This is a genomic window from Marinoscillum furvescens DSM 4134 (assembly GCF_003386095.1).
Taxonomy (GTDB): domain Bacteria; phylum Bacteroidota; class Bacteroidia; order Cytophagales; family Cyclobacteriaceae; genus Marinoscillum; species Marinoscillum furvescens.
In genome coordinates this window covers 1-57,671 of sequence record NZ_QREG01000003.1, presented here as the reverse complement: position 1 = coordinate 57,671, position 57,671 = coordinate 1, and the positions used below count along the sequence as shown (strand labels likewise).

Here is a 57,671-nt window from a genome sequence, read left to right as displayed (position 1 = left end):
AAGCTTGTCCATCTTTTCAATATTTTGGATACGAACAAAAACGCCCTTTTACAGCCTGACGATTTTACGGCAGTAGCCGAAAAGATTTCTGATAAGCTACAATATGGAGCGGAATCGAAGGAGCGTCTGGACCTGAAATCACATGCCTTGAGGCTTTATGTGCAGCTGCTTACCGACATGGAAAAAGAGGAGGTGTCTATATCGCTAGATGAGTGGTTGCAGCTTTTTGGGTCGTGGGAGATCATTCACCCTGCCAGTGCCAAAAAGTACATTTACCGGATAGCTTCCTATGTGTTTAGCCTTTTTGACCAGAATAGAGACCGTGTCATCTCCAAGCTCGAGTACCTGGCGATGTTCGAGATTTATAACATCGACATGTCGTATTCCGAGAAAGGATTTGCCGGGCTGGATGCCAATGGGGATGGTCTGGTTTCCATGGAAGAGATGACTCAAGGCTTCAAAGATTTTTTGCTGTCACCTGATCCAGATGCTCCGGGTAATTACATTTTTGGAAACTGGAAATGCCAGAATGCAAAAATGGCAGGCTAAAAGCCTGCCATCGTGCAAATATTTTTAAGGTATTTTTTAGCTTATACGCCTTCTGCTTCTACTTCTTGTACCTCAGGTACCATGCGCTTCAGCAAGTTTTCGATACCGGCCTTGAGCGTGATAGTAGAAGATGGGCAGCCACTACAAGCACCCTGTAGAAGTACTTTTACTTTGCCATCCTGGAAAGAGTCGAAGGTGATTGCCCCACCGTCCATTTCTACTGCTGGTCGGATGTACTCATCCAATACGCCTTTGATTTTGGCTTCCAGATCAGTATCAGTGTCTTTTACCGCATGATCTTCTTCTACGTTTTCTTCTATTAAGATTTGCTTGCCAGCCTCCAAAAACGCTTTGATGTGCTGCTGGATTTCACCTTTTACTTCCATCCACTCCTTGTCATCTGACTTGGTCACGGTGATGAAGTTGCTCATGTAAAACACGCGCTTCACATACGGAAAATCGAATAGTTCTGCAGCAAGCGGTGCATTGGCTGCATTTTCCTTGTCAGGAAAATCCCGACTTACGCCCTCAGGGAGTAGCATGAAATTCACTACAAATTTGAGAGAGTTAGGATTGGGATTGCTTTCCGTGTATATGTTGATGGGTTGTTTGATCGCAGCGTCCATAATAGTTTTTCTTTTGCTTCCTTGTAAAAAGCAAAATTGCTGGAAAAGTTCGGAAAAGCCTGAGTTTTTGGCAAGCGATTGCATAGCCCCTGCTTATACGGTCATAAAGGGAGCTAATGAGCAAAAAAAAGGGTGACTCCTCGAGCCACCCTGATTTGTTTTCACGAAAGTGAAAACCGCCTTAGTGTCTAATCAGTATTTTTCTGGAGGTCATCTCGCTATTGGCTTCAAAACGAAGGAGGTAAATACCTTCAGGAAGCTTGCTGATGTCCAACTTTTGATTACTTAGTCCTTGTAATACGATGGAGCCATTTAAGTCCAAAACTGAGACTGTAGTAGCAGCTGGCAACTCCACCATCAAGTATGAAGAGGCAGGGTTCGGGAAAATTTTCACCTGATTGGTGGCACCCGCTAGAGGAGCGCTTACCGTCACTACAAAAGACTGAGTGTAGGAGGCATTTTCTTTTTGACCGTCGTTGGCAGTCACCGTTACTGTGGCTTCACCAATTGCACCCGCAATAGCGGTGATTTCCAGTGCCTGTCCATTCACGGTGATGTTTACCAGTTCTTCGTCTGTACTTACGGTAAATGTTATATCCTCATCGGACTCGTTGGCTGGTACATCCATGAGGATATCCACCAGAGTAGTCCCCGCAAAGTCTACTTCCAGTTCGAGTACTGAAGTGCTTAGTTGGAAAGCAGGGGCATCATTTACACTGGATATGGCTACAGGAAGCGTATAGGTCGTGCCGATTTCAGCCGAAGGACTGTCATAAGCAGTGATCGTGATCTCGCCCGAGCCAAAGGCATCTGCTAGTGGAGTGATCTCCAGCGACTGCTCATTGAGTGCGATGCTGAAAAGCTCGCTAGAGGCATCGTTTACGAGAATTGAGTAGCTGATCTCACTGCCCTCGGGATCAGAAAATACAGCGGACAGGTCAAGCACAGCTGATGCAGCATCTTCCATTAGATTGATCACTGGTTCGCTTACAATTACTGGTAAGTCATTTACCTCGATGACTGTAACGGTTATGGTCATGTTCGTTTGGTCTGAGCCGTCATTGGCAACCACCGTCACTTCACCTGTTCCAAATTGGTTGGGAAGTGGAGTGATTGTCAATGTGTTGGCTTCTAACGAGGCGGTAAAGAGACTCGATGTGTTTTCTGCCAAAGTATAACTCAATGGATCTTTTTCTATATCTCTAAAGTGTTCCGATAGCGAGAATGAATAGCTATTTCCATCTTCAGCTAACTGTATCACTGGAGTGCTGACAATTTCTGGTGCATCATTTACTGCAGCTACAGTTACCGGAAGCTGATAGGTAATGCTTCCCTGTGCATCAGCAGCCTGTATAGCAATGTGCGTAGTTCCGTAGGCATTGGCAGTGAAAGCCACTGTGAGCTGATGCTCCTGGATAGAAGCGCTAATGATACCTTGAGAAATTTCCAGGGATTTCTCACCTGAAGTAAGGATGGTATAAGTGAGGTCATCACCATCTTCATCACTAAAGATTTCATTCAGGTCGATTGTCTGTGGTGCGTCATCTTCATCAGCATTGATGCTGAGCTCCTGACTGATTACAGGCAGGTCGTTCGTATTTGTGACAGTAATCAAAAACGCTGTAGAGCTGCTCAGTTCATCATCGCTGCCTGTAATTGTTACCTCTACTGTGCCGATGTTTTCCTGAAGGGGAGTGCCAGACAAAGTATTGGTTTTGGCATTATAGTTTAGCCAGCTGGCTTCAGTACGCTCCAGGCCTATCATTTCTACAGATTCTATGCTGGTGTCGTCACCGTCTACATCCCAAAACAACGTGCTGGGGATTTCATAGTTGAAGGCAGCATCTTCTGCTACAGACATGTCGGCAATGGTCATAGTTACTTCTGGCGCGTCATTCACAGGGTTTACCACCAAAGTTATTTCATGGTCAGTGGTGGTTTGGCCATCATCAGCCGTCAAAGTAATAGTAGCTGTGCCGTGGTAGTTTGCTGCAAGTGCGATAGCAAGCTCTCCATCGGTGATGGTAGGTGTCACTGCAGAGGTGTCTGCTGCTGCTGAATATGTGAGCGGGTCACCATCTGCGTCATCAAATACCGACGTGATGTCTCCAGAGATGATCAACGTGCCATCTTCGTCCATACTTTGGTTGGCTATCGGGTTTTCCACTGTTGGGGCGCTGTTGTCAGAAACAGTGAGTGTTAAAGTAGCTGTTGCCAGGTTGTTTTCAGCTTGTCCATCGTCTGCCGACACGGTAAGTGTTTCGCTGCCTGTAGCACCAGCCACTGATGTTATCGTGATTTCTCCTGTGGTAGCATCTATAGACACATTAGCAAAAGTGACCGTCGGAGCTATGCTGTAGCTTATTGTCTGTGAAGTTTCGTCTGTAGGAACTGCCGCTGCGTTTACCTCCACAAGCACGGTTTTGCTGAAGTCTATCGGCAAGTAGAGCTCTTTTTCGTCGAGTTCGAAGAGCGGAGCGTCATTTACAGCAGCAATCGTCAGTGCGAAAGTGTCTGCAATAGTGAATATGCCTTCTGAAGCAGTAATGATGACTTCACCTGTGCCGTTAAAGTTTGCTGCCAGGGTGTCGAGGCGTAAAGAACTCCCGTCTACTATGCTAAAGTCTACTTCAGAACCAAAGGTGTGAGAAACAGCGAAGGTCATGTCTCCATTGTTGGGGTTGCTAAATACCTCAGAAAGATCCGCTACCAGTACTTGAGCTGGAGCATCTTCATCGAGGGTGACATCCGCCAAAGGAGTGATCACTTCTGGTTGCTCAGGAGCTGGCTCATGATGAAGTGCATGTACCTGGTCAGCGGTAAGTACCCGCTCATAGATACGGATGTCGTCCATGGCACCGTCGTAGTAAAACCACTCTCCATTTCCATGAGGCCAACTGCCATCTGTATAGGCTGCTCCCAGTTGGTTGAAAGCCAGTGTAGATAGATTATTATAGCGATTGGTGGTGGCTACGAGCACATCATCAATGTAAAGTTTTTGTTGGCCGGTAGTGGCGGTAAGCACCAGGTGGTGCCAGGAGTCGTCATTTAGGCTGCCACCGGGCATGGACGTAACCATGCCTTCCCAGAAACTTGCTTTTAGTTCGTTATTGTTTCCAATATAAATGATAGGGACATACGCGCTGGGCGTAGAGGTAAAGCTGGTTTGCTGATACCCCAGGATTCCACCAGTTTGGTCTGTTTTAAACCAAAGAGAGATGGAGACTGCATTTTTGGTTAAAAGGTTTTTAGGCATGTCCACTACGGAGCCATCAAAAAGCATCGCCTGATCTTCGTTTCCAAACCTGTCGGAAGTGCTCAGGAGGCTATACGCAGTAGCATCATTTCCTGTGCCACTGGCATCTTGCGCATCTGGAGTGGGATAATAGGCAATCAGGTCAGACTGCAGGTCTGCTACTTTCAGCTCGAATGATGTAGTAGCCAACGCAGATCCACTTTGGTCATCCGCAGTGACCGTGATGGTCGTTGTGCCTTCACCTGCTTCAGTGACTATCAGGTTTGACCCGGAAACGCTGGTTGTTGCTACTGTAGTTTCGTTCGATGAAGCCGTGAACACCAATGGATCACCCTGGTCATGGAAAAATACATCTGTAAGATCTATGCTATACGAGTCAAATCCAGAGGCTTTGACCATGTTTTCTAAGGAGTCGATAACCTGAGGTGCCGTTACGTCTTCTATGTCGATGGTGAAGTCTTTGGAGAAGTACGCGCTATCGCTATCGATTACTGAGATGTTGATGGTATGGCTACTTTCGCTTTCAAAGTCAAACGTAGTAGCTGTTTTCAGTTGATTGCCTTCAATCTCAAAATCCGAGCTGGAAAGCGCAAAGGACAGTACATCATCTACATCCTGGTCTGTACCAGAGAGGGTGCCCACCACAGTACCTGCTGGTAGGTTTTCAGCTACAGACTGTGCGGTTAGTTGAATGTCTGTCGGTGCATCATTGGTGTCCAGTACTGCTATCAGAAAGCTTTTTGTAAAACTTTTGTCAAAAGGGTCTTTCGCCGTAATGGCTATTTCGAAAGAGTCTTTTACTTCAAAATCCAATACAGCAGCTGTAACCAGACTGTCATTTCGCACATCAAAATTTGAGGCATCTGATCCGCTGATTGTAAACGTGTGAGCTTCAGAAGCATCAGGGTCCACAGCGATTAGTTTGCCTATTGCTGTGCCAGAAGGTAGGTTTTCATAAACAGTACTATCACTTAAAGTGACGTCTGTAGGCGCTTTGCTCTTGTTAAAGTTGTTTTCATGAAAAAGAGCAGTGATTTCTGTTACATCAAGTGCTTTGGCAAAAAATGTGAAATCATCCTGATCACCTGGGAATTCCTGCCAGTCTCTGCTTCCAGACTGAGAAATACCTCCAAAAATCCAGCCGTCACCGTTCTGCAGTTGAGAAGGTTTTGCCTGACTTTGTAGAGCACCATCCTGGTAGAGGTAGATGGAGTCATTGGCATGTACGATGGTGGCCATGTACCATTCGTCCAGGTTAGTGGTGATAGGGGACCCCATACCTAGGGTATTCCCAAAACCTCCTGCCGTTTTATAAGCGGCTACATTCAGAGCGGATGAGGGAGACATGTAGATAGACAGGCCACCTACTTCACCACCGTGATTGACAGCAGAGTGTCTGCTGTCTAGCAGGTACGTATTGGTGGGGCTGTCACCTTCTCGCTTAAACCAAAAATTGATAGTAAAGTCTTCGGTAATGTCAATGATAGGATCGATGATAGTAAGGTAGGTGCCGTCTCCAAACTGACGGGCACTGTCGGCAGCACCAAAGCGGTCCGGCTGAGGTGTTGTGCCATGATCAGTCAGGTCATTGTTGTTGATCCCATCACTGATGTCGCCATTGCTAAAAGCATAGGTAGTCACTTCCTCATTGGGTCCATTTTCATATAGATCGTTGATGGTAACGCTAAACGACCTGGTGATCGATTCGCCTAGTGCGTCGGTAGAAGTGATGTCAAAAGCGTAGCTGCTTTGGGTTTCAAAGTCTGGGGAAGCTACAATCTGTAGTTCATTGTTGTTGGCCACGGTGAATGCCGCAGCATCAAATCCGCCAAGCGTGTACGTGAATGTATCTCCAGAAGTAGGGTCTGTGGTGGTGAGTGTGCCCACTACAGTGCCGGCCGCTACATTTTCATCCAGGATGTTGTCAGACAAGCTGATGCCTGTTGGTGCGGTGTTGTCCCTAGACTGAAAATCATCCAGGATGATTTTGGAGTCTACATTTTCATGGGTAGACTGGAATCCTAAACGGAAAAATTCACCTAGTCCACTTCCTCCGAGTTGGGCCACATTTACCGACACTTCATGGAAGGCCTCATTAGAGTTAAGGGTGATTTCCTTCAAAAGGGTATTTGTAGATTGTAAGTCTGGATCACCCGACACGCTTTGGTAAAGTCTCACTGTACCATTGGATGGTCCTGCTCCGGTATCATCTGTGGTAGATACCTGAAAGCTGACGACCCGAGTGTGCAGGTCTTTAAACTCCGGAAGCGTTACGTAGTGTTGGTCTGAAGTGGCTGATGAAAATACAAGCGCATTGCTAGATGCCGTACCCAGACCCGTAGCTACATGTATGTTTGTCAGGTTGTCTGCTTCCCAGCCCTCAGGCACTTCATTGCCAGATGGTGAAAAGGAATTGAAGTCTTCAGCTAAAACTTCTATGGCCGGGATTTTTACGGTGTATTCAAACGACAGGTCAAAGTTTTGAGCTGTGACGCCAGTAGGGGAGGATTGCCATGCACTACCATTGGGGTAATCATTGGCATTGGAGCCTGCCTTGAGGTAGTATTCATTGTTGCCACCAAAACGCAAGGCGTATGTTTGGCCAGCGGTCAACATCACTCCTTTGTTAGCTACGTCAATGGTGTTTTTGCCGTAGTGTGGCGAGAGGTACAAGGTCTCAAGGGTAGAGCCATTCACTGCTCCGTCTTTCAGGTAGACCGTCATGGCGGTAGGGTGAGCTCCAGTGAGCTCAAAAGAAATGGATTGGAGTAGACCACTGCGGCATGCAGTGAAAGTCTGTCCAATGGCATACGACGAAAGCCCCTGGTAAGACATAAATCCTGTGCCTCCCTGGTAGCCGTCCGTGCAGGATCGTTGGGCATAAGCAACGATTCCTGTGAGGATCAAAATGCTCAGAAGTATTGATTTTTTCATTGCGGTTTTCAAATTTGTTTGCCCCAAAAATCCAATACATTCCTGGTTGGTTGCAGACGCAATGAGGTTGTGCTTCCTACATATGAGAATTTGCAGTAGCTCAGTGAGAATTTGTAAAAGCCACTTTTAGATGTAGGTGAATTTGCCTTTTAAAGCTGCTCAAGAGCTTTCAGCAAGGTGTCTTTTTTTCGGGTGGATACGGGTAGTACACTTTGATCTTTCATGCGTACGCTTCCTCCCTCACGCTTATCAAAAAAATCAAAGTGCTGAAGGTTAATCAGGTGTGACTGATGGCATCTGAGGAAATGATGTCCGTTGAAAAGTGTTTCGTACTCTTTCAAAGTGGTGGACACCAAAATGGAGCGATTTTCGGTCAGATGAAAACGTGTATAATTATCGCTGGACTCACACCGGATGATTTCTTCGAGCTTTACCAGATAGACTTTTTCTGCGTCTTTGAGTATGACATGTTTCAGGTCCGCTTTCGGATTGAGGTTCGTTTCTAGCGCTTGAAGTGGCAACCCACTGATGCCTTGCTCATAGGTGCTTTTGGCTTTAGCTACCGCCTGCACTAGTTCGTCCGGGTCGATGGGTTTTAGCAGGTAGTCCACTGCAGAAAATTTAAATGCCCGCACGGCGTATTCGTTGTGACCGGTGACGAAAATCACTGAAAAGTTTCGCTGAGGAAATGCCTTGACTATGTCAAAACCCGTGCCTTCGTTGATTTCTACATCTAGAAAAACCAGGTCAGGTTTGGTTTCCTGGAGTAAAACAATGCCTGATTTTACTCCGTCAGCTTCACCCACCAATATAGTCTCTGGACAGTAAAGCTCCAGAAGTGCTTTGGTGGTGGCCCTTAGATCCGGTTCGTCATCGATAATAGCTATTCGCACGGGGTAAATTTACTTCGATTTACAGAATGTTAATGGTTGGCTTGTAAGAATTCTTGTTCTGAACAATTACATGCCTGGAAGGATCATAGCCACTCGGGTGCCTTTGCCGGTTTTACCAGCTGTGTAGTTGAGCGAAAACCTGCTTTTGAGCTCTTGTGAAAGAAGACCAAGCCGGTCCAGCGTAATTTGTGTGGCCATGGAACGGTGGTCAGTATCTGCCTCCTGACTTGCGGTGGACATTCCTTTGCCCGAGTCTTCCACCTCAATAGTGAGTTTTCCGTCTGTAGATAAAAAACGCACCCAGAGTTGGCCGTTTGTCTCGTCTTTCAGACCATGCTCTATTGCATTTTCTACAAATGGTTGAGCGAAAAGTGGCGGAAGTTTTATTTCTGATTGATCCAAATTCGGATCCACTTCTATGGTATAGGTAAACTGCTCTTTGAATCGTACTTTTTGAATTTTAATGTAATTGTCGAGCATGTCAATTTCCTCCTCCAGGGTAATGCTTTCTTCTCGGCTGTGCTCCAGTATTTGTCGCATGAGCTTACCAAACATCGACAGGTATTTGATGGATTCTTTTACCTGATTTTGTAGGATATAATGCTGTATGGCCGCAAGTGCATTGAATATGAAATGTGGATTCATTTGCAAGCGCAGCATGCGTTGCTGCAAGTCAGATACCGATTGTCTGTGCTTAAAGGCCTTTCGCTGATACCAAAGTATGCCTGCCAGGATGACCACCAGGATGACTATGGCCAAGCCTACAATCTGGGTATTTCGTTGGCTGATTTTGAGTGTCTGAATTTGTGCCTGCTGCGATAAGCTTTCGATCTCCCGGTCTTTTTGCTCGGTCTGGAAAGCTATTTCCAACTCAGAGATTTTGTTTTGATATTCCCTGTCCATAACGCTATCGCTTATATCCTGATGCTTTTTCAGGTGTTTGAGGGCTGCCAGGGGTTGGCCCGCTGATTCGTATATGGCTGACAAGGTTTTATGCATTTCTGCCTGATAGGTCAGATTTTGTTTTTGGCTGAGAAGCACTTCGAGTTTCCTGGCTAGAGCTAGCGCTTCAGACATGTCGTTTTGGAGGTGGTGCAAGAAAGCAAGATCGTGTATGAGCAGCGCCTTGCGATCTACCTCCTGGAGTTCATCGATCAGTGCTTCCGCTTTTTGCAAGTACAAAAAGGCTTCGTCTGTTTCACTTTGGCTGAGGTAGTAGTGCCCCAGACGTGACCAGAGCAGTGCCCGCATTTTGGGGTCTTCGATTTTTTCGAAAATGCGCTGCGCAGTAGTATAATACTTCATGATCGAGTCTCGCGGAGCTTCCTGGTCTTCTAGTTTTCCTGCCAGGTTGATGGATGCAAAACCTTCCCAGTAGTTCATTTGGGCTTGTCGGGCATACTTGATCGACTCCCTGTAGCAGCGAACGGACTCCTCATGTTTGTTGAGGTTGCTGTAGAGTGCTCCCGTGTTGAGGTAAAATCCCGGGAGGTATTTAGTTCCGTTAGGCAGGTTTTCTACCATTCGAATAGAGCGTAGGTTGGCATCCACAGCTTTTACGCTTTGTCCTAAGGCTTCATAAATAGTAGCCATGTTGGAGAGGATGATTCCTTTGCTCACAGAGTCTGCGGTATGCCGCATGCCCAGGTCATAGTAGTGTACGGCAGAGTCCATGTTTCCGAGGGACGCGTATATATTGCCCAGGTAGTTGCCTACATTATCCAGCGAAAACTGGTGTCTGAGTGCATAACTTTCAATGGATTTGATACGGTTTTTGGAAGCCTCAAAATTTCCTTCAAATGCCAGGAGCTTTCCTTCCATGAGTGCTGCATCGGCTATTTGGGAGCTGTCACTGGTTCGGTGTGCAGCCTCATTCATCTGGTCAAAATAGTCCCTGGCAGCCTGCGTGTCGTTGTAGAGATAGTACTCGGTGAGTGCTTTGAGCGAAAGTATGCTATCAGAGGGTGAAGCGCTTTGGAGAGTGGCTAGCAGTGAGTCTACCTGCGCCACGGATACGCTGCTAATTGCTATGCAGAGATACCCCGTTAGGAGTACTCTGCTAAAAAATGATGTCATGCAGTATCTGTTCTGTTGCTAAGAGTTACCCCTCAAAGATACTGCCACTGCATTATCTCCACTAGAAAATATGCTTAAGCTGGATGTCTTTTTGCTGACTTAATCCTTCATGTCTAGCTCCCCTTCGGTGCTCGCTACGAGGGTAGCTACTGTCGCATCTCCAGTGATATTCGCTACTGTGCGGGTCATATCCAGCAGTCGATCTACAGGAAAGATAATGGCTACCCAGGCCGGGTTTAGCCCGACAGTCTGCATGATGATGATGAGCATTACCAGACTCGCGCCAGGGACAGCTGCCGTACCTATAGAGCCCATGGTGGCGGTGAGTACAATGGTCAGCTGCTGAGCAAGCGAAAGGTCTACAAAGTGCAGTTGGGCTAAGAATACCGTAGCGATTGCCAGGTAAAGACTGGTTCCGTCCATGTTTACAGTGGCACCGATTGGTAGCACAAAGCTGGAGACATTTTTGGATACACCCATGTTGTCTTCCACACACTCCATGGTTACTGGAAGCGTGGCAGCACTAGAACTGGTAGAAAATGCCAGAAACTGCGCTGGACTCATTTTCTTGAAGAATTTTTTGTAAGACAGTTTTTTGATAAACGTACGGGCTACAAAAGGATAGAAGCCAAATAGCATGGCACAGAGGCCTACCAACACGGTAATGGTATAAGACCCAAGGCTTTTGAATATCTCAAACACTTCACCAGGACTATTGGCCATTTTGGCTACCACGCCGGCAAGCAAGGCAAACACAAAAAATGGAGCAGCCTTCATGATGGTGTCCACCATACGGAGAAATACTTCGTTGATGGAACTGATAAATTTTTTAACTGGGCCACCCTTTTCATCAGGAATGACTGCCAGGGTGATGCCAAAAAATATCGCGAAGAAGATCACCTGCAGCATGAGCTTGTTGTTAGAGATGGACAGGATGATGTTTTCGGGCACCATGTCCACCACAAATTGAAGCGGCGGCTCTTCTTTCTGCTGTTTCGCTACGGCCACTTTGTCCTCCACGCTCTGCTGATTTTCTTCCAGGGCTCCACTTGCAATCAGATCGTCAGCGATGGCTTTGTATTGATCATCGTTGAGGAAATTTTTACCGTCTTTTACTTCCACCCCGGCATCCTGAGCCCAGAGCTCATAGGAGATACGGTTTTTTACCCGCTGGTTTTCATCTATGTGGCTACCCGGGTCTACGAAGTTTACAATTAGCAGCCCTACCGTGATGGCTGTAACCGTGGAGACCAGATACATGCCCAGGGTTTTGAGCCCCATGCGTCCCAGGCTTGAGGTATCGTTGAGACTGGACACTCCATCGATGATCGAAAATAGTACCAGTGGCACTGCAATAAACTTCAACAGACGAATGAAAATCTGTCCGAAGGGATCGATGTAATTGATTGTGAATTCGTTCCAGCCTACGGCACTAGACAAAAAAGCATAACCAATACCTAGTACCAGACCAATGATGATTTTGACGTGCAGGGGTAGATTTTTCATATAGGTTATTTGTTGAGATCGCTAATTTAACCATTAATCGGTTCCATGCCGATGACCTCTACCAATAGTTACACCACTAACACCTCAAAGCAATATCCGGGTCATTTCGGGGAAGAGTACGATGAGCACCAGAAATAAGATTTGTATCAGTACAAAGGGGATGATGCCCTGATAGAGGTGTTTCGTTTTCACTTCCGGTGGGGCTACGCCTTTGAGGTAAAAGAGTGCAAAACCAAACGGCGGTGTGAGAAAAGAGGTCTGTAAGTTGATAGCCAGCAAGATGCCTACCCATATTAGATCGATGCCCATGGCCACAAAAAGCGGAGCCACCACCGGTACGATGATGAAGACGATTTCTATAAAGTCTATGAAAAATCCAGCGACGAACACAATGAGCATGACCACAAACAAGAACGCATAAGGACTCATGTTGGCATTTTCGATGAGCTGGAGGAAGATTTTATCACCTTCGAGCCCACGGAAGACGAGTGAAAAAGCTGTAGCGCCTACCAAAATCATGAATACCATACTTGTGAGCATGGTGGTTTCGCGGGTGACTTCTTTGAGGATTTGAAACTTGAGTTTGCCTTGGGCGGCGGTAAGAATGAGTGCTCCAAATGCCCCCACTCCTGCGGCTTCTGTTGGTGAAGCGATACCTGCAAAAATGGATCCCAGCACTGCAAGGATTAGCATAAATGGAAATACAAAGGATTTGATCACATCGCCAGTAAAGCCCTTTTTGCGAAAAGCTTCTACCTCTTCACGAGGCATAGCCGGAGCACGATCAGGAAAAATGATCGAATAGCCGATTACATACAGCAGGTAGCAGCCCACCAATCCCACACCGGGGACAATCGCCGCCAGGAACAGATCTCCAACTGAGACATTGAGCACACTGCCCAGCAGTACCAACACTACCGATGGGGGGATGATTTGTCCTAAGGTACCAGAGGAGGCAATCACTCCGGTAGATAGTCTTGGTCCATAGCCCCGCTTGAGCATGGTAGGAAGCGAAATAAGCCCCATAGTCACCACAGTAGCACCTACTATACCTGTAGAAGCGGCGAGCATAGCGCCCACTATCACTACAGAGATGGCCAGTCCACCTCGAAAGCGTCCGAAAAGCAGCGCCATGGTTTCGAGGAGCCGTTCGGCGATTCCGGATTTTTCCAGCATGATCCCCATAAAGACAAATAGAGGTACGGCCAGCAACACAAAGTTTTGCATGGTGCCATAGACCCTGAGCGAAAGCAGATAGAAAAAGTCTACGTCAAAAACCAGTACGCCTACAAGTACAGAGAGCCCTCCCAGCGTGAAAGCCACCGGGAAACCAAAAAGAATTAGTAAAAAAATGGTCGCAAACAGAATGACCGGGAGGTATTCCATCATTTTGAAAAAAGTGTTTGGAGCGATTTAAAAATTTCGGATAAGCCCTGAAGGCCAAGTAGCGCAAAGCCTAGTGGTATGGTGGATTTGATCAGGTAGCGAGCAGGAAGCCCACCAGGGTCCGGACTGGTTTCACCCAGGGCAAACGAATTGGCTGTGAAAATAACGCCCTGCCAGGTACCTACTACCGCCAGTGGAAGTAGTAAAAAAATACACCCAATCAGGTTGACAGTAGCTTGCTGGCGTGGTGAAAAGTTTTGGTAAAAGACATCTACACGCACATGCTTGTCCTGACCAAAGGCCCACCCTGCAGACAGCATAAAAAGAGCGGCGAACAAGTGCCATTCCAATTCAAAACTTGCCGACGAAGTGATCGAAAAGAGGTAGCGCATAGCTACGTCTACAACAATGATGAGCACCAACGCCAAACTCAGCCAACTGACGGACTTGCCTATAAACCCATTGATTTTATCGATTGCATTATTGGTCATTTTTTCGCTCAATTCTGAAGAGATTTTGAAGAAAACCTGAATTTCAGCCCGCAATATATCGAACAAAGTAAAAATATATGGCGATTTGTCAAATTGTGCGCGTAAACACTATTTAATGTGAGTTGTACAGAATATTATTGTGACTATGTTTTCCAATCATTGCCGAAAATTTGGGTTATCCACTTTTTTTATAGCCTTCATTTTACTTCATTCATTCGGTCAGGTGAGCACAGACCAGCTTACAGTTTCAGCTAGCACCACATCCTGGTATGACCAGCAGATAGGTAAGGAGCTCACTGGTGTTTTACTAGGGGCCTACTATCCCATTCAGCGTGTTTCCAATACTACGCATCAGTTTTTTCTCACAGATCAGTGGAAGACTGGGGCTTTCAAATATCGTGGTAGACAGTATGATTCTGTAGCCATGATGTACGACATTCATGAGGATGTATTGGTGATCCGTCACCCCACCTCTTTTCAGTTTCATGCACAGGCCATCCGCCCCAATCAGTCACAGATCGAGTGGTTCACTATTGGAAATCACTTTTTTAGGTATACGACCGATGATATACTCATCTATAAAGAAGGATTTGTGGAGGTGCTCTTCTCTGGGGATCAGATTGAGTTGATCGCTAAGCGAGTTTTGCAAAAAGAGACCGGCACCACCATCGAATATAAGGCTTATGACAGGTACTTGCTACATGTGGGCGATGAGTACCATCGGATTCGAAGGAAAGGATCGGTACTTAGTCTTTTCAAGGCCCATCGTAAAGAGATAAAGGATTTTATCCGTCAAAACAAAATTCGCGTTCACCCAGACTATGAGCTGCACCTCCTTGAGCTCACTCGATTTTTAGAAGACCTATTAGCCACCACACCGCAATGAAAAAAGGAACAATACTAAGTGTAGCACTTTTGATGATGGTGCTGCTTAGCGCGATGGCTCAGTCTGAAGTTAGATTTACCGGTGATCTCACCGGAAAGTCAATGCGCCAGGCGATAACCGTCCTGGAAGATAAGACTGGTTTCAAGTTTTATTATCAGGACGTCTGGCTGGACAGTCTTGAGGCCAGAGGGAGTTACACCGATGCCTCTATCCAGCAGGTATTGCCGGAGTTGTTTCAAGGCACGGCTTTGGGGTATCACCTGATGAAAAACCGGGTGATCCTTACCTACAACAGTGTGATTGTGGAGGATTTGCCTATGCTCAAGGCTTTTCAAGAGAAAAAGAAAACTCAGGAGGTGGCCAAAGGGCTGGTCTTTGCTCGCGAATATCAGGGCCAATCTAGTGATGAGTCGGATTTGGAGAACTATGTCTTTGAAATAGGAAACAGAAATGACCTGGCGCCTAATGGCAAAGCTACTATTGCCGGCTATGTGCGCAATAGTGAAAATCAGGAACCCATCACGGGGGCGCTGGTTTATATCGAAAGCCCTTTTACGGCGACCAGCACGGATGAAAGTGGGTTTTACTCGCTCACCATTCCCTCAGGCCGACATACGATTCAAATTCAGTTCGTGGGGATGAAAACCACCCAGAGAAAGGTGGTTCTGTTTGCCAATGGTACACTTCATATAGATATGGACGTGGATGTGATCGCCCTCAATGAGGTCACGGTGGAGTCTGATCGAGATAAAAACATTAAAGCTGTACAAATGGGCGTAAGCAAGATCAATGTGGAGGAAGTGAAAACCGTGCCTATTGTGCTGGGTGAAAATGACATCCTAAAAATAGCCTCCACCAAAGCGGGGGTCCAGACAGTGGGGGAAGGCGCTGCGGGATTTAACGTGCGCGGAGGAAAGGCAGATCAAAACCTGATATTGATCAATGATGCACCCGTATACAATGCCTCACACTTTTTTGGGTTTTTCTCCGTCTTCAATTCGGATGCTATCCAAAATATGGAGTTGTACAAAAGTGGCATTCCAGCTCGGTTTGGAGGCAGACTGTCGTCCGTGTTTGATATCCAGGCAAAGGCTCCTTCCAAAGAGCAGTTTTCTGGATCTGGTGGGGTGAGTCCCATTACGAGTAGGCTCACACTAGAAATCCCACTGGTCAAAGAACAAACCAGCCTGCTGGTGGGAGGGCGTACTACTTACTCCAATTGGGTGCTCTCCAATGTGAACAGTGCGCAGTTTCGCGACAACCGTGTTTCCTTTTATGACCTTATTACTCAGCTGGACCATCAAATCAATGACAAAAATGAGCTGACGTTCTCGGCTTATATGAGTAATGATAAATTTCGACTTTCGTCAGACACCCTTTTTTCCTTTTCTAACTTTTCTTTTCGAAATACCAATGGTTCGTTGAAGTGGAAGCATAGGTTCAACGACCAGTTTGATGCACAGTTTTCGGCCGTTCATGCGCGCTATCAGTACGACCTTACCTATGACGAATCAGCGCCTAATTCGTTTACACAGGATTTTGGTATAGTAGAGTCAAGCCTCAAAGCGCATTTTGACTATTACCGGGAGGAAACCCAAAAATTTAGCTTCGGTGCAGTAAGCAAGCTGTACACCATCAACCCCGGGCAGAAGTTGCCATTGGGAGAGGAATCGCTGGTGCTGAATACAAAGGTGGATGAAGAGAGCGGGCTGGAAACGTCTGTTTATTTATCTGAAAAATATGAAATCAATGAGCGACTCAGCGTTTATGGTGGTGTGCGTTATACTGTTTTCCAGGCTTTTGGCCCAGAGACTGTAAACTACTATGAGGAGGGGCTTCCAAAAAATAGCGACACTCAGACAGGTAGCGAAGAGTTTGCCGCCGGCCAGGTCATCAAAACCTACCATGGGCCTGAGTGGAGGGCCTCTGCACGTTTTGGGCTGGGCGATGATAGTTCGGTGAAGCTGAGCGCGTCTCGCACCCGGCAATATGTGCATTCCATGTCCAACTCCGCCTCGCTGAGTCCTACCGATACCTGGAGACTCAGTAGCTATCACCTCAGGCCTCAGACAGCCGATCAGGTGAGTGCTGGCTACTATCGAAATCTCAGAGGCAGCACGGTGGAGCTCTCTGTGGAAACGTACTACAAATGGCTACAAGATTTGGTAGACTTCAAAACTGGATCTACTTTCCTGCTCAACCAAAACATAGAGCGCGAAACGCTGCAAGGGCCTGGAAAATCCTATGGCGTAGAGCTTTCGCTTAAAAAATCCGGCAGACTCAATGGCTGGTTTAACTATGCCTATGCCCGGACCTTTATTCGCCTGGATGGGGAGTTTGCTGAAGAGCGCGTCAACGGCGGTCAGTATTTTCCTACGGCCTATGACAAGCCCCATACGGTGAATTTGGTGGCCAACTATAAACTTACCAGAAGGCTGAGCTTTTCACTGAATGGCTCTTACAATACCGGCCGACCTGTTACATTTCCGGTTGCAGCGTTTGATTTCAAAGGTGCACAAAACATTCATTTCTCAGATCGCAATGCCTTTAGGATACCGGATTACTTCCGGTTGGATTTAGGCATCAACCTCGAAGGAAATCATAAAATAGAGAAGCTGTCCCATTCTTTTTGGTCCCTTTCGATTTATAACCTTACAGGGCGGGACAATCCTTTTTCCGTGTTTTTCGATGTTCGGGATGGAGAAGTGGTCGGCTCGCAGCTCATTGTTTTTGGCAACCCGATTCCTACACTCTCCTATAATTTCAAGTTTTGATGGCTATGCATAAAATACAATTCCTCTTCATCGGGCTGTGCCTGGCTTTGGTAGGCTGCGTAAAGCCCTACGAGTTTGAGGCACAAAACTTTGAGAAAGTACTGGTGGTAGATGGTGTGCTCACCGATCGAGTCGGCCAGCATGAGGTGAAGGTCTCTTATACCTACCCGCTAGATACTACGCTCAACCAGGTAGTCGCCGGAGCCAGTGTATGGGTAGAGGACGAGGACGGAAACCAAACAGATTATACTTATCACGAGCAGGGAACCTATGTGTCTCCTGCCGGATTTGCGGCTGCCGAGGGCAAATCTTACCGGCTGTACCTGGAGCTTCCCGGTGGTGACCGCTATATCTCCAGGCCAGAAGCTCTGGTAGCAGCTCCGGCCATAGATAGCATCTATGATCAGTATGCTCGCTTACCTACCACGCTCGGTGATCGCACCGTGGGAGGTATACAGTTTTTTATAGACACCCACGACGAGTCAGGCAAGGCAAAATATTTTCGCTATGAGTGGGAGGAAGGCTATAAAATCCGCGTGCCTTATCCAAAGCGGTTTGTTTTGGAAAATGACACCACGCTGACCTATCTGATAGATTCTCCGGGGATTTGCTATACTGAGAATCAATCAAGCGAACTGATATATGGGACTACTATCGGTTCTTCTCAGAATCGGTTGGCGGAATTTCCCGTTCGCTTTGTTAGCGAAGAGGATCAGGCGCTCCGAGTGCGGTATTCTATTTTGGTGAGACAGTTTGCCATCAGTGAGGCTGCTTACTTGTTTTACAAGCGTCTGCGCGAAAACAATGATTCAGGAGGGTCTTTGTTTGACAAACAGACGGGTTCAGTGTTTGGGAATATCTATGCGGAAGAGAACCCGGATCAGGCGGTTTTGGGCTACTTTGAAGTTTCGGGGGTTAGTGAAAAAAGAGCATTCTTCAACCGAAGCGAACTGGATGACGGATTGGACGTAGCTGGGTTTCTCTACACGTGCAGCTCACAAAATATCGTCACCGCACCGCTGGATAGCGCAAAATACTATCTCAATTACACTGGGGGTAATATTTTTGCATTCGAAGAAATACCACCCATGCCTCCTACAGTTTCTATTCACTTTAGAAGCTGCACAGACTGTTCGTTTTGGGCAGATCCTACGCCACCAGATTATTGGATAGACTAATGAATAGACTTTATACCATAGCAATATGCTTTTGCCTGATTACAAGTGTCAAGGCACAAAAATCCGATGTATTGGAGCAGGTGGCTGTCCACCTAAATACAGACCTGCTGCTTGCTGGTGAAACTCTGCAATATGCCACGTACTGTACAAGTGTAGCTACAGGGATGCCTTCCAATTTGAGTAGTGTGGCCTATGTAGAATTGATCGGAGCAGATCAAAAACCGGTATTTCAACATAAAATCGGGCTTGATAAAGGGCAGGGACAAGGAGACTTTTTCATTTCTTCTCTCGTGCCCACAGGAACGTATCAGCTCATCGCCTACACGCGCTGGATGCGCAACTTTGATACTTATACCAGTACCAAAATTTCCATAATCAACCCTTTCGAGGCTTATGAGCCACCAGCGGTACAAGCCTCTAAGGCCTTCAAGTGGTACCCGGAAGGAGGCGCATTGGTAGCTGGAGCAGAAAACCGACTTGCCTATCGCGTGACAGACGCCTGGCTGGGTGCAAAGGGAAGGATTGTGGACGAACAGGGAACAACGCTGGCAACGATCACTTTTAGTGAAAACTGGGGGTCGGTGGCTGTGCAAGTAGATAAAGGAGCCGAATTGCAGCTAATCGCTGAGCGTCAGGATGGTTCGCTGAGTTTTCATCAGTTACCCGCACCGGAAGAAGGAATCGGCATCCAACTCAAGAAGATTGTTGCGGGCTACCAGTTCAAAATCATCGGATCGTCAGAGGAGTTGGCAAACTTACAGGTCACCGATGGGCAAAATACAGTGTTGCAGCAGCAGGTAGCAGTGGGCAACACTTATACTCTGATCAAAAAAGGGTTGAAATCCGGCCTTTATCGGGCAACTGTCACCAATGCAGCTGGAGCGTTGCTCACGTACAGAGTCTTTGGAGTGGACCTTGAAGCAAAGCCGGTAAACTTGGCGCCAATGGAGGCGTCTGTCAGGGATAAAGTGATGTTTCCATTGAAAGTACCTGAAGGGTCCAGGCTCTCTGTTTCCGTCCGAAAATTAGATGAACATGAATCACCGGAGACAATGCTGGACCAGGTACTATTTCACCGAATCACAAATAAACAAGCACTTGGATTGAGTACGAAATTGGGTAAAGAAGAGCTCGATGTTCGGCTACTCGCCAGCCAATGGAAAGACGTTGCGCTTACTAAACAAGTGGATCTTTTGCCTGAAACACGAGGGCCTTTGATTTCTGGTAAACTGCTGGACGACCAGGGAAATCCACTGGCTCAGCAATCAGTTACTTTTTCACTCGTTGGGAAGCACTATCAACTACAAGCTGGACACACCAACGATAAAGGGCAGTTCACCCTGCAGCTTGATCCTACCTTTGAAGACCAGGAAGCCTTTGTGGCTGCTCCTTTTTACGCCGCCCCGATTGAGGTAAAGTTGGATGACCCTTTCTTATCCGAGTATCCGGCTTTTGACTACACGCCGCCTGTGTTGGATTCTGCCACGGCAGCCCGGCTGGCCACACGCAGTGTGCACAACCAAATTACCAATGCCTACTACGAAGTGTGGAAGGATACCGTGAAGCAAGTGACCTGGCAGCCGCAATTGGCTGATTTTGATTATTTCTACATGATGGACGATTATAACCGCTTTAAGGAAATGTATGAGCACTTTATAGAATACATACCTGTGGTAGCGGCGCGTAAAAACGAAAATCGTTCGAAAATCAAAGTATTTCTTTCCCATCAACTGGGGGCAGATTTTCCTGCTCTACTCTTACTAGACGGTGTGCCTGTTACTGCTAAGGAGATTTTGGACTTTAACCCCTACAAGGTGGAGAGTATCGGTGTAATCAATAATCGCTTTTTCTGGGGTGGTCTCGTGGCAGATGGAGTAGTGGCTTTTCATACGTTTGAGGGCAACTTGCAGGGTTTTGAGCCGGGTGCACATACGGGTTCATTTACATATCAGGGCCTGGAAGCTCGCAAGACTTACCAATTTCCCGATTACGATAAAGAGCAAGCAGGTCGCACGCCAGATTACCGGCAGCAGCTTTTCTGGGAGCCGTGCATTACGGCCAGCAAGGATCAAATGGTGACTTTTTATACCGCGGATGTTGCAGGCAGCTACGAAGTGCGAGTGGCGGGAGTAGCACCCGATGGCACGCTCATTCAGATGAAAGGGCTGCTCGAGGTAAACCAACCGCTGGATCAGTAATTTCCCCGATTGGAACCATTTTTACCTCACGGTGTTGGGGAAAGTGCTTAAGTACAAAACCTTACGCTAACTTTGCACCATGGAGAAGAAGGACATCAGAAAACTCAATCTGGAAAAACTAACGACTTACTTTACCGAAAACGGAGAAAAGGCCTTTCGGGCCCGTCAGGTTTGGGAGTGGTTGTGGCAAAAGTCTGCGAAGAGTTTTTCTGAAATGACCAACCTCTCTAAAGCGCTTCGTGAGAAGCTGGAGGCGGAATTTGTCATTCGTCCGATCACTACTGCTACAGCACAGCGCTCTAATGATGGTACCATCAAATCAGCATTTAAACTTTATGATGATGAGCTGATCGAAGGTGTACTGATCCCCGCCGATGACCGCATGACGGCATGTGTGTCTTCGCAAGTTGGATGTTCGCTTACTTGTAAGTTTTGTGCTACAGGATATATGGACCGTAAGCGCAACCTGGATCCCGCCGAAATTTATGATCAGGTAGTAGCCATTGATGAGCAGGCGCGAAAGAATTTCAACCACCCCCTGACCAACATTGTCTACATGGGGATGGGCGAGCCGCTACTCAATTACAAAAACGTACTGGAAAGCATTGAGCGCATCACGGCTGAAGATGGATTGAATATGTCACCAAAGCGCATCACTGTCTCCACAGCTGGGATTGCGAAGATGATCAAAAAACTGGCAGACGATGAGGTGAAGTTTAACCTGGCCTTGTCACTACATGCCGCAGATGATGAAAAGCGGGACCGCATCATGCCTATCAACGAAACCAACACGCTGGAGGCGCTGAAAGAGGCTTTGATGTATTTTTATGACAAGACCAGAAACAAGATCACGTTCGAATACATCCTGTTTTACAACTTCAACGATACGCTGGAAGATGCCGAAAAGCTATTGAAGTTTATGCGCCAGATTCCTTCCAAGATCAACATCATCGAGTACAACCCTATTGCTGAGGCGGATTTTCAAAATACCGAAGCGGATCGCTTAGATACTTTTGCCAACTACCTGAAAAAGCATGGCGTGACGGTAAATGTGCGTCGTAGCAGAGGCAAAGACATTGATGCGGCATGTGGTCAGCTGGCGAATAAGAACAAAGTAGCCTAAAAACCGCCGTTTACACTTGCGATCAAGATGATCAACAGGGCAACAAATAGAATAATAAGCGCCATCCACACACTGGAGATGATTACTCCAGTGAGGGCCACCCCGCGCCCTTCCTTATTCGTGACCTTACGGTAGCGTTTCAAGGACATGCTCCCTGTAATGAGGGAAGCTAAAGCTAGAGGAAAAATGAGTACCGGAACCAGTAAGGCTGCCACTGACCCGATGCCTAGTCCCAGACTAGCCCTTCCAAGCTTTCGTGCTTTTTCATAAGTAATATCCTCCTGAGTAATGATCAGGCTATCTGCAACAACCGGGGGTAGTTCAGGTATGTTTCGTGACAGCTTTTTCTTAATACGATCGAATTGCTTTTGCTCTTTTTTTGAAAAGGAAGGGAGTTCAGGCGCCAGCGCGGGCGAGGTGAACTGTGCCGGCTGCTGCTGCTTTGGATTTGTTTCCAGGCTTGCTACAAGCGGGAGAGCTTCTTGCACAGGATTGGTTGTGGGCTTAGTATAGCTAGTCGATGGCAATGCTGCTTTATGCTGCTTGAGTCGAGGTTTTGCTGGCTCGTAGCTTACAGATAGGTCCGGGCAGTTGCGCAGGGGGCTACATGCTGTCCCCAGGATCAGCATAGCCAAGAGGAGGATAGGGAGGCGTTTCATAGTGGTGATTATGTGTCAATTTAGACACTTCGGCGGATATTTGTGATACATGAATTGCTGAAAACCAGAAACTTAAATCACCTGGCGAGGTTTTATAGGCTGATTAACCGATTTTGATATGCTCTTAATTGCTTTGTTTGGGATTTCCGCCTTTCACATGGGATTGATTTGGATGGTGCAACTGGTGCACTACCCCGGGTTTGCGGAGGTGGGAGATCGGGAGTATGCCGCCTATCAGGCGCACCACATGCGGACCATTAGCTGGATTGTCATGCCATCCATGGTGTTGGAGCTTGCTTTGAGCATCATAGCCATTTGGTATCTTGCTTCTCTGCCTTATTTTGTTTCCCTGGGGCTTTTGGGGATAATATGGCTGACGACAATATTTGGTGCTGTACCCATACATCGCAACCTTACAGGAGGGAAAAATGTAAAGGGTATAGGTCGTTTGGTGAAGGTAAACTGGTATAGAACTGCCTCCTGGACGCTGCGCACTTTACTTTTAGGCTACCTGTGTTTCCTTGCTGAAGCTTCCTAAGTGTTTGGCAAAACGCTTCATCACCCACAGGTGAAGAATCGCCTGGGTGTAGCGATAAATAAACCATGGGAGTCGAGGTACAAATTCATGAATGGCCCCGATAATGTATTCGCCATCCAGTACACTTCGAAACTCCAACCAGCCATAGTCTGTTCGCCGCGCAAGTGCCCCACCAGTGATATAGAAGACTTGTCGTTTTTCGTCACTCCTGTCATGCACATACTGCAAGGTGAGTAGTGAAATTCCGATCAGTTTAAAAGTCACAAACTCGCCTTTTTTAGACACTGAGAGCAGGTGTTTAAATGATTTCGGTAGCCAATCCAGGTATTCTTCTGCTACTTCGATAGCTGTTTTACGAGAGGGGTTTGGCAGGCGCTGGACGCTGCGAACGGTATTGGCGGTTTTGCGTGTAGGCTTGCCTTTTGGTAATTTGGGTAGGTTGTTGCTGTTTTGAATCGCATCTTTTACTGCATCCTCGAAAGGTTGGTAGTTGATGCCCATTTTTTTGATCAGCGGATGCTCACTTACAGTCATGGTGTGACGTAAGCTTTCGATCAGCGGTGATACAAAAGTGGTGCTGCTGTCAGAGAAAAGCGCTACCCAAAGCTTGGACAATCCTAATGAGAAAAAAGGTACAGGAAAAATGGCTCGGTTTTTACCCATCAGCCGAGCGGTGGTTTGCATCATTTCCATGTAAGTGGTTACGCTTCCTCCACCGATTTCGATCGCTTCGTCATAAGCTTCACTGTTGCCGAGACAGTAGTCAGTAATTTTTAATACATCGTCCAGGGCTATTGGCTGAGTTTCTGATTTGGTCCATTTGGGGCAAAGCATCACTGGTAGCCGTTTGACTAGTTTTTCAACAATCTGAAAAGAAGAACCTCCGGGTCCCACGACAATTCCTGCACGTAGTGCGGTGAGTGCCGGTTTGCGAGCACCAAGCGTTACTTCGGTTTCGTAGCGACTCCTTAGGTGCCGCGAAAAGTCTGACTTTTCTTTTGGTAATATGCCCCCCATAAAAATGATCTGCTGAATGCCCACTTGCTCAGCAGCACGAGCAAAATTATCCGCCAGTAGCAGGTCTGTGTCTTCGAAAGAGCCCTGATTGAGGCGAGTGGACGGCTGCATGCTATGTACGAGGTATAGCGCATAATCGGAACCCTCCAGTGCTTTTACGGTGCTGGAGAGGGAGTACATGTCTACTTTTCTCCAGGTGACTTTTTCGCGAATGGAGCTTTCCATTTCGCGGCGGCTTAGCGCGATGATCTGATAGGTGTCGGCGTATTTTTCTATGAACCACCTTCCGATAAATCCGGTGGCTCCTGCTATGGCTACAGTCGGTTTCATCTATACGGAACCAATTCAACGCTTTGAGGTTCAAAATTCTCTGTATTCGCCAGAGGCTAACATAAAAAAAGCGACCCCAAATGGGGCCGCCCTGCCAATATAAACCGCTAGTTTTTATTGTTTCACAAATCGTAAGGATACCTGTTTTTCATCAGTCTGAATGATGAGGACATAGTGTCCTTCAGGTAGCTGGCGAACATCCAGTCGATCGGTGAATGGCTGCTCGAGCACCATGCGTCCATCCAGACTTACCACTCGCACCTGAGCTTCTGGTAGGTGGTTGGAGAAATTCAGATAGTCCAGGGTTGGGTTAGGGTAGGCTTGTAAGCCTGCGGCAATCACCGCCTCCAATACCTCAGCAATTACCAATGTGCCATCGGCTGATCCTTCATAGTTTTTATCCGCTATCGTAGCAGTGAAGGGATAAGAGCCGGACAGCACAGGAGCACCTTCCAATCCTTCGAACGTGAAGGTTACTGCCAGTCCTTCAGGGCTGGTAACAGCTACTGGTAACTTCTCAGTACCATCTGCCATGTGCTCAAGATCACTCAGCGTGATCGTAGCTGGTGCTTTGGTGATGGTCAGTTTCCCACTCAAATATTCAAACGTATAGTGACTGTCCTGACCTCCACTCAAGCTGATGGCATATGTGCCGGCATCACTGGTAGTCGTAGCGTCCGTGCTTGCAGTTGGTAGTTGGTCTAGGATTGCTTCTGAGTCATCAAAAACAAACCCTTCGTACATCCAGGTAAGTTCGGGGTTAGGTGTGCCATAGACTTTCGTCAGGTCATTGGCGATTACCTTGAGTTTCGCCGGGCTTACATTAAAAGATCGAGTGACACTTACGGCCGGGTTATGTGTGGCGTCTCCAGCCTGTGATGCTTTTACCGTCACAAGCCCGATATCCAACATAGTGAGGTCATTACCTGAAAGTGTGGCCGGACCATCTATCAGTTCAAAGCTCACCGGCAGGCCTGATGAAGCAGTAGCCACCAAACTGTAAACATGACCGTAGGGCTGATCTGCGATGCTGTCAAAAGTGATGGATTGGTCTGTTTTGTCCTTTGATGTGACCATAAAGCTGACTGATACGGATGCCGCCGCATTGAAGTTGACATTACCTGGTTGGGCGGCGGTGAGTACCACGATGCCCGTGTTGCCATCTAGTGTGAGCGTAGACCCTGAAACCGTGGCTGGACCTTCCACTGAGTACTGAAGCTCCAGTCCTGAGCTTGCGCTTCCAGAAATGGTTATTTCACTCTGATCTGTAGTTTGATCGGCTATAGGAGCTAGCGAAATTGTCTGGTCGGCCTTTTCTATGGTGAGGGTGCCATCTACAGTTTCAAAAAGGTAATTATCGGCTTTTCCACCAGCGGTGGTGATCACATAACTACCTGCATCACTACTCGCCGTGGCTTCCGTACTGATTTCCGGGAGTTCCAAAAGATTGCTTTCAGACTCTCCATAGATGTATCCCGAAATCTCATAGGTCAGTGTCGGTAAAGCATCACCGTAAGTGATCGTGTGATTTTCTACGGTCACCTCGAGGGTGGCTTGACTAACCGTAAAAGAAATGGTAGCGCTTGCAGGGTTGTACTGCTCATTCCCTTGCTGAATACCGATCACTTCAACTAGTCCTACCCCGGTGATTTTCAGTGTGTCGTCACTCAAGATGGCTGGCCCTGATACTTCCAGACTTACGTCCAAATCAGAATCCGAGGAGGCATCGATAACGATAGGTCCTGCGCCGTAAATCTGATTTGCAATAGACACGATGCTGATAGTCTGGTCGCTTTTCGTTTTGTCTGTCACTTCAAAGCCGGTCGATACTGCATCGGAAGCATAATAGTTTCCATTACCGGCTTGTGTGGCGGTGACGGTCACATATCCGGTTTCTCCGGTAAGGGTCAGTGTATGTCCAGAAACAGTAGCCGGGCCAGACACGTCAAGAGTTACCTCCAGACCTGAAGTGGCAGAGGCAGTCACAGTAAATGGTGCATCGGATACGTCCTTTCCATCGATCGGTTCTAGTACGATACTTTGCGTGGCTTTTTCGATGGTCAGCGTTCCCGATTGATACTCAAACTGATAGTTTTTGGCCGTAGCACCACTTGCAGTGATCGGGTAAGTGCCTACATCGCTGGAGGTAGTGGCTGTAGTTGTAAGTTCCGGCTGGGTGATGAGTACAGTGCTGTCATCTCCGTTTACAAACAAGGAGAACTGGAAGCTAAACTCGGGGTTTTCCTCACCGTAAATGCGCTGAGCATCTCCAATACTGATTACTGCCGTTCTTTGGATGATTTCCAGTTCGCCGGGGATCAATTCGATTTCGTAGTTGGTTGCCGCTCCACCGGTCAGCGCTATTGGATATATGCCTACATCGCTTGTAACAGTGGCTGTTGTGGAAATGGTCGGGAGTGTGATGTCATCGCCCGTATCTTCGTTTTTAAAACCTGTCGCTTCCAGAAACAGTTCTGGGTTTTCTACGCCATAAGCAAGTGACCTGTTCACAGCGGTAATCGTCAGCGGAGCTTTGGTAATCGTCAGCGTGGCCCCGGTTAAGTTTAGCTCATAATTATCTGCTGACCCACCAGATAGGTTGATGTCATAGCTCCCAACCGGGCTAGCAGGCAAAGCATCAGAAGAGGCTGTAGGAATAGCGGCAAGCGATTGTTGATCTTCTCCGTTTTGGAAGCCAGCATACTCCAGCGTATATACTGGATTGCTTTCTCCATACTCCCGGGTGGTGTCTCTCACGGAAACATTCAGGGTAGCTTTGTTTACAGTCAGTATTCTGCTCACCGATTGTGCAGGGTTGTTTTGGGTATCCCCATCCTGTGTGGCGAGAATTTCTGCTGTCCCTGCAGCCAAAATGGTGACTGTCTTACCCTCAATGGTAGCCACATCAGTATTCAGGCTTTGGAACGTCACTTCCAGCCCTGACGATGCACTCGCTTCGAGATCGAAAGCTGCGTCACCATACGTTTTAGTCACCAGCTCATCAAAGGTGATTGTAGGAGTGACCGTATTTATTTCAAAGGTGTTCGACAAAGCGATCACAGACCCAATGTTTCCGGCTACATCGGTGTAGCCTTGGGAAGTGATTGAAATTTGGTTTTCTGCGGATGCAGTCTCTCGAGCAGGCACAAAAATGGTTTCGAAAACGATGCTGTCCTGAGTGGTCATGTCCAGTAGCTCACCTTTGGAGAAGGTGATGTCGCTCTTGTCAAAACCTGAAACTGCCTCTGAAAAGGTAATGGTCACAAGCGTCGAGTCATCTATTAGCAACAAGTTTTTAGCTACAGCGATACTAACGGTAGGCCCCTGGCTATCTACTCTAAAAGTGTCCGAATGCACCAGGCCTGTAGCCAGGTTGCCGGCTACATCACTTACATCAAAATTTACTGCGATGAATAGGCTGTCTTTGTCCAGGTCTGATGCCGGTGTGTAAGTGCTGGTATAAGTCATTCCTTCATCGGCGGAAGTTACATCACTAAGTGTGCCCCCCGTAGCAGTCACCTGCTCTATGCCAAACCCTCGCACCTCTTCCGTAAAGCTGAAGGTTACCTCAGCTGTTTCAGTGCCATTGATCAGCAGGTCACTGATGGTCACGGATAGTTCCGGAGCTTTAGTGTCTATGGAAAACTCAGGTGAAGTACTCGTGCCTACTCCCGGGTTGTCTTCCAGATCCGTGAGTTGGGTCAGGTCGATGATCAGCGTGTTTTGAGTGGTTTCCTGATTAGCCGTTGGTACGAAACTGGCCGTAAAGGTGATGTTGTCATTGGTTTGCAAATCGCCAACTACTCCGTCTGCACCGCTAATGCCCGATAGATCAAAGCCTTTAACTTCTTCTGTGAAGGTTATGGTAAGTGTGGTGGACTCTCCAGAAATCAATTGGGTGTCGCTCAGCTCGATGGTAGCCGATGGTGCGCCATAAGTAAATGTATAGGTCTTAAATGCTGATCCAGCCATTCCGGCATCTATTGTCTGAACACCCACTTCATACACTGACAATGAATCCAGCGTCAGGTGAATGTTGACACTCGTGTGTTTTTGCGCTCCAGCAGTGGTTAGCATGCGTACACCTGAGTCGGTGTTGGCTGGTGCCGAAATCAGCAGCTGCCCGTCTTTTTTCACATAATAATCATAAGACAGTCCAGCAGAAGCGGTCTCAGCGTCAGTTCCCATCGACCAGCTGAGCTTCAGCATTCCGTCTTCTTCAGAGTTGACCAAAAGCGTTTCAGGAGCCTGAGGAGCGGTGTTGCTTAGGGTATCATTGTTTTCGAAATAATGAGTAGCCGGGTCTTTGCCCAATCCCGAAATCACCACATCCAGGTCCGCATCTCCATCTGCATCAGCTATGGTTACAGATGATTTTTTCAACCCTTCAAAATCTGTAAAATGCGCTTTTCGAAGAGATTCGTCCTTTTGGTTGTAATACAGCAAAGAAAAGCCCTGGTTGTTGTCGTCTGTTCCAGTGAGGGTAAGGTCTGGGTACCCGTCATGGTTGAGGTCTGCCCATGCCATTGATCCCTCGTTTAGCTCCATGAGTTCCATAGTGCTTTCAGTAAAAGTGCCTGCATCGTTGAGGTAGATTCTGGTGGCATTGATGCTGACTTCCACATTTCCACTCAAGGCAATATCCAGATCACCATCATTGTCAAAATCAACAAATGCTGCGGCGCTCTCTGCCAGCGCTGCCAGCCCGGCGTTTACTTCGGTAAAAGTTCCATCTCCATTGTTGGTGAAAAGTGTAGAGGCGGGCTCTTCACCTGTGGTAGTTCCTGTAAGCAATAGATCAGGATCTCCGTCCAGGTCATAATCCCCCCATGCCAAATCGCCATTGTAGACAGGCGTTAGTCCAGCTTGTACTGCTGCAAAAGTTCCTGCATCGTTTTGGTATAATGTGGTTTTGATTCCGAAGCTAGACAACCCTGCTACTACTACATCCAGATCTCCGTCCAGGTCAAAGTCTGCCCAGGCTGACGTGCCATTGCGTACGCTTTCAATGGCTGTGGTTTGCAGTTCAAAAGTGCCTCCATTGTTCTTCAGAAGTTTGGCCTGACTGGCGTTGGAAGTTCCGGTGAGGAGTAGATCCAGATCACCATCATGATCGTAATCTGCCCAGGAGCTATGGCTTTCTGCCACGCCCAGCGATGAGAAAGAAGTGCTAGACTCGGTGAAGATGCCACTGCCATCATTAGTGTAGAGTGATGTTTGTGGCGAAGAACTAGCGTCTGTGCCAGATAGGAGTAGGTCCATGTAGCCATCGCCGTTATAGTCTGCCCAAGAAGCGCTTCCACTGTGTACGGCCATAAGACCTTTTTCTACTTTGGAAAACGGAGGGTAGCTCAGGATGATTTTCCAGTCTTGCGTACTTCCATTTTCGGCAGTTACCGTGTAGGTGACGGTATCGATAAAGTTGTTTGGGGTGACTCCACTTTCCTGAGCAACCTCTGCTACGGCAGCCGTGGCCTTAGCGGATAAGGTGAAAGATGCTGTCAGGGCAGATAGGTCTGCATTTAGTGGCATTTCCACATGGATGGAATGATGCGCAGTGTCAATTACTGCTTCAGGGTTTTTCGCGCCCGGGATGCTATACGAGGTGATTGCTTTAGCAGCTGAAACACTGAAATTTCCTTTAGCGAAAGCACCCCCTACAAATCCTGCATCAATGGCTTGTACGCCCCACTCATAGTCACCTTCTGGTAAAATGCCACGCAGTGTCCAGGAAGTAGTTCGGATGTCTCCGGGTTTTGCAAGTCTTCTAAACCCTGTTGTTAAATCCGCTGGAGTTATTTTGATGATGGTATCTGGTGCTGCGAAGGTCCCTTTAGCAATGACCAGGTCATAGGTGAGTGCTGCATCGGGAGTTTCTACATCTGTAGCAGAAGTCCAGCTAAAGGCTACCTCGCCGGGTGTGGTTATGGTGGCCAAAAGGTTGCTAGGTAGCGCGGGAGCGGTGTTTGGAGTCGTGGTATTGACAAATGATTTTAGTTTTCCTCCTTGAAAAAACAGAATGTCTAGATCGTTATCATTGTCAATATCATGCAAATACGGGTCGTCGATCACCTCAGTGCCAATATCAAATATGGACATGTATTTGTCTGAGAACTGAAAATCACCTTCATTGAGGTAAATGCCTGGCAAATATTGGGAATCGAAATCATAGCCATGGAAGAGGATATCAGCATAGCCATCATTGTTGATGTCACCGTGATTGGATGCCTTCAGTGTTAATGCTGGAAGATTTGAGGGCGTAACATCAATAAATTCAGCAGTGGACGTTCCCTTAAATAGTTTTAAGAATTTGTCGGGCTGGGTAGATGATCCGATAGTTTTTGAATGTCCACTGTAAAGTATGTCTGCATACCCGTCGGCATTCCAATCAGCAACTAATGGTTGGTCAGGGCTCGGTGCGTCTGCGAATCCGGAATGTTGAATTTCAAAAGTCAATCCCTGCTTATTAATGTAAAATCTGGTTCCGGTGATAAAATCAATCGCTCCGTTTTTGTTGAAGTCAGAAACTGCTAATGATAAGAAGAGGCTGGTTGAGTTTTCTAAAACTGAATGCTCCACTAAGTTTCCAGAGCTATTTTCAAAAAGGATATAGCCTATTGTATTTCCACCGTAAAGCGCCAAATCCTGATCTCCATCATTGTCGAAATCACCAGCTAGCGGATTGCCAATGTAAATATCTAAGTTCAAATCGTATTTCTCCTCAAATACACCATCGCCTCGATTGATGTGAACAGCGGAGGAATAGTTGGCTTGTTCATCTGCTTCACATATGAACAAGTCCAGAGCGCCATCAGAATTTAAATCAATCCAACTCCAGCTCACCGGACGGAGCGTAACTAGTGGAGAAATCAAGGGTGAATACGTCTGATCGTTGTTTCTTAAATAAATCTTTGTGTTGCCAGTGGTGTTGCCAGTTTGAGTGAATACGATAGCATCATGACGACCATTGCCATTTATATCGCCTATCAGGTAATCATGACTATGGCCTTCATCTGCATCTATTTGCGTCAAGACCTCAAAGTAGGGCTGCACCTCGATCTCAAAAGTTGCTACAGCCGATGAATCCACTCCGCCAAACAAGGTGCCTCCATTGTCTTTGAGGACAATGCTGACGGTGGCAGTCCCGGTATCCCCGGCGATGGTGTAGTTAAGTGTGCCGTTCGTGCTTAGACTTGGTAGGGTAGTGAAAAGCTCTTCCCGATCGGTAGTCACTTCAAAGTGTAAAGTTTGTGAACCGTCATCTCCATCAGCAATGCCTGTGGCCCAGTTTTGGATGGTTTGGGCTGTGGTGTCCCATTGTCGGAGTTGCTGATCAGCACCTTTTGTGAAAACCGGAGCATAGTTGATGTCACGCTCGTAGAAGAAAACGGAGCCAGTATTGCTCAAATCATTGTTATCATCCAGATAAGCACCAACTAATACCGTCGCTCCATCACCGGCTACCGCATAGCCAAAGTAGTCTGAGTCTTCTGGAGTTTCATGTGTGATTTTTTTCGTTTCAGACGCGGTTACCCAGCCTCCTGTCGGGCGCTCAAAGATATAAGCTGCTCCCTGGTTGGAGCCGGTGAGGTCGTGTCCATACGCTCCCACGATGAGCTGATCGCCGGTTATGGAGACACTCTGCCCAAAGTAGTCCGAAGCGTTTCCATCAGAAGGATACATTTTGGCCGTTTCTGTGGCGTCTGCCCATCCTGTTTGCGGCTTTTGGTAGACGAAAACCGCTCCCGACCTGGTGTTGGAAGTGTTGTAGCCACTTCTCGCTCCGGCTGCAATCCAGTCTCCGTCTATACTTACAGAGGTGCCGAGGTATTCAGATGTGCTGGTAGCATTATGAGTGAGCGTTGCAGATAGCCCCCAGGTGCTGGCTGATTTGGTGTACACATAAATCGCACCATTTCTGGTCCCGTTGACAGCATGCTGTTCTGCGCCGATTGCTACCGTGTTTGCGTCTATGGCTACACTATTACCAAAATAGCCGCTGGTTACGGCATTGGGGGAATTGAGGGTGGCTGTTTGTGACCAGCTGCCACCGCTTCTTTCATAGATATAGGCAGCTCCTTCATAAGTCAGAGATCCAGTGTGTTTGTAAGCTCCTACCACCAGTTGGTCTCCATGTATGGCTACGGCATCACCAAATTCACTGTCAGCTACAGACGGAGTAAGTTTCTGTGTTTGGCTCCAGCTAGAGCCCGACCCTTCATAAACATATACGGCGCCATCATTTGAAGACTTTCTAGGGCACCCTACCAGGATCGTATTACCTGAAATAGCCACCGACTGACCAAAATAGTCACTGGCTTCCCGGTCACTTGCGGTCAAAATCGTACGATGTATCCAGGTGCCGTTAGTGTGTTTGCTGTAGACGTGAGCCGCACCGGAGGAATTCAGATAATTGCCATCATGGTCGTGGTAGTAAGTGCCCACTACGGCCAGGTCTCCGTCCATTGCCACGGCATACCCATGCCGAAAGTCTTCCACTACGGTATAGTAGCTGCCCGGATAGAAGGTAAGGCCATTGACCCAAGATCCGTTTGAGCTCGATCTTCTTCTGCTAATGGCAATTCCCGCCATGGGCTTGTCCGACGAGCGATCGGCTCGGTATCCGCCCATGATTAGGGCCAGATTGTTTTTACTTAGCGCCACGGAGTTACCAAAAGACGCACTGCCGTTTGATGTGCTGGTCTCATAGGTGAAGTGATGGTTGTTGCTGTAGGGTAGGTAGTAGTAACTATAAACCTTTCCCGTGCCATTGATGGAAGGTCCATCAAATCCTGAAGCTCCTATCAGAATGGTGTTGCTGTTGATGGCTACTGAGCTCCCAAAGTAGTCGGATGTACTCGCATCGGATGCCGTATACTTGTGTAGTTGAGTTCCGCTGGTGTTAAAAACATAAGCGGCTCCAGCATTCGATTTCGTATGGTCGTTATACAATGCCCCCACCACTACTGTCTGGTTGTAAATCGCTACTGCATCACCAAAATGGTCGTCTTTGGCTCCGTCACTGGCTTTAAGTCGCACAGAATAGCTCCACGACGATCCATTGAAATAGTATATATAGGCAGCACCTTCAGGAGTATTTGGCACGTCTTTGTCATCATCAAAAGCACCGATAACCGCATAGTTGCCATGAATTGCTACGGCACAGCCGAAGCGATCGGGCACATTAGAGTAAGACGAAGCAAAGTTTTTATCTACGCTCCAGGAATCTGTAGAGCTATTGTATTCATAAAAAGTGGCTCTGCCATGATCAGAATTGTAATTGGGCGAGCCTACCACTATAAAGTCACCATCTATATCTATACTTTCTCCAAGCCTGCCTCCAGCGGAGGTTCCGGCGATTTTCTGATGCTGTCTCCAGCTTCCGGCCACTCTTTTAAAAATATAAATAGCCCCTGCGGAATTCCCACCGTCATCATCACCGGGAGCTCCTACCACCAGCCAGTTATTGTAGATCGCTACACTTTTACCAAAAGCATTGGAGGCCTTGGGGTCCTCCGGATCTACACGGGTGGCCGTAGCCATTGAATAGCTCGTGTTTACCACGTAGGCAGCTCCGGCTCTGTTTGCATATCTGGAGTCGTAGTATGCGCCAATAGCGGCATAGTAATCATCTCCCATGTCTACGGAGTACCCAAAGTAATCATAGGTGTTTGAAGCTTCGGCTTTTGGCAGGGCCGAGGTGATACGCGCCCAGTCATCTTGCGTCTGAGCGCTCAGTGTGGTGCAGCATAGCCATGCGAAAATCAGTAGGCTATTTTTGAAGGTCTTGGAGTCTTTCATAGGTTTAGCGGTATGGTACGACATGAAGCTCTGCGAGTAGATGTGCAGTTAGAGCTTCGACTGTAGGCGAGCAGGCGGCGCCTCACCTATATTTCATTAGTTAATTTCACTACAACGTATTGCTGCCTGAGCGGCATAAAGCCTGTAGTAAAAGTAAGTTTGAAAGGCCCGGGAGAGGCGCTTTAGAGGCATGCTTGTGGTGAGTGTACCTGTATTTGGGGTAAAGGCCTACTTATGCGTGGGTGAATGACGCTGGCAGAAAATGGGATTTTTACTTTTTGCTTGCGTTGAAGAGTTTTTGCTTCTCTTCTTTGGTGAGGCTGTCGTAGCCAGATTGGGAGATTTTATCCAGGATAGCGTCTATTTCTTCTTGCTCGGTTTTGGCACTACTTGCAGCTGACTTACGAGCCTTCGACTGCTTGGGTGCAGAGCGGTGCGTTACCTTGATTTTTGGTGAGGGCACAAAAAAGCTCTTGAACCAGTTCATGGTGGCGATGATCCAGGTGCCCAGATCGGTGCCATTGCGCAGCTGCGCGATGTAGAGCCAGCCCATTAGCGCTCCACCCAGGTGGGCAATGTTGCCACCGGCATTGCCGCCAGTACTTCCCAAAAAGGAGATTACCACATAAAACGCTGCAATATATTTGATACGCACGGGACCTAGAAAGAGTAGGAAGAACGTATAGTTGGGCATAAAAACCGCCGCAGCTACCACCGTGGCATATACAGCTGCCGAAGCACCCACCATGCCAGTAATACCTGGTGCAGTATCCTGATAAAATGGGATGAGGTTGTAAACCAACAAATAGGCCACTCCTCCAGCCAGTGCACCGAGTACATAGATGGCAATGACTTTGTTGTTGCCCAAAAATTCTAGTATCAACCGGCTAAACCAGTAAAACACCAGCATGTTGAACAAGATGTGAAATATGCCGCTCAGGCTATGTGCAAAAGCATATGTGAACAGTGTCCAGGGACGCAGTATAAAATCGGAAAGCAGTGGGGGGATGGAAAACTGGTCATACACGACATCAAACAACACCTCAAAGTTTGCTAGACGGCTTACCACCATCAGTACTCCCAAAAACAGGAATACGATCACATTGATGATGATCAGCTGAGCTGGAGCATTGTTCGGTTTGTTCCAGGCGTTCTTAAAATCGTCGAGTATGCTATTGTTCATATCCTAGTAAAATCGTCGATCGTTTTTCTGCCATATTTTTAGCAGAATGAATGCTATGAGCATTCCTCCGAGGTGCGCCAGATGGGCAATGTTGTCTCCCGGCATGCGGCTAAATTCGGCATAAAGTTCATACAGACCATAAAATAGCACCAAATATTTCGCCTTGATCGGTATAGGAGGAAACAGCAGCATGAGCTGAGTGTTTGGAAAAAGCATGCCGAAGGCCATCAAAATGCCAAATACTGCTCCTGAGGCACCCACCATAGGGATGTTGGTCAGGCGGTCGTAGATGGTCATTACCACACTCTTGGTTTCATTGATATATGCTGCGTTGTTGGCATTTTCATGAAACTCATCTGCCAGCCCGGCGAGCCCTCCTACGTTCATGCCTGGTAGCTTGTGCTCCATGATGAAGATTTCGAAATCTTCTGGATTCGGGTCTTGCAGGTAAGCTTCTGTGTCATTTTTCAGATCGAGCGTTTCCGCAAAATCAATAGCTCCGTAGAGCACTCCGGCACCAATACCACAGATGAGGTAAAAGGTCAGAAAACGCTTGGACCCCCACACGTGCTCCAGCATAGGCCCGAAAATGAATACGGCAAACATATTGCCCAAAATATGGCCAAAGCTCCCGTGAATCCACATGTAGGTCACAAACTGATAGGGCGCAAATTCATCCCCGAAGATGACCCGTAGACCAAATATGTCGGATAGTGGCAGTGATAATATGGCTTGAATAAAAAAAATCCCGACGTTCGCAATCAGGATGTTTTTCACCATTGGTGTAAGTCTCATCATGAGCTAAACCAGCTTTTTATTTTGTCTAAACTAATCAATTTATAAGTCGGAGTGCCATCAGGCGTATAGTTGGGCTGCTTGCAGGCAAAAAGCTGCTCAATAAGCTGCTCTGCTTCCTGGTCACTCATGTTTTTGCACTTGATACTGGCGGTACGTTTGGCCAGTGCCCGGCAAATATTGTCTTTTTGGCTGAGGCCAAGCTCTTTTTGGTTGTATTTGTACTGCTCCAGCAGCTCTTCAAATACTTCCTTTTCGTTACAGTTGCTCAGCTCGGCAGGTACTCCCTGGATCACAATCATGTGCTGCCCCATCTCCTCAAACTCAAAACCCAGCTGCTGGATCTCCGACTTTATCTCCATAACGAGGGAGTAGTCCGAAGGGTTTAGCGAAAGCTGCTGTGGGAAAAGCGTACTCTGCGAAGCGCGCGACTGGCTGCCGAGGCGTGTTTCATATCTCTCAAACAAGATGCGCTCAAAGGCCGCCCGCTCATCGATGATGGTCATGCCAGACTTCACCTGCCGAATGAGGTACTGATGGTGCAAGCGATAAATCTTGCTCGGTCCCATTTCTGGAGATTCGTTTTCGTTGATCTTGCTCGAAAACGTGAGGGTGTTTTCTTGTGGATTAGGGTTGAAAGTAGGAGCTTCTCGCTCTAGCTGTTCATCGGGAATGATGTCCTCTCGCTTGGCAAAATCATACAGGGCCTCCCAGTTTTTGGCTTTTTCGCGCTTGTCGATGTTTTTAAACTGTGCATAGTTGCTGTCCTGCGCACTGGTGGTAGCAGGTCTTGGTCGGTCGGGGGAGGTAAACTGCTCGAAGTTTACATCTGTGTCAAAGTCCAGCGAGGGGGTCACGTTGAATGAGCCCAGGGCCTGGCGCACTGCGGAGCTGATCACACCATAGAGCATGCGGTCATCGTCAAACTTCACCTCAGTCTTCGTCGGGTGTACATTGATATCCACATGGAGCGGGTCCATTTCGATAAAAAGCACGTAAAAAGGGTGGTAATCCTCTTTGAGCAACCCCTGGTAAGCAGTAGTCACCGCATGATTGAGGTAGTGGTTTTTGATGTAGCGTCCGTTTACGAAGAAGAACTGCTCCCCGCGGGTTTTTTTTGAAAATTCGGGCTTGCCCAGATACCCCTCAATTTTCACGTGGGGGGTTTCTTCCTGACAGGGGATAAGCTGCTGCTGGTAGTTTTTGCCAAAAAGCTGCACGATGCGCTTGCTCAGTTTGCCCCCGTCCAGTTGATACATTTCCAGGTCGTTGTTGAGCATCGTCATCCCGATCTCCGCATTGGCCAGCGCCACGCGGATAAACTCATCGGTAATGTGGCGAAGCTCCACCGGATTAGACTTGAGAAAATTCCTACGGGCGGGTACATTGTAGAAGAGGTTTTTCACACAGATAGAAGTGCCGTCTTTGGTGGCCGTAGGCTCCTGCTTTTTGATCTCGGAAGCTTCAGCGTGTAGCTGCGTGCCGAGCTCATCCTGCTGGCGCTTGGTTTTCATCTCCACCTGCGCTACCGCAGCTATAGAGGCCAGTGCCTCTCCTCGGAAGCCCATGGTCCGGATTTTAAACAGATCTTCTGCCTTTTGGATTTTGGAGGTAGCATGGCGCTCAAAACTCATGCGGGCATCGGTCACACTCATCCCTTTGCCATTGTCTATGACCTGGATGTGTGTTTTGCCTGCATCTTTGATAACCAGCCGAATGTCCGTAGCACCGGCATCTATGCTGTTTTCCAGCAACTCTTTTACCACCGACGCGGGCCGCTGTACTACCTCTCCTGCTGCTATCTGGTTCGCGATGCTGTCTGGCAGCAAGTGAACTATGTCCTCCATCTATTGTGCGCTACGTGAGTTCTTTTTTTTCAATCTAAAGTATAAGTAAACGGGCACCACCAGCCAGAGTGCGTAAAACACCTGGTTGCCAAAGTATAACCAGCCGATCACTGTAGTACCGAGTACGGCAGCAATCAGAAGCTGTAGAAAAGAAGAATTAGGTATGGATTCCGTTTTGCGCTCAAAGTTGATGCGCCCGGGCACATAACCAGGGGTGCTTTCACCAGCTTTCATTTCTTGTTTGATTCGAGCAGTTCGCTCTTCTATTTCCTCCTTTATGGGGTCATAGTAGCGGGGTTCTATCCCAAATCGCCTATATTTTGATACCTTTATGAATGAAGGGAATCTCATAGAGAATAGTTGTGTTTGTCTTGAAAAGGCTGGTTTGTCTTGAGATGGCAACGCATCCGGTATGGTATTTGCCACTTTGATCCCAGAAATCTACCCGCCAGCTCTACCAGTTGAACAAAGTTAATTTAATTTGACACAATGCATTTTCTTAAAAGCATATTGTCAGTGTTTAGTTCCGTGATACTCCTTGGAGGTGTTCAGGCATCCGAATCCGTGGACAGTCTCTATCGGCAACTATCCGATGTGGAGCGCGTGCAGCAGCTCTTGTGGGCAGATTATAGCCAAAGCCAGAGCCCCATCTATGAGCGTGACTTTGCCGGTATATATTTTGACAAACCGCTCCAGACGGCTGTCACCCGGGCCAACCAACTGATTGCCGTACAGCTAGATGATCGGCTCAACCCTCTTCTTAATGAGCTGCATAACTTACCAGACCTGTATACGCTTGCTTCTCTTTCGAGATCAGACCTGTTGAGCACCTATTTTCATTACCTCAAATCTGTCAGTCAGGATCGGGGTATTGATTTTCTAGTGTTGCCACCCATGCCCGACACGCTCAATAGATCGGCACTGGTCTTGCGACAGATGCAGGCGCATGATCCCGCGTTTTTTCTAGCCAGAGAGCAGTTGGCTTTTGAGCCTGTGCGCAAGCGCAAAGAAATGGCTCAGCTGCTACAAGAAAACTTGTTTTGGGTAATGAGCACAGAGGAGCAGTCTGAAGTTCAAAGGAAATTGTCCAGATATGCAGAAAGGTTATTAGATGAAACCCCCGTAGAGGTGAGGGTGAAGCGTATGCTGAGGCTGCGTCATGAGCCAAGAACACTGAAGCCTGCCCGCCCGCTGCCCAATCAACTGGGGATGGCGATGAGTAGGGCTTCGGTAGTGCCTCTACAGCGGGAGCATGGGGTCCTTCCTTTAGAGGTAGATACAGTTTGCTTTTTGACCAATGAGCCCTATGGCGCTACGGCCAACATGCTGCGGAAATATGCTTACGTGATCACAGAGTATGTAGGCATCAATCACGCTAAGGCTCCCATCGTGCTGGATAACAATGCGTTTGTGCCTGAAGGCTTGAGCACGGAGGGGCGCCAACTGATATTTATAGGCGAAATAAGCCATGCCAAAGATTTGCTCTCACAACTGGATGCCGCCCTGCTCTACAGTTTGGAAAGTGACATCTATAACTACCTTATACCACAGCAGTTGTTTGGAGCTACAGAGGCTACAGGCAAGTTGCCTTATGATTTTCCAGAACTCGCAGGCTTTAGCAATGAACCTGTAGCTGGCAAACTGAAACTGGGCTATGCCCATCCGGAGATGTCGGGGCTGGATAAAGAAGCTCGTGATAAGATAGAAGCCATCGTTGGAGAAGCGATCCAGACGGGTAGTACTCCCGGTGCTCAGCTAGCCATAGCAGTGGATGGGTCCATCGTGCTGGATGAGGCGTATGGCTTTCTGACCTATGACAGCTTATTGCCTGTAGACCGCTCCACATTGTATGATCTGGCTTCTGTCACCAAGGTAAGTGCTACGCTGCTGGCCGTGATGAAGCTCTACGAACAAGGTAAAATCCACCTGGACAGCAGTTTGAGTCACTATTTGCCGGCGTATCAGGAGTCCAATAAGTCTGATATTACCATTCGTGCCCTGCTGGCGCACAATGCCGGATTGCGTCCGTACGTGCCTTTTTGGCAAAAAGCCTTGAGTGCGGATAGATTGGAGGCTTTTTATTATGAAACGGAGGCAGATCTGCTGTCAGATAAAAGGAGCTATGGCATTCGGCCAACACCAGTCCTCATAGACTCCTTGAAAAACTGGATTGTTCAGTCACGGTTGCTCAACTACGATAGTGTGCCGCATTACAGTTACAGTGATATAGGCTTTATGGTGCTGCACCAGGTGGTGGAGGCAGTCTCTGGTGAATCGATGGAGTCTTTCCTTACCAAACATTTTTATCAGCCACTGGGCTTAACCCGCCTTGCTTTTAACCCACTCGAAAAAGGATTTGATTTATTTGAAATAGCTCCAACGGAATACGACTATTATTTTAGGGATGAGCTCGTATGGGGCGTAGTGCACGATCGCAATGCTGCGGTATTTGGAGGAGTAGCAGGCCATGCTGGGCTTTTCGCCAATGCCCACGAACTACTGGTAGTGCTACAGACGCTGCTGCAAGGGGGAAGTTATGCAGAGCAGCAACTGCTCTCACCCACTACCATCGATTATTTCAACCGACGCTTTTTTCCAGACAACCGACGTGCACTGGGCTGGGATAAAAAAGACGATCGATTAGGCAATGCTTCCAGGCTGGCTACAGAGCAAAGTTTTGGCCATACGGGCTTCACAGGTACCATGGTGTGGGCAGACCCTGCATACAACCTCATCTTTGTGTTTTTGTCTAACAGGATACATCCCAATGCCGACAATTATCAACTTATTACGCGTGATATCCGTACAAGAATTCAGGATGTCGTGTACGAGGCATTGTTGGCTAAATGGATGAACTAACACCGAAAGGTTCCTTCAGCCGATTAACTTTGCCACCTTACGCATTGTTATTTTTAAACCTTGCGGTGACTTAAACGGTCCATATTCATGAAAATAGGAATAGTATGTTATCCCACCTATGGAGGGAGTGGCGTGGTAGCTACAGAGCTGGGAAAGGCGCTGGCCAAAGAAGGGCATGAAATTCACTTCATCACTTACTCACAGCCTACGAGGTTGGATTTTTTCAGCGAAAACCTCTTTTACCACGAAGTTTCCGTAAAATCATACCCGCTTTTCGACTACCCACCTTATGAGCTGGCACTTGCTAGTAAGATGGTGGACGTAGTGGAGCACGAAAAAATTGATATTCTGCACGTACACTATGCCATACCGCATGCTTCAGCAGGATACATGGCCAAGCAAATCCTAAAAACCAAGGGGATTCATATACCAGTGATTACCACGCTGCACGGTACAGACATTACCCTGGTGGGAAAAGATGCTACCTATGAGCCTGTGGTGACTTTCTCCATCAATCAGTCAGACGGAGTAACAGCAGTATCAAATGATCTGCGTAAGGACACCATGAACTTGTTTGATATCACCACCAAAATAGAAGTGATACCCAATTTCATAGACCTGGAGCGGTTTAAAAAACAGAAGAAGGACCATTTCAAGAAAGCCATCTGCCCCAACGATGAAAAGTTGATCGTTCACACGTCCAATTTCCGAAAGGTAAAGCGGGTGCAAGATGTGATCGATGTGTTTAACCGCGTGCGCAAAGTAGTGCCATCTAAGCTGCTATTGGTAGGGGATGGGCCAGAGCGATTTCACATGGAAGAACTTTGCCGGAACCTTTGCAACATTGATGACGTAAGGTTTCTTGGTAAGTTGGAGGCAGTAGAAGAAGTGCTCTCAGTTGCTGACTTATTTTTGATGACATCTGAAAAAGAAAGTTTCGGCTTGGCAGCCCTGGAAGCCATGGCCTGTGAAGTGCCAGTGATTTCTACCAACGCTGGAGGATTGCCAGAACTCAACCTGGATGGTACCTCTGGGTTTGTGTGCAATGTGGGTGATACTGAAACCATGGCCGAAAAAGCCATTCATGTACTGGATGATGCCAATTTGGATAGATTCAAAGATGGGGCCCTTAGCAGAGCCAAAGATTTTGACGTCTCCAATATTTTACCGATTTATGTAGGATTTTATCAGCAAACGTTAGAAAACGTTAATAAAAACATTACTTCTATTGCATAGAGAAAGGTCGTTTTGTCAAATTAAATTTAAATTTGTGGCGAACAGGTAAAAACAGGTATGGAACTCAAAAACAAACCACATACAAAAGGTACTAAGTCACTTTTCAAAAACCCTTTTTTGGAAAAACTTACCAGAACGCATATTGCCGTTCCTTTGATATTATTTAGTGTTATATCTACCGGTCTGATGGTCTACGGCTTTCAGCATGACTATATCACGGCGGTCAATGCCCCACTTCTTTTCATCGGAGGGTTGTTGGCTTTTACACTGATAGAGTACATCATGCACCGATTTGTGTTTCACCTTCAGCCTAAGACGGAGAAGCAAGAAAAATTTGCTTATACAGTACACGGGGTCCATCACGACTACCCAAAAGACAAAGACCGGTTGGCCATGCCACCGCCATTGAGTTTGCTGCTCAGCGCGTTGTTCTTTGGTATTTTCTACTTAATGATGGGCAATTTGGTTTACGCATTTCTCCCAGGATTTTTGATGGGCTATGCCTCCTATTTGTGGGTTCACTACATGGTACATGCATTCAAGCCACCAAAAAACTTTTTCAAAGTGCTGTGGGTGCATCATGGAATCCACCACTATAAGGATCCACACAATGCTTTCGGAGTATCTTCCCCATTTTGGGATGTGATCTTCCGCACAATGCCTAAAAAATAAAAGTAAAAGACACTTATCACCTCGAAGGATTCCTATTTGGAATCCTTTCTTTTTTTCATACGCTTGGCTCTGCGTTCTGCAGGGGAAGCCGGCTCCAAAATAGCTTTGTATAGATTGTCACGTAAGAAAGTAAAGACTGTGACAATTAAATTGGCGAATATGGGTTTACGTCCGGGCATGTCTAGGTGGTGTGGCGTTTACTAAATTTACAGGTTAATTTTTAAAACTGGAATTTTTAGGACCACCTACCTTGAAAAAAGGTGTTGATTTTCATGAATAATGGAAATCATTCCTCCAGATTATTAGTTTACTACTCCTAAAGCCCCATCGCAATGATAGGATATCGTTTTACTGAGTTTATTCCGGAGAAAGACAGTCAGAAATCCACGTTTGATAACCTGATGAATGTTTTTATGCAGCTCATGGTCATCACATCTGGCGATGTGTCAGAGGCCCTGAGCTGGCTTACTAACCTGGACAGACAGTATAACATCAGCAACGACGAATACGGCATTGGCGATTTCATAGAGGACTTGAAGGCTAAAGGGTACATTGCTGAAGAAACCCCGGGCGGAGAGTTTAAACTTACCGCCAAAAGCGAGCAGGCCATTCGTAAAAGTGCGCTGGAAGAAATTTTCGGTAAACTACGCAAAGGCGGGAAAGGCGATCATCGCACACAGCATTCTGGTAGGGGAGATGAGCTCAGTTCAGATTTTCGCGAGTTTCAGTTTGGCGATAGCCCTGAGCAAATAGAGCTCACCGAAAGCATTAAAAATGCTCAGATCAATCATGGATTCGGGGATTTTACGCTTACAGAAAATGACCTGGAGGTGCGCGAACGAGAATACAAAACCCAGACCTCCACAGTGCTGATGATTGACATCAGTCATTCTATGATCCTCTATGGTGAAGATCGAATCACTCCGGCCAAAAAGGTAGCCATGGCATTGGCAGAGCTGGTGACCAAGAAATACCCGAAAGATACACTGGATGTGATTGTGTTTGGTAATGATGCCTGGCAGATTCAGATCAAAGACTTGCCCTATCTGAACGTAGGCCCCTATCATACCAATACCGTGGCAGGCCTGGAGCTGGCCATGGATCTGCTCCGCCGCAGAAAAAATAAGAACAAGCAGATTTTTATGATCACCGATGGGAAGCCTACATGTTTGAAAGAGGGGATACGGTATTATAAAAACAGTTTTGGGCTAGACCCAAAAATCCTGAATAAAACCCTGAACCTGGCGGCCCAGTGTAAGCGCCTCAACATCCCGATTACCACCTTTATGATTGCCTCTGACCCTTATCTAAAGCAGTTTGTGCAAGAGTTTACGGAAGTAAACAGTGGCAATGCTTACTACAGTAGTTTGCAGGGGCTTGGCCATATGATTTTTGAAGATTACCGACGTAATCGCAGGAAAAACCTTTAATAAAAAGCTGATTTATTACGTATGAACTATCACGATATTCCAGCCGATAAGCTGATCAAAATTTCCACTTTGGGTGAGCTAAAGCAAGCCGGATACCAGCCCACGAGTATCAAAAACGAATTGCGCAACAACCTGGTGAAACACCTGGAAGCAGGCACAGATGTGTTTGAAGGAATATGGGGCTATGAAGATACGGTCATACCTGATATTCAGCGTGCCATTTTAGCACGGCACAACATCAACTTTCTGGGACTGAGAGGGCAGGCCAAAACCCGTATAGCTCGTATGATGACCCAGCTGTTGGATGAGTACATTCCGGTAATAGCAGGCTCGGACCTCAACGAGGACCCTTTAAAACCCATCAGCCAGCAAGGAAAGGCTATAGTGGAAGAGCAGGGCGACCATACGCCCATCAGCTGGTGGCATAGGTCGGAGCGGTATACGGAGAAACTCGCGACACCTGATGTGACCATTGCAGACCTTATTGGTGATGTGGATCCTATCAAAGCAGCCAGCTTAAAACTGCCCTATTCCGATTACCGGGTGATTCACTACGGACTCATTCCTCGGTCACATCGCAGCATCTTTGTGATCAACGAACTGCCTGATTTGCAGGCACGCATTCAGGTGGCCTTGTTTAACATCTTGCAGGAAGGTGATATTCAGATTCGAGGCTTCAAGCTGAGACTGCCACTGGATGTGCAGTTTGTATTTACTGCCAACCCTGAAGACTATACCAATAGAGGGAGCATTGTGACACCACTCAAAGACCGCATCGATAGTCAGATCATTACGCATTATCCCAAGTCTATTGAGATAGGGAAGCGCATCACTGAGCAGGAGGCCAGGCTGGAGCCGGTGCAGAAAGAATCAGTGGTGGTATTTGACCTGATGAAAGACCTGATAGAGCAGGTGGCTTTTGAGGCACGTGATAGTGAATATGTAGATGCTAAAAGTGGCGTGTCTGCACGCCTTACCATTAGCGCTTTTGAAAACCTGATAGCTGCTGCAGAGCGCCGCAGACTGCTAAGTGGTGAGAAACAAACTTTTACGCGCATTGCGGACTTGATAGGAGTGTTGCCGGCTATTACAGGCAAAGTAGAGCTCGTCTATGAAGGTGAGCAGGAAGGACCCGCTATCGTAGCTCAAAATCTGGTAGGCAAAGCTATTAGAAGCCAGTTTGTCAATTATTTTGACGACCCGGAGCAGATCAGAAAAAATAAGCAGGCCAAAAACCCGTATCAGGCCATTACAGATTGGTTTGGAGATGGCAATATGGTGGATCTGCTACATGATGCTCCTGAGAAAGAATACGAAAAAGAACTCATGCAAATACCCGGTCTGGAAGCACTAATAACTGCTCAGCACGGGAAGCAGTCCAAAGAATTCAAGCTATTTTTGATGGAATTTGCGCTTCATGGACTGGCCGAATACAGCATGCTTAGCAAGCACTCTCTGGAAAGAGGTATGCAGTTTAAAGACCTGCTGAGTAGCATGTTTTCCATGCCTGAAAATGGAGGTGAAGAGGATGAAGACTATTAATGGGACAACAAAATGGAACTGCGCGAGATCAAAAGGTTGGTCTATGGGGGTGAGAGTGCGCAAGTAGAGTTTAAACGCAAAATCAACCATCCCGAAAAGGTCATCCGCGAGGTGGTGGCCTTTGCCAATAGCGGAGGAGGACATCTGCTGGTAGGAGTAGACGATGACAAGTCGATTGTTGGATGTAAATATGCAGACGAAGAGCATTTTTTATTGCAAAAGGCCATCAGGGAACTGATACGTCCGGCGGTGAAGTATACCGCAGAGCTGATACCACTAAATGAAAAACGTGCCATTCTGCATTATGAAATATTTGCGGGCAATCGCAAACCTTATTTTGCTTTTGAGAAAAAGTACCACCGGTATGGAAAAGCCTTTGTAAGGGTGGAAGATCGGTCCATACAGGCGAGCCCGGAGATTCGAAAGATTTTGAAATTCAACAATGACCCCAAAGACACGCATTTTCAATATGGGGCGAATGAAAAGCTGCTCTTCAATTATCTGGATCAAAATGAAAAGGTGACGGTCAATGAATTTCGTGAAATGAGTGGGCTAGACTACCGGTCGGCTTCATCTACCATGGTGCAAATGGTGCTGGCCAATGCCCTTCGGATCATTCCTCGCGAGCAGGAGGATTGGTACATGGCTGTAGAATAAATTTTTGATAATTCACACTGTAGGTGTGGTGTTTTTAGTGCAGATTGATCATATTACAAGAGGTCACTTTTTTCACTCGAAGCACTGAGATATGGCTAAAACCACCGCAAAAGAGAAAAAGATTTTTGTTCTCGACACCTCCGTAATTCTTTATGCACATGATTCCATTTTAAACTTTGCTGAACACGATGTGGGCATACCCATAACCGTGCTGGAAGAGCTCGATACGTTCAAAAAAGGCAACGACACCAAAAACTTTGAAGCGCGTGAGTTTACGCGCTTGCTGGATAAGCTCGCAAAAGGCAAGCTGCTGCAGGAGTGGAATCCGCTCAATGGAAAAACCAAAGGCAAGTTTAAAGTGCTGATGGAGATGGACAGCAAGGTAGATGCCCACAAGGTATTTGGCGAACGCAAAAACGATCATAGCATTCTCAATGCAGCCCTCACGCTAAAACAACAAGAAAAAAAGCGGCAGGTAATACTGGTGAGCAAGGATATCAACCTCCGCCTTAAAGCCAAATCGCTAGACCTGCCGGCAGAAGATTACGAAACAGGCAAGATCAAAAATGTCAACACTCTGCATACCGGCAAGTACGAGATCAACAATGTGTCATCTGAAGTGATCGACGAGCTGTTTAAGAAAGGTCGTGTGGAAAAGAAAGCCGTATTGCCCAGGAAGAAGGCCATTGCCAATTCTTACTATATACTGAAAAGTGAGAAAAACAGTGTGCTTTCATACTACAACCCCACCGAAAACACTGTAGATAAAGTAGATAAAAATCCTGTATATGGCATAAAGCCTCGCAATGCAGAGCAGACCTTTGCCATCCACGCCATGATGGATCCAGAGATCAAGCTCGTGAGTATCAATGGTGTGGCGGGTACTGGCAAAACCCTCCTCGCTCTGGCCTCAGCCCTGGAGCAGCGCCGCAACTTTAAGCAGATTTACCTCGCCAGGCCCATCGTTCCGCTGAGCAACAAAGACATTGGTTACCTGCCCGGAGATATCAAAAGCAAGCTAAACCCGTACATGGAACCGCTTTGGGACAACCTGAAATTTATTCAGCACCAGTTCAAAGAAAGCGACAAGGAGTTTAAGCATATCACGGATATGGTCAACAAAGAGAAGCTCATGATCACGCCGCTGGCATATATCAGGGGCCGGAGCTTGTCCAATATTTTCTTCATCGTAGATGAGGCCCAAAACCTCACCCCGCATGAGATCAAGACGATCATTACGCGGGCGGGAGAAAACTGTAAAATTATCTTTACCGGAGACATATATCAGATCGATACGCCCTATCTGGACTCACAAAGTAATGGGCTCTCTTACCTGATAGACCGTATCCAGGACCACCCGATGTATGCACACATCACTTTGGAAAAAGGAGAACGCTCCGAATTGGCTAACCTGGCAAACGAACTGCTCTGATGGAAGTAATAGCCACTAATGTAGGGGAGCGCCAAACGGTAGCGTGGAAAGGAAAGTCCGTGGAAACGGGCATTTTCAAAAAACCGGTGTCAGCAGGTGTGACACTGGAAACTACTGATGTACGAGGAGATGCAGTGGTGGACAGAAAGTATCATGGCGGAGTAGACAAAGCTTGCTATCTGTACTCGGCAGATACTTATACTTTTTGGAAAGAGAAGTACCCGTCGTTGGATTGGGACTGGGGTATGTTTGGTGAAAACCTGACCGTAGAAGGCCTGGATGAACATCAGGTATGTATTGGTGATGTCTACCAACTCGGGGAGGCCGAAGTGGAGGTTTCAGAGCCCCGACAGCCCTGTTTCAAACTCGGTATTCGTTTCGGGACACAGCAGGTACTCAAAGACTTTATTGCCTATGGGCACTCTGGCGTTTATGTCAGGGTGATAAAAGAAGGGAAGGTACATGCTGGTGATAAGATGACCCTGGTTAGAAAAGGTAGTGATGTTTCGATCTGGGATGTGTTTCAGATGATTTATAAAAAGGAACAGGACCAACAAAAGATTGAAAGAGCGGTTGCTTTGCCCAAACTAGCAGAGAGTACACGAAAGCATCTGCAACAGCTGTTGTGAAATAATCGTTTTTAAGAACTGCTTTAGAAAATGCACCAGTTGATCTTGATCCAAGTGAAGTTGGATCCCTGCAGAGGAGCCTCTTAGAATGTTTTCGCTCCTACATTATTCAGATGATCAAAAGGCAGCTATTTTTAACCTATAATCAGCTTTCGTCTACCTGAGCGCCGCCTGCTGGTGAACGCAACGATTTTTGTCTTTAACGCAGAAATCCCCCATTACAACGCCCGCCTGCTGGCGAGGCATGCAGAAACCTTCCGCCTCAACGCAGGTTTTCACCCAATGAACGCAGGCTCCCACTTTCTCAACACAGAAACCTTCCACCTTAACGCAACTAGCTTCCGGGTGAACGCAGAAACCTTCCGCCTCAACGCGACTACCTTCCCTAGGAACGCAGGTATCTTCCGTCTTAGCGCAGGTGTCCACCATGTGAACGCAGGTGTCTTCCGTCTGAACGCAGCTATCTTCCCTGTCAGCGCAACTATCTTCCGCCTGAACGCAGGTATCCACCCAGTGAACGCAGAAACCTCCCGTTTGAATGCAACTACCTTCCGCCTCAACGCGGTTGCCTTCCATATGAACGCAGGCATCTTCCGTCTTAGCGCAGGTGTCCACCATATGAACGCCCGCCTGCCGGCGAGGCAGGCAGGGGACCCGTCCTAAAATTACTTGACAGGTTTTTGCTTAATGCTAATAATGGTTTACAGTGATAAATGATAATCCTAATTGTACTTTACCTGGATTTCATTAATCCCAGATGAAGTATACAGGCTAGGGTTAAGTCCTGCTTGGGTTTTACTGTCGATTGATTAATTATTTTTTCAATTTCGGAAAACATGAAAAGGGCGGGTCGATCTTCGAATATCCCTGTTAATTCATGAGTTTTTGGGTTGATCTGAGAAAAAACGAATGCACCATAGCGGACATAAAAAAACCTCCGGGGTGTGGAGGTTTCTGGCTCTTAAACCAAGGCTTGCGGGAAGCACTTGTCCAATATCGACTCATACATGTGACTAAATTTTTCATAGCACCAGTCTCTCAAATTTAAGATTTCATCGGGCACTAAGGAGTTTATTGCTTTTTTCAACTCCTTTTCAAACAGCCATCGATCAAAACTCACTTTCGAGAGGATGGTTTTGAAGTACTCTAACATAAATGCAAATTTTTGTTAAAGGGTTAACTAACAATGTAAATTTGACGTTTTCCTTTGAAAAAGTCATTAGCAAAAAGTTAAACAATTTTTAGCTTTGACACAAGGTAAAAACGAATTCTTGCAAACGATTTCAAAACGTACACATGTTTAAAACGAGAGTTGTAGGGTTGGGTTTGATTTTTATGCTTCTTTTTTCAGTAATGGCACTGGCTCAGGAGAAGCGTATAGAGACAGGACCCACCAAAGTGGCACTGAATCAGTACTTTAAGGTCACCATTACAGTAGAGAATGAGCGACTAAAAAACTACAGCCCGTTTCCTGAGATAGAGGGTTTTGTAAAGAGAGGCACCTCTTCCTCCACCTCCACGAGCTTTATCAACGGGCGCATGACGAGCTCCCAAAGCATCACCCAAAACTATCAGCCATCCAGAGAGGGAACTTTTACGGTGCGTGACTATATCATGGACATCAATGGAGAAAAAGTTTCCGCTCCGCCTTTTACCATTACCGTGGGGCCTCCAGCGCAGCAGCAACAGCGCCGTTCTGTCGATCCGTTTGCGGATCCTTTTGATCGTTTTAGAAATCGTGACAGCCAGCCTACGGAATTTGTAGATGTAGAGGCAGATGCATTTTTGGCACTTACTACAGATAAGAAAGACGTTTTTGTAGGTGAGGGCTTTACTACTACGCTGGCATTCTACGTGGCTGAGTCCAATCGTGCGGACATGCGCTTTTATGACCTGGGCAAACAGATCACAGAAATCGTCAAAAACATCAAACCGGCCAATTGCTGGGAAGAGAATTTCAACATCGACAACATCAACGGTGAGCCCGTCACGATCAACAATCGTGGCTATACACAGTATAAAATCTATCAGGCGGCATTTTACCCACTCAATGCAGAAGCTATTTCTTTTCCTTCCGTAGGCCTGAAACTGATCAAATACAAAGTGGCTAAGAATCCGTCATTCTTTGGGAGAAACCGTAAAGAGGATTTTGAAACGTTCTATTCTAAGCCAAAGACTGTAGAGGTGCGTGAGTTGCCACCACACCCACTGCGTGATCGGGTAGCGGTGGGAGATTACCGACTTGCCGAGCGCATTGGAGGTCTGCAGCTCAAAACCGGGGAGAGCTTCAATTACCAGTTTAATATTCTGGGAGAAGGAAATATCAGCTCTGTGGAAGAGCCCATTCTGCCGGAAACAGACGTCTTTGATTTTTATGCACCCAATGTAAAGCAGAATATTACCCGCTCTGCCGGACGCGTGAAGGGAACAAAGAGTTTTGCCTACTATGGCATCCCTAATGAGCCTGGAGAGTACAACCTTGGAGACTTTTTTCAGTGGTATTTTTTCAATCCTGAAAAAGAACAATACGACACACTCCGCTCTCAGCAAGTGCTTACTGTCACTGGTGAGAGCCGCAAAAATGAGTACATTCTGTCCAATGACATGGGATCCTTTTATGATGGGATTGAATTTAAAGACAATACCCTCACAAGTTTGGATGGAAGCTCGTGGATGAAGATATTTGCCAACATCTTTATTCTGGCAATGCTGGCATTGACAGTATTTATCTTCATCCGAAAGTAATTTCATGGGAAACATATTTGGTAAAATCTTCAGCATCACCACCTTTGGTGAGTCACATGGTGCTGCGATAGGTGTCACAATCAATGGCTGTCCTGCGGGCATTCCAGTAGATCTGGAGTTTATCCAGCAGGAGCTGGCACGCCGCAAACCCGGCCAGTCCAAAATCACTACTCAGCGCAAAGAGGAGGATCAGGTAGAAATACTTTCGGGGGTCTTTGAGGACAAAACCACAGGTACACCGATAGCGCTTTTGATTCGGAACAAGGATCAGAAAAGTAAAGATTACAGCCACATAGCCGACAAGTTTCGTCCATCGCATGCAGATTACACCTACGAGACCAAATATGGCATCCGCGATTACCGGGGAGGCGGCAGAAGCTCAGCCAGAGAGACGGCCGCTCGTGTAGCAGCAGGGGCCATTGCCAAGCTGATGCTCAAAGAATTTGGAATCACTTTTCATGCCTATGTATCACAAGTAGGTACACTCAAGCTGGACAAACACTACACGGAGTTAGACTTGCCAAAAGCGGAAGAAAACGCCGTGCGCTGCCCGGATCAGGAGGTGGCACAGCAGATGTTTGATTACATCGATGATATTAGAAAGCAACAGGATACCGTGGGCGGAGTAGTCACTGGAGTGATTCAGGGTGTGCCTGCGGGACTTGGAGAGCCTGCTTTTGATAAGCTGCATGCAGAGCTGGGCAAAGCCATGCTCAGTATCAATGCGGTGAAAGGATTTGAGTATGGAAGCGGTTTTGAAGGTGTACAAATGAAAGGCTCCGAACACAACGATGCGTTCTATACAGAGGATGGGGTGGTAAAAACCAAAACCAATCATTCTGGCGGTATACAAGGAGGGATATCCAATGGTCAGGACATCTACTTCAATGTTGCTTTTAAGCCTGTAGCCACCATCATGCAAGATCAGGCGAGTATAGATAAGGATGGGAATAAAGCTGTAGTGTCTGGCAAAGGCCGTCATGACCCCTGTGTGGTGCCCAGAGCAGTGCCTATTGTGGAAGCCATGTCGGCACTGGTCATTGCAGACTACTTACTCATCGCCCGTACCAATAAGGTAAAATTTTAAATCCATCTCAAAAGGCGCACATCATCGTTGCGCCTTTTTCCTTTATTTGGACTTGTTCAGTGCCTGCTCTATATCAGCAATGATGTCGTCCAGGTGTTCCAGGCCTACAGATACGCGCACTAGTCCAGCAGTGATGCCTACAGCTTCGCGTTCTTCTTCAGATAATTTACTATGGGTGGTAGATGCCGGGTGCGTAGCTATGGTGCGGGTGTCGCCCAGGTTGGCAGATAGCGAAATCATCTCCAGGGCATCCAAAAAGCGCCTGCCTTGCGCTATACCACCCTCCAGCTCGAAAGTCACGATTCCACCACCAGTGCGCATTTGTTTTTTGGCTAGCTCGTATTGGGGGAAGGATGCTAAAAACGGATACCTCACTTGTTTGAGTCCTGCGCTACCTTCCAGGTGTTGTGCAAGAGCTAGTGCATTTTCACTATGCTTTTCCATACGCACGGCCAGTGTTTCCAGGCTTTTGGAGAGCAGCCAGCCATTAAACGGCGACATGGAGGGCCCGGTATGCCGAGCCATAAATTTTATCTCTGGAAATAGCTCCTCAGAGGTCACAATGGCCCCGCCAATAGCACGTCCCTGCCCGTCGATGAATTTTGTAGCTGAGTGCGTGACGATATCCGCCCCGAATTTGATTGGGTTTTGCACGTAAGGCGTAGCAAAGCAGTTGTCTACATTGACAATGATGCCTTTCTCCTTGCCCAGCTTACAGATAAACTCCAGGTCTATCAGGTCCAACGCCGGATTGCTGGGAGTCTCCAGGAAAATCATTTTCGTATTGGGCTGTATAGCCTTTTCCCATCCATCATCGTCTGTGGTGTCTACAAACGTATGGGTGATGCCCCATTTTGGTAGTAGTTTGGTGAGGATCTGGTGGGTAGACCCAAAAAGCGAACGGGATGCCACTACATGGTCTCCACTGCTTAGAAAAGCAGCCAGGCTGGTAAACATTGCTGCCATCCCGCTGGCCATGGCCATGCCCGTTTCGCCACCTTCCAGCAGACAAAGTTTTTGGATAAACTCGTCCGTGTTCGGGTTAGAGTACCTGGAGTAGATGTTGCCTTCTTTCTCCTCAGCAAAAAGTGCGCGGGCATCTTCTGCGTCCTCAAACTTGAAACTAGAGGTCATATAGATGGGTGCAGAGTGCTCTTTTTGAGAAGAACGCTCTATTTGATGTCGTATGGCGGCAGTTTCGAACTTTTTATCACTCATCACATTTATCTTTGTGGCTGGATCTGGTTAATTGGCGTGGCTTTTTATAACATTGAAAGCCAAAACGAAGCCTTAAAGCTAAATCAGGAGGCTGGAAGTAAAAACAACCACCTGATATTTAGCCAGGTAGCGGCTGTTATTTTGTGAAACTGGCAAAAACGAAATCAAAATCTATGAAATCAATAACTGTAAAAGAACTGAAGTCCATGAAGGACAGTGGTGAGGATTTTCAGCTCATCGATGTGCGTGAGCCCAATGAATATGAAGTAGCCGAAATTGGTGGTGAGCTCATTCCCCTGGCTACTGTGCCACAAAATGCTGATAAGTTTGCCAAAGACAAAAAAGTGGTGGTACACTGCCGCAGCGGTAAGCGCAGTGCCAATGCTATTCAGTTTCTAGAGCAACAGCATGGCTTTGACAACCTCTATAATCTTGAGGGTGGAATCTTGGCCTGGTCAGACGAAATTGATCCCGGAGTAGCTAAGTATTAAGAATTTTTATGTCCGGAAACTTGAGAATATCTGGTTTCTGGACTTCCTTTCCTTTGAGTTCTGTAGGTGGGCAGCTCCTTTTTATCTAATTTTAAATAAGAATTATGCTACGCCTTGCCTAATGTCACTGCTTTACTCACGAAGAAATCACCTGCTCGCTGTTTGTCTGGTTGTTTTGGCTTTGTTTGCCAAATCCCAACCCAAACAGGACGTCTTACGTCTCCTCTCGCAGAGTAAAAGCCTCGAAGAATCCTCTCCCGATAGTGCGCTCACTTTTGCGCAGGAAGCCTTAATGCTCGCTGAGCAACAAGATCTGGATACTTTACTTGCCAAAGTGCATGTCGCCCTTGGAGCGGCATGGAGCAACCGTGGCAACTATGAAAAATCTCTTGAGCATTCTATGAAAGCAGCAGCGTATGCAAGGGAATACGGAGATACCCTTGCATTGATCGATGCGGTGAATAGCATTGGTATTGACCTTTTTTATCAGGAAGATTATGCAAAAGCTGCCGGGTACTTTCAGGAAGTACAGCAGCTGGCTGTACGCATTGGTGATTCTTTGCGATTAGGACATGCGCTCAATAATCAGGGGCTTGTTGTGGGTTACCTGGAAAATTTAGATCAGGAGCTCATCCTATACGAACAGGCTCGGGATGTGTTTGCCGCCATAGGCGAGCAGGAAGGATATGCCAATACCTTGCTCAATGCTGGTACAGTACACACCACGCTGGGTGCGTATGAGGAGGCTTCTCATTATTTTGAGCAGGCATTAGCGGTATATCAGGAGCTAGGCTTTGCCATTCCAGTGGAACAAACGCTGCAAAGTATGAGCGAAAATTTGCTTGCTCAGGGTCGATATGCTCAGGCCCTGGACAAAGCTCAGGAGGCTTTGCGAATAGCTCGCGAAAATAGTGTGATGCAGGATGTGCTTTACTCGCTGGGGCTCATTCAAAAAGCTTATAAGGGACTGGGAGCATATCGGCAGGCATATGCCTATCAGCAGCAGGCACATGCGCTGAATGATTCACTTTTTAACCTGGAAAAGCAGCAAATAATCAGTGAGCTCAACGCCCAATACGACGCAGAGCGTAAACAGCAGCAGATCGAGCTGTTGCAAGCCCAAAACAGCCTGAAAGATGTACGCCTGGCAAGCACACGCCGCATGTTGATCATCACCATAGCTGGAGGCGTTGCAGTGATTACCGTTTTGCTCATCATCTACTTTTTATACCGTAGAAAGCAGCGTGCAGAGCACGAGGCAAGAGAGTTGCGAATAGAGGCATTGCAAAAGCGATTGCTGGACCTGCGCATGCAAACTGGCGCTATCAAAGAACTGCCTGCTTTGGAGGTGCTCAATGGGATGCTGCATAACCAGCTCACAGAACGGGAATATGAAACACTAAAACTAAGCCTGGCTAACAAAACCAATGCTGAAATAGCAGATACACTTTTTGTGTCGGTGAGTACGGTGAAGTTTCACTTGCGAAACATCTATGCCAAGCTTGGAGTGACCAATAGAAAAGAAGCCATCGCCTATGTGGTCCGCAATGCGTAACCTGGCTGTGGTGCTATTTCTGAGCGTGTCTTGTCTGGAGGCTCAGGACCTAACAGTAGATAGCCTCATTCAGCAGGAGCAATACCAGGATGCAAAAGCCTATTGTGAATCGGTTTTGGTAGAAAATGTTGAGGAGATTAATACCGCATTTTATATGTCCAGACTGGGGGATATCTATTACTACCTTGGTGATTTGCGACAGTCGTTGCGGTATTACTTACAGGCTGCAGAGGATGATCAGATGGCATCACCATTAAATGACAACCTGAGACAGGAAACCTATAGTTATTTAGGCTTTGTCTATCGGGAGCTGGGACTTGATCAAGAAGCGGAACACTACATAAATGAAAGTCTCCAATTGGCACGGCAGCTACATGATACGGTGGAGCAAGCGATAGCTTTCTACAATCTCGGTACAGTAATGCTCCAGCAAGGCGCTATAGATAGTGCGATGTATATGCTGCAGCAGGCTTATGAAATAGACGTGGCCAGGAAAGATACAGCAGCCATTGGCTTTGACCTTACGCTGATGGGTAGTGCCATGATGAAAACGGGAAATCCCGAAAAAGCCATAAAGCATTACAGGGAATCAATCGAGCTACTACTGGTAAGTAGCGGCAATTACAATTCGATGGCTAAGCGATGTAGTATGCTGGCACAAGCGTACATGGCTAATGCCGAGTGGGACAGTGCGCAGGCCTATGTAGAAAAAGCCCTGGCCATTTATTCGGAGGGCAGTGATAGTGTGCACATTGCCCAGCAATGGATCACGCTCGGTCAGCTTACCAATCTGCAGCAGCGGCATTCGGTCGCATTAGATTATGCAAATCAGGCATTAAATGTCTTGGAGCACTACCCAAGAGGGCTCAACACGCTGAAGGCTAATGAGGTCAGATTTCAGGCATATCAAGGGTTGGGAAAGCTCCAATCGGCCCTGGGTGTCAACGATCAATCGCTGGAGCTAGCTGTTCAGCTTGGGCTCATAGAGCAGGTGAGGGATGCTTATCTGGATCGATCTGAGCTCCTGGAGCGTATGCAAAACCATAAAGAAGCACTTTCAGCTTATAAGATGGCACAGCAATACTCAGACTCGCTTGCTCAAATGGAGCGTGATCGGGTGGCAGAGGCCATGCGGGTGCGGTATGATGCTGAAAAAGTGGCAAGTGAAAATCAAGTGTTGCTGCTGGAAAATACGGTAGCAAAAAATCGAATAGCCCGCAGGGAGTCGGAAATGCGGCTGCTAGTGGCTATTGGGGTTGTGGTGCTTTTGCTAATCACAGGTGGTGCCTGGCTGGTAGTCAGTAGGTCACGAATGAAAGAAAAGTTACTCATAGCAGAGGTGAACGAACTACGCGCTCGGATTCGGGGTATTCTTGATTTTAAGCCAGAGCAGGTAGGTGTGGCTAAGGAGCAAATCAATGAGTCGCTGGAAGAAACGCTTAGTGATCGTGAATTTGAGATTCTCAATCTCGTGCTGAGCAACAAAAGCAATGGGCAAATTGCCGAGGAGTTGTTCGTTTCTATCAATACGGTGAAATTTCATTTAAAGAATATCTACACCAAGCTTGGCGTGTCCAACCGCAAGGAGGCACTCAAGTTTGTGGTTCAGGTGTCTTCATGATCTACATGGAGAATTAAAACTACCCGCAAGGGTAGGATAAATACTACCCCTAAAGGATAGGTAGATAAAAAGCTGAATATCTGAAATTGAGAAGTATAAAAATCACTTGAAAAGCTTCATGCCATGAATGCTCTGGACTTTTAACTGACGAATGATCTGATCTGTCGATAACGGAAGTTTTCTTCCATTTTGTCTCCGGTATAAAAAATAATTGCGCAGTTTTTGGCTGTCAAAACCTAGGGCGATCTCCGGAAATTGAGTCATTTTCGGAGTGTGGGCCGATTCCATAGGGATCGGCCTTTTTTAGCGTGCGCCCGGCAGGGCGCAAATACTTGGAGGTGAGTTTTTTTTTTTAAAAAAAAAGGGACAAGTCCTCTGTACGCCCGATGAGGGGAAGTACTAGCTGAGCGGCAAGTGTATTGTCTGTGAAGACCTGCATGAAGGAAGCCGA

37 protein-coding genes (1 of these 37 running past the window's edge) are annotated in these 57,671 nt (G+C 47.1%); 21 read left to right on the top strand and 16 right to left on the bottom strand.

Annotated elements, in window-relative coordinates; translation table 11 throughout:
- Positions 1–549, top strand: partial view of an EF-hand domain-containing protein gene (locus tag C7460_RS04110; RefSeq protein WP_221409448.1) — the 3' portion only. It extends 12 nt beyond the left edge of the window; the window shows 549 of its 561 coding nt (coding positions 13–561); its start codon lies off the left edge, out of view; it ends in the stop codon at positions 547–549.
- Between the two features lie 41 nt (positions 550–590).
- Here C7460_RS04110 and C7460_RS04105 read toward each other — a convergent pair whose 3' ends face one another.
- The 7 genes from C7460_RS04105 to C7460_RS04075 all read right to left on the bottom strand — a co-directional run bounded on the left by C7460_RS04105 (position 591) and on the right by C7460_RS04075 (position 13,717).
- Positions 591–1,175, bottom strand: coding sequence for a NifU family protein (locus C7460_RS04105; RefSeq protein ID WP_115867066.1), 585 nt, complete (start codon positions 1,173–1,175; stop codon positions 591–593).
- 181 nt (positions 1,176–1,356) lie between these two features.
- Positions 1,357–7,365 (bottom strand): tandem-95 repeat protein, encoded by a 6,009-nt coding sequence (locus C7460_RS04100; protein WP_115866814.1) that lies wholly within the window; start codon positions 7,363–7,365, stop codon positions 1,357–1,359.
- Positions 7,366–7,514: 149 nt separating this feature from the next.
- On the bottom strand, positions 7,515–8,258 hold the full coding sequence (locus tag C7460_RS04095; protein ID WP_115866813.1) for a LytR/AlgR family response regulator transcription factor: 744 nt from the start codon (positions 8,256–8,258) through the stop codon (positions 7,515–7,517).
- A gap of 66 nt (positions 8,259–8,324) precedes the next feature.
- On the bottom strand, positions 8,325–10,334 hold the full coding sequence (locus tag C7460_RS04090) for a tetratricopeptide repeat-containing sensor histidine kinase (RefSeq protein WP_115866812.1): 2,010 nt from the start codon (positions 10,332–10,334) through the stop codon (positions 8,325–8,327).
- Positions 10,335–10,433: 99 nt separating this feature from the next.
- Positions 10,434–11,840, bottom strand: coding sequence for a dicarboxylate/amino acid:cation symporter (locus tag C7460_RS04085; protein WP_115866811.1), 1,407 nt, complete (start codon positions 11,838–11,840; stop codon positions 10,434–10,436).
- Between the two features lie 84 nt (positions 11,841–11,924).
- Complete coding sequence (locus C7460_RS04080; RefSeq protein WP_115866810.1) at positions 11,925–13,229, bottom strand: TRAP transporter large permease; 1,305 nt, start codon at positions 13,227–13,229, stop codon at positions 11,925–11,927.
- Positions 13,226–13,717, bottom strand: coding sequence for a TRAP transporter small permease subunit (locus C7460_RS04075; RefSeq protein WP_147302847.1), 492 nt, complete (start codon positions 13,715–13,717; stop codon positions 13,226–13,228). Before C7460_RS04075 ends, C7460_RS04080 begins: the two co-directional genes overlap by 4 nt.
- 223 nt (positions 13,718–13,940) lie before the next feature.
- On the opposite strand from C7460_RS04075, the gene C7460_RS04070 reads away from it, so the two are divergent.
- The 5 genes from C7460_RS04070 (at position 13,941) to rlmN (ending at position 21,876) form a co-directional block, all read left to right on the top strand.
- Positions 13,941–14,603: a hypothetical protein gene (locus C7460_RS04070; protein WP_147302846.1), complete on the top strand. Its 663-nt coding sequence runs from the start codon at positions 13,941–13,943 to the stop codon at positions 14,601–14,603.
- On the top strand, positions 14,600–17,377 hold the full coding sequence (locus tag C7460_RS04065) for a TonB-dependent receptor (RefSeq protein WP_115866807.1): 2,778 nt from the start codon (positions 14,600–14,602) through the stop codon (positions 17,375–17,377). Before C7460_RS04070 ends, C7460_RS04065 begins: the two co-directional genes overlap by 4 nt.
- 5 nt (positions 17,378–17,382) lie before the next feature.
- The gene (locus tag C7460_RS04060) at positions 17,383–18,555 is read left to right on the top strand and encodes a DUF4249 domain-containing protein (RefSeq protein WP_170147879.1); all 1,173 of its coding nucleotides are present in this window, start codon (positions 17,383–17,385) and stop codon (positions 18,553–18,555) included.
- Entirely contained in the window at positions 18,555–20,753 is a 2,199-nt protein-coding gene (locus C7460_RS04055) for a hypothetical protein (protein ID WP_115866805.1), read from the top strand. The genes C7460_RS04060 and C7460_RS04055 overlap by 1 nt, the downstream gene beginning before the upstream one ends.
- Before the next feature lie 79 nt (positions 20,754–20,832).
- Positions 20,833–21,876 carry a 23S rRNA (adenine(2503)-C(2))-methyltransferase RlmN gene (gene rlmN, locus C7460_RS04050; protein ID WP_115866804.1) on the top strand — a complete coding sequence of 348 codons (1,044 nt, stop codon included), beginning with the start codon at positions 20,833–20,835 and terminating at the stop codon, positions 21,874–21,876.
- Here rlmN and C7460_RS04045 read toward each other — a convergent pair.
- Entirely contained in the window at positions 21,873–22,535 is a 663-nt protein-coding gene (locus tag C7460_RS04045) for a DUF4190 domain-containing protein (protein ID WP_115866803.1), read from the bottom strand. The genes rlmN and C7460_RS04045 overlap by 4 nt on opposite strands.
- A 118-nt stretch (positions 22,536–22,653) precedes the next feature.
- Here C7460_RS04045 and C7460_RS04040 point away from each other — a divergent pair, with 118 nt between their 5' ends.
- Positions 22,654–23,073 (top strand): hypothetical protein, encoded by a 420-nt coding sequence (locus tag C7460_RS04040; RefSeq protein WP_115866802.1) that lies wholly within the window; start codon positions 22,654–22,656, stop codon positions 23,071–23,073.
- Here the strand turns inward: C7460_RS04040 and C7460_RS04035 are convergent.
- The 6 genes from C7460_RS04035 to C7460_RS04010 form a co-directional block, all read right to left on the bottom strand.
- Entirely contained in the window at positions 23,038–24,420 is a 1,383-nt protein-coding gene (locus C7460_RS04035) for an NAD(P)H-binding protein (RefSeq protein WP_115866801.1), read from the bottom strand. The two genes, C7460_RS04040 and C7460_RS04035, sit on opposite strands and share 36 nt — an antisense overlap.
- A gap of 114 nt (positions 24,421–24,534) precedes the next feature.
- Positions 24,535–34,221: an MBG domain-containing protein gene (locus tag C7460_RS04030; protein WP_170147878.1), complete on the bottom strand. Its 9,687-nt coding sequence runs from the start codon at positions 34,219–34,221 to the stop codon at positions 24,535–24,537.
- 271 nt (positions 34,222–34,492) lie between these two features.
- The gene (locus C7460_RS04025; protein ID WP_115866799.1) at positions 34,493–35,404 is read right to left on the bottom strand and encodes a rhomboid family intramembrane serine protease; all 912 of its coding nucleotides are present in this window, start codon (positions 35,402–35,404) and stop codon (positions 34,493–34,495) included.
- Between the two features lie 3 nt (positions 35,405–35,407).
- On the bottom strand, positions 35,408–36,202 hold the full coding sequence (locus tag C7460_RS04020) for a rhomboid family intramembrane serine protease (RefSeq protein WP_115866798.1): 795 nt from the start codon (positions 36,200–36,202) through the stop codon (positions 35,408–35,410).
- On the bottom strand, positions 36,199–38,046 hold the full coding sequence (gene mutL / locus C7460_RS04015; protein WP_115866797.1) for a DNA mismatch repair endonuclease MutL: 1,848 nt from the start codon (positions 38,044–38,046) through the stop codon (positions 36,199–36,201). The genes C7460_RS04020 and mutL overlap by 4 nt, the downstream gene beginning before the upstream one ends.
- Positions 38,047–38,397, bottom strand: coding sequence for a hypothetical protein (locus C7460_RS04010; protein WP_115866796.1), 351 nt, complete (start codon positions 38,395–38,397; stop codon positions 38,047–38,049).
- A gap of 138 nt (positions 38,398–38,535) precedes the next feature.
- Here C7460_RS04010 and C7460_RS04005 point away from each other — a divergent pair, with 138 nt between their 5' ends.
- The 9 genes from C7460_RS04005 (at position 38,536) to C7460_RS23465 (ending at position 49,166) form a co-directional block, all read left to right on the top strand.
- Positions 38,536–40,905, top strand: coding sequence for a serine hydrolase domain-containing protein (locus C7460_RS04005; protein WP_115866795.1), 2,370 nt, complete (start codon positions 38,536–38,538; stop codon positions 40,903–40,905).
- A gap of 87 nt (positions 40,906–40,992) precedes the next feature.
- On the top strand, positions 40,993–42,141 hold the full coding sequence (gene bshA / locus C7460_RS04000) for an N-acetyl-alpha-D-glucosaminyl L-malate synthase BshA (protein ID WP_115866794.1): 1,149 nt from the start codon (positions 40,993–40,995) through the stop codon (positions 42,139–42,141).
- Positions 42,142–42,198: 57 nt separating this feature from the next.
- Complete coding sequence (locus C7460_RS03995) at positions 42,199–42,813, top strand: sterol desaturase family protein (RefSeq protein WP_115866793.1); 615 nt, start codon at positions 42,199–42,201, stop codon at positions 42,811–42,813.
- Between the two features lie 332 nt (positions 42,814–43,145).
- Positions 43,146–44,243 (top strand): vWA domain-containing protein, encoded by a 1,098-nt coding sequence (locus C7460_RS03990; protein ID WP_115866792.1) that lies wholly within the window; start codon positions 43,146–43,148, stop codon positions 44,241–44,243.
- 21 nt (positions 44,244–44,264) lie between these two features.
- Positions 44,265–45,785, top strand: coding sequence for a magnesium chelatase (locus tag C7460_RS03985; RefSeq protein WP_115866791.1), 1,521 nt, complete (start codon positions 44,265–44,267; stop codon positions 45,783–45,785).
- A gap of 12 nt (positions 45,786–45,797) precedes the next feature.
- Positions 45,798–46,442, top strand: coding sequence for an AlbA family DNA-binding domain-containing protein (locus tag C7460_RS03980; RefSeq protein ID WP_115866790.1), 645 nt, complete (start codon positions 45,798–45,800; stop codon positions 46,440–46,442).
- Positions 46,443–46,533: 91 nt separating this feature from the next.
- Positions 46,534–47,874, top strand: coding sequence for a PhoH family protein (locus C7460_RS03975; RefSeq protein WP_115866789.1), 1,341 nt, complete (start codon positions 46,534–46,536; stop codon positions 47,872–47,874).
- On the top strand, positions 47,874–48,503 hold the full coding sequence (locus tag C7460_RS03970) for an MOSC domain-containing protein (protein ID WP_115866788.1): 630 nt from the start codon (positions 47,874–47,876) through the stop codon (positions 48,501–48,503). Before C7460_RS03975 ends, C7460_RS03970 begins: the two co-directional genes overlap by 1 nt.
- A 177-nt stretch (positions 48,504–48,680) precedes the next feature.
- Positions 48,681–49,166 carry a hypothetical protein gene (locus C7460_RS23465; protein WP_147302845.1) on the top strand — a complete coding sequence of 162 codons (486 nt, stop codon included), beginning with the start codon at positions 48,681–48,683 and terminating at the stop codon, positions 49,164–49,166.
- 298 nt (positions 49,167–49,464) lie between these two features.
- Here the strand turns inward: C7460_RS23465 and C7460_RS24505 are convergent, their stop codons facing one another.
- Entirely contained in the window at positions 49,465–49,656 is a 192-nt protein-coding gene (locus C7460_RS24505; protein ID WP_115866786.1) for a hypothetical protein, read from the bottom strand.
- Positions 49,657–49,799: 143 nt separating this feature from the next.
- On the opposite strand from C7460_RS24505, the gene C7460_RS03955 reads away from it, so the two are divergent.
- Entirely contained in the window at positions 49,800–51,248 is a 1,449-nt protein-coding gene (locus C7460_RS03955) for a BatD family protein (RefSeq protein WP_115866785.1), read from the top strand.
- Between the two features lie 4 nt (positions 51,249–51,252).
- Positions 51,253–52,335, top strand: coding sequence for a chorismate synthase (aroC, locus tag C7460_RS03950; protein ID WP_115866784.1), 1,083 nt, complete (start codon positions 51,253–51,255; stop codon positions 52,333–52,335).
- A 42-nt stretch (positions 52,336–52,377) separates the two neighbouring features.
- Here the strand turns inward: aroC and C7460_RS03945 are convergent, their stop codons facing one another.
- A complete protein-coding gene (locus C7460_RS03945; RefSeq protein WP_115866783.1) occupies positions 52,378–53,553 on the bottom strand; it encodes a trans-sulfuration enzyme family protein in 1,176 nt (391 codons plus the stop codon).
- A 173-nt stretch (positions 53,554–53,726) separates the two neighbouring features.
- Between C7460_RS03945 and C7460_RS03940 the strand changes: the two genes are divergently transcribed.
- From C7460_RS03940 to C7460_RS03930, 3 genes are all read left to right on the top strand, one after another.
- Positions 53,727–54,044, top strand: a complete 318-nt coding sequence (locus C7460_RS03940; RefSeq protein ID WP_115866782.1) for a rhodanese-like domain-containing protein — start codon at positions 53,727–53,729, stop codon at positions 54,042–54,044.
- 121 nt (positions 54,045–54,165) lie between these two features.
- The gene (locus tag C7460_RS03935) at positions 54,166–55,599 is read left to right on the top strand and encodes a tetratricopeptide repeat protein (RefSeq protein ID WP_115866781.1); all 1,434 of its coding nucleotides are present in this window, start codon (positions 54,166–54,168) and stop codon (positions 55,597–55,599) included.
- Positions 55,592–57,220 (top strand): tetratricopeptide repeat protein, encoded by a 1,629-nt coding sequence (locus C7460_RS03930; protein ID WP_221409447.1) that lies wholly within the window; start codon positions 55,592–55,594, stop codon positions 57,218–57,220. Before C7460_RS03935 ends, C7460_RS03930 begins: the two co-directional genes overlap by 8 nt.
- The last annotated feature ends 451 nt before the right edge of the window (positions 57,221–57,671 follow it).

Excerpts from the sequence above, each read along its gene's own strand:
- C7460_RS04105 (WP_115867066.1), bottom strand. The coding sequence starts at position 1,175 with ATGGACGCTGCGATCAAACAACCCATCAACATATACACGGAAAGCAAT.
- C7460_RS04100 (WP_115866814.1), bottom strand. The coding sequence starts at position 7,365 with ATGAAAAAATCAATACTTCTGAGCATTTTGATCCTCACAGGAATCGTT.
- C7460_RS04090 (WP_115866812.1), bottom strand. The coding sequence starts at position 10,334 with ATGACATCATTTTTTAGCAGAGTACTCCTAACGGGGTATCTCTGCATA.
- C7460_RS04085 (WP_115866811.1), bottom strand. The coding sequence starts at position 11,840 with ATGAAAAATCTACCCCTGCACGTCAAAATCATCATTGGTCTGGTACTA.
- C7460_RS04080 (WP_115866810.1), bottom strand. The coding sequence starts at position 13,229 with ATGATGGAATACCTCCCGGTCATTCTGTTTGCGACCATTTTTTTACTA.
- C7460_RS04075 (WP_147302847.1), bottom strand. The coding sequence starts at position 13,717 with ATGACCAATAATGCAATCGATAAAATCAATGGGTTTATAGGCAAGTCC.
- C7460_RS04065 (WP_115866807.1), top strand. The coding sequence starts at position 14,600 with ATGAAAAAAGGAACAATACTAAGTGTAGCACTTTTGATGATGGTGCTG.
- C7460_RS04060 (WP_170147879.1), top strand. The coding sequence starts at position 17,383 with ATGCATAAAATACAATTCCTCTTCATCGGGCTGTGCCTGGCTTTGGTA.
- C7460_RS04055 (WP_115866805.1), top strand. The coding sequence starts at position 18,555 with ATGAATAGACTTTATACCATAGCAATATGCTTTTGCCTGATTACAAGT.
- rlmN (WP_115866804.1), top strand. The coding sequence starts at position 20,833 with ATGGAGAAGAAGGACATCAGAAAACTCAATCTGGAAAAACTAACGACT.
- C7460_RS04045 (WP_115866803.1), bottom strand. The coding sequence starts at position 22,535 with ATGAAACGCCTCCCTATCCTCCTCTTGGCTATGCTGATCCTGGGGACA.
- C7460_RS04040 (WP_115866802.1), top strand. The coding sequence starts at position 22,654 with ATGCTCTTAATTGCTTTGTTTGGGATTTCCGCCTTTCACATGGGATTG.
- C7460_RS04035 (WP_115866801.1), bottom strand. The coding sequence starts at position 24,420 with ATGAAACCGACTGTAGCCATAGCAGGAGCCACCGGATTTATCGGAAGG.
- C7460_RS04030 (WP_170147878.1), bottom strand. The coding sequence starts at position 34,221 with ATGAAAGACTCCAAGACCTTCAAAAATAGCCTACTGATTTTCGCATGG.
- C7460_RS04025 (WP_115866799.1), bottom strand. The coding sequence starts at position 35,404 with ATGAACAATAGCATACTCGACGATTTTAAGAACGCCTGGAACAAACCG.
- C7460_RS04020 (WP_115866798.1), bottom strand. The coding sequence starts at position 36,202 with ATGATGAGACTTACACCAATGGTGAAAAACATCCTGATTGCGAACGTC.
- mutL (WP_115866797.1), bottom strand. The coding sequence starts at position 38,046 with ATGGAGGACATAGTTCACTTGCTGCCAGACAGCATCGCGAACCAGATA.
- C7460_RS04010 (WP_115866796.1), bottom strand. The coding sequence starts at position 38,397 with ATGAGATTCCCTTCATTCATAAAGGTATCAAAATATAGGCGATTTGGG.
- C7460_RS04005 (WP_115866795.1), top strand. The coding sequence starts at position 38,536 with ATGCATTTTCTTAAAAGCATATTGTCAGTGTTTAGTTCCGTGATACTC.
- bshA (WP_115866794.1), top strand. The coding sequence starts at position 40,993 with ATGAAAATAGGAATAGTATGTTATCCCACCTATGGAGGGAGTGGCGTG.
- C7460_RS03995 (WP_115866793.1), top strand. The coding sequence starts at position 42,199 with ATGGAACTCAAAAACAAACCACATACAAAAGGTACTAAGTCACTTTTC.
- C7460_RS03990 (WP_115866792.1), top strand. The coding sequence starts at position 43,146 with ATGATAGGATATCGTTTTACTGAGTTTATTCCGGAGAAAGACAGTCAG.
- C7460_RS03985 (WP_115866791.1), top strand. The coding sequence starts at position 44,265 with ATGAACTATCACGATATTCCAGCCGATAAGCTGATCAAAATTTCCACT.
- C7460_RS03980 (WP_115866790.1), top strand. The coding sequence starts at position 45,798 with ATGGAACTGCGCGAGATCAAAAGGTTGGTCTATGGGGGTGAGAGTGCG.
- C7460_RS03975 (WP_115866789.1), top strand. The coding sequence starts at position 46,534 with ATGGCTAAAACCACCGCAAAAGAGAAAAAGATTTTTGTTCTCGACACC.
- C7460_RS03970 (WP_115866788.1), top strand. The coding sequence starts at position 47,874 with ATGGAAGTAATAGCCACTAATGTAGGGGAGCGCCAAACGGTAGCGTGG.
- C7460_RS24505 (WP_115866786.1), bottom strand. The coding sequence starts at position 49,656 with ATGTTAGAGTACTTCAAAACCATCCTCTCGAAAGTGAGTTTTGATCGA.
- C7460_RS03955 (WP_115866785.1), top strand. The coding sequence starts at position 49,800 with ATGTTTAAAACGAGAGTTGTAGGGTTGGGTTTGATTTTTATGCTTCTT.
- aroC (WP_115866784.1), top strand. The coding sequence starts at position 51,253 with ATGGGAAACATATTTGGTAAAATCTTCAGCATCACCACCTTTGGTGAG.
- C7460_RS03945 (WP_115866783.1), bottom strand. The coding sequence starts at position 53,553 with ATGAGTGATAAAAAGTTCGAAACTGCCGCCATACGACATCAAATAGAG.
- C7460_RS03940 (WP_115866782.1), top strand. The coding sequence starts at position 53,727 with ATGAAATCAATAACTGTAAAAGAACTGAAGTCCATGAAGGACAGTGGT.
- C7460_RS03935 (WP_115866781.1), top strand. The coding sequence starts at position 54,166 with ATGTCACTGCTTTACTCACGAAGAAATCACCTGCTCGCTGTTTGTCTG.
- C7460_RS03930 (WP_221409447.1), top strand. The coding sequence starts at position 55,592 with ATGCGTAACCTGGCTGTGGTGCTATTTCTGAGCGTGTCTTGTCTGGAG.